Source organism: Glutamicibacter sp. (assembly GCF_035257265.1).
Lineage (GTDB): Bacteria > Actinomycetota > Actinomycetes > Actinomycetales > Micrococcaceae > Glutamicibacter.
Window position 1 is genome coordinate 1 of the sequence record NZ_DATEXC010000019.1, and the last position, 56,178, is coordinate 56,178.

A 56,178-nucleotide genomic window follows, 5' to 3' on the forward strand; every position below is an offset into this window, starting at 1 on the left:
TTACGGCGGTCATAGCGTGGGGGAAACGCCCGGTCCCATACCGAACCCGGAAGCTAAGGCCCACTGCGCCGATGGTACTGCACTCGTGAGGGTGTGGGAGAGTAGGTCACCGCCGGACTTAACTTGGAGTAAGCGACGTCATCTGATGATGATGTTGTTGTGGTTGGTTTGAGGCCCTGGACACTGTGGTGTTCGGGGCCTCACCTGTTTAAGCCGTCGGCGCATATATGGCTCAGCTCGTTCAGGGCAAAGAACTAATAGCTACAGTGAATAGTAGATACTACTAGATCTGCTATATAGGGAGCCCCTCGTTGACATCTGATGCGCTGAAATATCTCGATGATTCCATCCGCCCTCAGGATGACCTGTATCGTCACTCGAACGGCAAGTGGTTCGACTCGGCATCGATTCCAAGCGATCAGGGGCTCTACGGATCATTCATGGAACTGCGTGATGACGCAGAAGACGCGGTTCACGCGATCATCACCGAAGCGGTCCAGTCCTACGAGTCGGGCACCCAGACTGAGGGCCCCACCAAGCGTATTGCAGAGCTCTACGGCAGCTTTATGAATGAAGAAGTGATTGAAGCGCGTGGCGCAGAGCCTGTCGCGCAGTACCTACGCGAAATTGCGCAACTTTCGACGATAGATCAGCTAATTGAGCTCTCTGGATCTTTCTACCGCAAGGGCATCAGCGGATTCCTCGCCTCCGGTGCGATGAATGACGCAGGAAATCCAGAGCGCAACCTCCTAACCTTCTTGCAAGCCGGCCTTGGGCTACCAGATGAGTCTTACTACCGTGAAGAGCAGTTCTCTCAGACGGTCGAGGATTATCAGGAGCACCTGAGTCGATTGCTGGAACTTGGTGGCATCGAATCTCCGAAGAACGCCGCGAGCTCAGTGGTGGACTTGGAGACTAAGATTGCGAGTCACCATTGGGACCGAGTTAAGGTCCGCGACGCACAAGCACGCTACAACTTGATGAACCAAGACGAAGTTCTTGCACTCTTCCCTGAGCTGCAGTCCTGGTTACAGGGTGCCGGTATCGATTCGAAGTACAGCGCTGAGGTAGTCCTCTGGCAGCCAAGCTACTTCAAGGCACTATCTGAACTACTAAACACCGAGCCACTAGAGAGCTGGAAGAACTGGCTCACTGTGCAGGTCCTGCGTTCGTTCGCACCGTATCTGTCTAGTGCTTTTGTTAACGAAAACTTCTCCTTCTACTCAGCGAAGCTGGGCGGAGTGGAAACCCTCAAGGAGCGCTGGAAGCGCGGCGTTTCGTTCACCGAGGGTGGCGTAGGTGAAGACATCGGTCAACTTTACGTAGCCAAGCATTTCCCGCAAGAAGCTAAGACCGCGATGGATGCTTTAGTTGAACGACTCACTGAGGCCTATCGTATTTCCATCTCCAATCTGCCGTGGATGGGCGCTGCAACCATCGAAAAGGCGCTGGAAAAGCTGTCGATGTTCCGGCCAAAGATCGGGTACCCCGATGAATGGATCGACTACTCTTCGATCACGACGGACCCGTTGGACGTTATCGCTAATCTTGCAGCGGCCAACGAATTCGAATTTAAGCGTGAGCTAAAGAAGATTGACGATGGGGTGGATCGCGAACTGTGGTTCATGTACCCGCAGACGGTCAACGCTTACTACCACCCACTGCTCAACGAGATCGCCTTCCCGGCTGCCATTCTGCGCCTGCCATTCTTCGACAAAGATCGCGACATCGCCTCCAACTTCGGAGCTATCGGCGCGGTCATTGGACACGAAATCGGTCACGGCTTTGACGATCAGGGATCGCAGTATGACGGTACCGGGCAACTAACAAACTGGTGGACCGAGGAAGACCGAGCTGCCTTTGAAAAGCTCACCGGAAAGCTCATCGACCAGTACAACGCGCTGAGCCCTACGGAAGCACCAGATCACCAGGTCAACGGCCAGCTGACTCTCGGCGAAAACATTGGTGACCTTGGCGGGCTAGGTATCGCCTACCAGGCATACAAGTTAGAGCTGACGGCACGGGGTATCGCAGAAGATGAAGTGATCGAAGGTGTTACCGGTGATCAGCGTTTCTTCTACGCCTGGGCAGAATGCTGGCGTACGCTGATCCGCCCGGAAACCGCAGTTGTCCGGGTGACCACCGACCCACACGCTCCGGGCGAATTCCGCTGTAATCAGGTGCCGAAGAACCTGGCAGCCTTCCACGAGGCTTTTGACACGAAGCCAGGCGACGGGATGTGGCTAGACCCGGCCGACCGCGTAACCATCTGGTAGTACCGAAACAAGGTGCAGGGAGTGATCCCGGCACCTTGTTTTCGTTAAGGCATAAAGATCACCATGTAAGTCGCATCATGATCAGGCCACAGAGCAATCAATGACACGTAGAATGGACTATTGTGACTTCCCAAAATAATTCCGTAGATAGCACCGATCCGAACGACCAGCGTCAGGTCCGCATCGATAAGCGCAACGCCCTGCTGGCAAACGGCGAGGAAGCCTTCCCGGTTGGGGTGGCACGCACTCATACTTTGCAGCAGGTCCGTGAACTGTTCCCAGATCTGGAGCCGGACCAAGCAACCGGTCAGCGCGTCGGCGTTGCAGGACGCATCGTCTTCATGCGCAATACCGGCAAGCTTTGCTTCGCCACCTTGCAGGAGGGCGGCCCAAAGGGCGCCGGAACACGTCTGCAGGTAATGCTCTCGCTGGCCAATGTCGGCGAGGAGCGCTTAGCCCAGTGGAAGTCCCTGGTAGACCTCGGGGACCACGTGTTTATCACCGGCGAGGTAATTTCTTCGCGCCGTGGTGAGCTTTCGGTCATGGCCGAGGGGTTTGAAATGGCTTCCAAGGCCTTACGCCCGCTTCCAGTACTGCACGCAGATTTGAACGAAGAAACGCGTGTGCGTCAGCGTTACGCAGATCTGATCGTGCGCAACGAGGCACGCGAGATGGTTTACAAGCGTGCAGCGATCATCCGCGCCGTGCGTAACACCCTAGAAAACCAGGAGTACGTCGAGGTGGAAACCCCGATGCTGCAGCTGGTGCACGGTGGCGCCTCGGCCCGCCCATTCAAAACCCACCTGAACGCCTTTGATCAGGAAATGACCATGCGCATCGCGCTTGAGCTATACCTGAAGCGCGCTGTGGTTGGCGGCGTGGATCGAGTTTTCGAAATCGGCCGAATCTTCCGTAACGAGGGCGTGGACTCCACGCACTCGCCAGAGTTCACCATGCTCGAATGCTATGAAGCCTATGCAGACCAGTATGTGATGGCCGAGCGTATGCAGGAGATCATCCTCAACGCGGCGGACGCCATCGGCGCTGGCCGAACCTTGGAGACCGCCAAGGGAACCATCAATCTTGATGGTGAGTGGCGCTGGCTGAGCGTCTACCCGGGACTCTCTGAAGCCGTGGGTGTGGAAATCACCCCGGATACGGATGCCTCGGTACTACGCGAAGTCGCCGCAAAGCACGAAGTTAAGATTGATCCGTCGTGGAGCGCGCAGAAACTGGTTATCGAGCTCTTCGGCGAGATCGTCGAGCCGAACTTGATCGACCCAACTTTCGTGTGTGATTACCCGCCGCTGGCACAGCCACTGGCTCGTCCGCACCGCTCGAAGCCTGGTGTGATCGAAGCCTGGGACCTGATTATTGGTGGCATGGAGCGTGGTACCGCATTCTCCGAGCTCATTGACCCGGTCATCCAACGCGAACGCCTCACCGAACAGTCGCTGATGGCTGCCGGCGGAGACCCCGAAGCGATGCAGCTTGATGAAGACTTCCTGCGTGCACTGGAATATGGTGCCCCGCCAATGGGTGGCATCGGCTTGGGCATTGACCGACTAGTGATGCTCTTTACCGATCTGGGTATTCGCGAAACAATTTTGTTCCCATTACTCAAGCCGGAGGCCTAAAGCCCATGCCATATGTAGAGGCTATTGTTCCGACTATCGCTTTGGCGCTCATTTTCTGGTACGCGATGAAAGCGATTACAAACGCCGACAGAAATGAACGTAAGGCTCAGGCTGAAGCCGAGGCAAAATTCATCGATCGTGGCAATTCAGAATCTGGTACGCCTGGGAAATAGGATAAACCTAGTAATTCCCCCTTAATTCTTTGTTGCGTTCGGATTTATTGCGAATTTTGACTATACTTGATTTCTGCAATGAACTTTGAGTTCTTTGGAGCTTAGTTCAGCAAATCCACGCATGGAGGAAATAGAATAATGGCACGTCAGGTTCAGATTGCCCTGATTGACGACATTGATGGTAGCGAAGCTGTTGAGTCCATTTCGTTTAGTGTTGCTGGTCAGCACTTCGAAATGGATTTGAATACGGAGCACGCCGACGAATTCCGTGCGGCCTTAGAGCCATATATCGATGCTGCACGTTCAGCCAAGCAGAGCAGCACGAGTGAAGCCCCTGCAATTCGCGCATGGGCTAAAGAAAACAACATCAAGGTCAACGCTCGCGGGCGTTTGAACGCTGATGTTGTGGATGCCTACAACGCAGCAATGCGTAAGGGTGGCCGAGGTCGCGCCAAGTAATTTACTGGGTATTCAATAAGTCTCTACAAGGGGCCGAAGTATCGAAAGATACTTCGGCCCCTTGCTTGTATAACGGGTACATCACGGCTCATTTATTTGGTGTACCAATGAATGTTCATGCTTGATGGAATAAGTCTGAAATTTAATGAACTAATTAGCGCACCAAATATTGGTATGCCATTCAATTATGGAGGAATCTACGCCTTCCGGTTATCCCTATGGCGAACAAGGGCGCATTGTGGCCGTCTGGTGCGTAGCATCGAACTATTGGTAAGCAAGGAGTGTGCCGAAGATGTTTGAGAGATTTACTGACCGTGCCCGTCGAGTTGTCGTGCTCGCCCAAGAAGAGGCGCGCATGCTCAACCACAACTACATCGGCACCGAGCACCTGCTGCTCGGTCTTATCCACGAAGGTGATGGGGTAGCCGCCAAGGCGCTCGAATCACTGAATATTTCGTTGGGTGCCGTGCGTGAGCAGGTGCAGGAGATTATCGGTAAGGGCCAGCAGGCCCCTTCCGGTCATATCCCCTTCACTCCTCGCGCCAAAAAGGTTTTGGAGCTTTCGCTACGCGAAGCGTTGCAGCTGGGTCATAACTACATTGGAACCGAGCACATTCTGCTCGGCCTGATCCGCGAGGGCGAGGGCGTCGCAGCCCAGGTGCTGGTGAAGCTGGGTGCCGACCTCGGTCGCGTGCGCCAGCAGGTCATCCAGCTGCTCTCGGGCTACCAGGGAAGCAAGGACACCGCTTCGGCTGGTGTTAGCTCTGGTGGACAGTCCGAGGGAACCCCTGCGGGATCTGCAGTACTGGACCAGTTCGGCCGCAACCTCACCGCAGCAGCCCGCGAAGGCAAGCTGGACCCGGTTATCGGTCGCGAACACGAGATGGAACGCGTTATGCAGGTCCTCTCGCGTCGTACCAAGAACAACCCGGTACTCATTGGTGAGCCAGGCGTCGGTAAGACCGCGGTAGTCGAGGGGCTAGCCCAGGCGATCGTGCGTGGAGACGTCCCGGAAACCATCAAGGACAAGCAGCTGTACACCCTGGACCTCGGTTCACTGGTGGCCGGCTCACGTTACCGCGGTGACTTCGAAGAACGCCTGAAGAAGGTGCTCAAGGAAATCCGTACCCGCGGAGACATCATCTTGTTCATCGACGAGATCCACACCCTCGTGGGTGCAGGTGCCGCCGAGGGCGCTATCGACGCTGCTTCGATCCTCAAGCCAATGCTGGCTCGTGGCGAACTGCAGACCGTCGGCGCAACCACCTTGGATGAGTACCGCAAGAACATCGAGAAGGACGCGGCGCTTGAGCGTCGTTTCCAGCCGATTCAGGTCAAGGAGCCTTCGGTCGAGCTGACCACGCAGATTCTGCGTGGCCTGCGTGACCGCTACGAAGCGCACCACCGCGTGACCATCACCGACGGTGCACTGCAGGCAGCTGCTACGCTGGCGCACCGTTACATCTCGGATCGTTTCCTGCCCGATAAAGCCGTTGACTTGATCGACGAAGCCGGTGCTCGACTGCGCATCCAGCGCATGACCGCACCTCCGGCGTTGAAGGAAATGGACGAGGAAATCGCGACCGTGCGACTGGAGAAGGAAGCTGCGATTGATGCGCAGGACTTCGAAGGTGCCGCATCGCTGCGCGATAAGGAATCCAAGCTCATCGAGGCCCGTAACGAGAAGGAAAAGTCCTGGCGCAATGGCGACCTCGACGAAATCTCCGAGGTCACCGAGGAACTCATCGCCGAGGTTTTGGCTAACTCCACAGGTATCCCAGTGGTGAAGCTGACCGAGGAAGAGTCCTCGCGTCTGATGAACATGGAAGACGAGCTGCACAAGCGTGTGGTCGGCCAGGACTCGGCAATCAAGGTGATTAGCCAGGCGATCCGTCGTACCCGTGCAGGTCTGAAGGATCCAAATCGCCCAGGCGGCTCGTTCATCTTCGCCGGTCCAACCGGTGTAGGTAAAACCGAGCTGGCAAAGGCTTTGGCCGAGTTCCTCTTCGGCGAAGAAGATGCGCTGATTACTCTGGACATGTCCGAGTACTCCGAGAAGCACACCGTTTCGCGGCTCTTCGGTGCCCCTCCGGGCTACGTCGGGTACGAAGAAGGCGGACAGCTGACCGAGAAGGTCCGCCGTCGTCCATTCGCCGTCGTGCTCTTTGACGAGGTGGAGAAGGCCCACTCGGACCTGTTCAACTCGTTGCTGCAGATCTTGGAAGACGGTCGTTTGACCGACTCGCAGGGTCGCGTGGTCGACTTCAAGAACACGATCATCATCATGACCACCAACCTTGGTACCCGAGATATCTCCAAGGGTGTCATGACAGGTTTCCAGGCATCGGCCGATACCCGTACCGGCTACGAGCGGATGCAGGCAAAGGTTCAGGAAGAACTGCGCCAGCATTTCCGTCCGGAATTCTTGAACCGCGTTGATGACATCGTGGTCTTCCCACAGCTGGACCAGGACGAGATCGAAGAGATCGTGGATCTGTTCGTCGCACGTTTGGCCAAGCGACTAGATGACCGCGGTATGACCATCGAGCTGACTCCGGCCGCGCGCAAGCTTTTGGCCGAGCGTGGCTACGATCCAGCCATGGGCGCTCGTCCATTGCGTCGCACGATCCAGCGCGATATTGAAGATCAGCTCTCGGAGAAGATCCTCTTCGGGCAGATTGTCTCAGGGCAGAAGATCACCGTTGACGTCGAAGGCGAAGCGGAGACACGTAAGTTTGTCTTCCATGCAGAAGGTGGAACCGGTGAGCTGGAAGGCGAACCGGCACCAGCTGCGCTGGAAAGCTAAGGCTTAGGCAATAAAAACCGCGGGTGAGGTATTCGGATAACTTCCGACTACCTCACCCGCGGTGCTTTTAACCTAGTTTTTCACTGCCTTGGCCACCAAGTCGGTGAGCATTTTGAGATGCTTTTCTTCCAGAGCGGTGATCGCAAAAGAAGTTGGCCACAAGGTCCCCTCATCTAGTCGCGCCACATCGTTGAAGCCAAACGTTAGATAGCGTGCCTCAAACTTCTTGGCATCTTGAATGAAGCACAAAACCTTGCCATCAAGAGCATAAGCAGGCATCCCGTACCAGAGCTTTGGCTCCAATTGTGGGGCCGTGGTGGTGATCAGCTGGTGCAGGCGCTGAGCCAGTTCCTTATCGCTTCCTTCGAAGGAGGCGATTTTTGCTTCCAGGTCCGCTCGCGCGGCCTGCTGCTTCTCAGCCTTGCTCATGCGCTTCTTCGGGGCTTTTAGTTCGGCCGCGCGTTCTTTCATTGCGGCTTTTTCTGCCGCGCTGAATCCCTGAGTTTCCGACATGTTCAATTACTCCTAAGCGCTTTGATTGATGCGGACCATATTTCCCGACGGATCGCGGAAGGCGCAATCACGAGGCCCCCACGGTTGTTCGATAGGTTCCTGCAAGACTTCTGCCCCGCTGGCGCTGACGGTTTGGAACACCGAGTCCAAATCATTGACGGATAGCACCAGGCCACCTAGCGCCCCCTTGGCAACGAGTTCCGCGAGAGCGGCCGCGTCTTGATCTGAGCGTCCAGCGCCTGGCGCAGAGAGTACCAAGTTCAGACCAGGTTGCCCAGATACTGCTAGAGATACCCAGCGGAACCCGCCGTGAGCTACATCCGAGACGACCTCAAGACCCAGCGCGTCACGGTAAAAAACTAAGGCTTCATCGACATCAAGTACGGTAACCGGAATATATTGCACACTAATATTTGTCATGAATTCAGCCTAGCGTCGGGGAAAACTCTGAGCTTCTCCAAAACTGCTCAAAATCGGGGAGGGCGCATCAAGATCTTGGCAACACACGCTGGGATCTCCTCGGTCGCAGAATGCTCACGTGCTGCATAAGCCGAAGGTGATTCACCAACTATCTCGGTGAATCGGCTGCTAAAGGAACCAAGCGAACTCCACCCAACAGCCATGGCAGCTTCAGTTACCGAAACTCCGGCGCGTAAGAGCACCATGGCTCGTTCGATTCGGCGGGTCAACAGGTATGAGTATGGTGTCTCTTCGTAAGCGCGCTTAAACTCCCGAGAAAAATGTGCGGGGGACATCAGTGCACGCCCGGCCATGGCAGGAACATCTAACGGTTCCGCAAAATGCCGATCCATGAGGTCTCGTGCCCGGCGCAGGTGAGCCAAGGTGGCCAGATCCATTAGCTGCGTTTCCGCAAGACTAAGTACAGGCCGAGGCCCGCACAGCACAGGTACACTCCGGTTACCGCCAGCCAGCCGGTAGTGAACCCGCCAGGCGAGGAGATCAACGCACCCATAGCCAGTGGTCCAAAAGTAAACCCGGCAAACTGCCCGGCCGAGACAATGCCGGTGGAACTACCTAGTGAAGCGGCTGGAACCGCACGCAGCAACGCGGCCATCAGCACCACCGAAACGCCCAGGGCTGCCGCACCATGTAAGAGCACCGCAACCCATAACAGAGGAGCAGAATGCTGTACCTGGGCTTGCCAGAAGGTCAACGCGCCACTGGTGGCTAACAGGGCTAAGGTGAGCAACAGTTTAGGTGCAGAGACTCCCTTAGACATCAGTGCTCCCCAGCCGATACGTGCGGCCACGCCGAAGGCTCCTGCCACGGCCGCGGTCAAGCCGCCTAAAAGCAATGAAAAGTGCAACTCGCGCACCGCAAACAGGGGAAGGTACACGTTGGTTGCCTGCACCCCCATACCGTTAATGAAGCCAAAGGCGGTCAACGTGATAACGATAAAACGAGTGGAAGGGCCGGTCGCGGTTGCCGTATTTTTCCGTGGCTTGCTCGTCGGGACGGGAAGTAGGGCCGTGGCGTTGATCAGCCTGACCGTCAGCACCCCGAGTACCGCGGCAAGTATCGCTCCAACCAATGAGGCCCCGCGCCAGCCAATCCAGGCGGCCAGCAACGGGAATCCGAGGCTGCCCACCAGCTGGCTTACCTGCACACCAGACTGCTTGATGCCCGTCCACGTGATGCGTTGTGCCCCTGGCACGCGTTGGACCAGCACTCGGTTGGTCACCCCGTTGGGGAAGGACTGCGCGAAGCCAGCGAACATCGCGGCCACGAGAAGCAACGCGTAACCGCTGGGAATAGCAGCCAAGGCAAGCGCGGCAGCAGATAGCCCAAAGACGATGATGAATAAGCTGGCGTCACCGCGCCGATCCGCAAACTTACTGAAGGCGGCGTTACCTATAGCCGCGCAACCGAAGCATACGGTGGCAAGTAAACCGAACTGCGTCTCGCTGATTTGCAGGTCCGAAATAACCAGGTCGCTGGTGGCACTGAGCCCGTAGGTAAACAACGGGGCGATACCTACTGAGGCCAGGAGCACTAGCAGCAAGCCGGCTCCGGGTTTGGCCATATGCTGTTGCATCGTGCTCCCTGATTTGTGGTTGTCCGTCCTTAGTGTTGCATATTGCGTGGCTGATGTGTCACAAAAAAGACTTCAGCGCTTGGGTGGGCTTGGTTACGGGAATAGTATGTGGCAGGTGAATACTTTTACCGTCCGTTCAGCCCGTACCAGCGATGTCGCGAAAATTAGGGACCTTGTGCGCCCGCTCGCGGTAGACCGAATCTTGCTGGATAAGGAAGCGGTAACCTATTACGAGTCCATACAAGAGTTCGTCATCGCCGAGGATGCCAGCGTCGGCGAAGTAGTCGGCTGTGGTGGACTGCACGTGATTTGGGAAGATATCGCAGAGATCCGCACGCTGGCCACCAGCACCAAATACCGCGGTCAGGGCGTTGGACATGTGCTGATTGAAGAATTACTGCGCAGGGCCAAAGAAGTCGGAGTGTCCCGGGTTTTCTGCCTGACCTTCGAAGTGGAATTTTTTGAACGTCATGGGTTCACCGTGATGGCCGATCAATCGGCCGTTGACCAAGAGGTGTATCAGGAACTGCTGCACTCGCGTGATGAGGGTGTGGCCGAGTTCTTGGACCTGGCGCGCGTCAAGCCGAATACCTTAGGCAACACCCGGATGATTTTGACCTTCTAGTCCATCGAATCATAGCGTGCACGGAAAAGCAGGTACACCGCGTAGGCCAGCAATCCGGCACCGATGGCCGCTAGCGCGATTGAACCGAAACTCTGGTCTCGAATGGCTTTGAGCGCCCCGTCAATTCCCGTTGCTTCCTCGGGGTCATGCTGAATTGTGGCGACAATAAAGAGTAAGCCAAGAGCGCCAAGTACCAGGCCCTTGGCGATATAACCGATTGTTCCGGTAATTTTGACTGCGGGGGAGATCGCCGTGCCACCAGTGGCTTTCAGGTCGTTTAGGAACCTGCGGGTCACGCCGCGGAAGACGAAAAACCCGCCTATGCCGATCACCGTGGCGCCAAAAATAAGCAATGCGAGCTGCCCGGCAGGATGCCCCATCAGCTCACCGCTGAGGCTTGTAGCCGTCTTCTTTGAATCGCTGCCACTGCCGATGGCATAACGGCTGAAAGCTCCGCCGGTGAGCAGAAAAACTAACCCGGTGGACACAAATTTTATGCGCGTACGAAGCTTGTCGCTGTGGAGGAACGCCTGAGAAATATTCCACAAACCCAAAAGCAGGGATCCAGCGGCACAGACCCATAACAACACTTCACCAAATGGTTGCGACGCGAGAGCCTGAATGGCACCGCTTTGATCTGCCTGAGCGGAGCCGCCGGTGGCGAGCACCAAAGCCAACGCGCCTAAGACGCCGTGCAATATCCCATTGGCCACGTACCCGAACCTGGCCAATCGCTCAAACCAGGGGTGATCGGCTGCCCTGCGGGCGGCATTAGCCGCGTCTGCGCTTGCGTTCATAGCCATAGCATAGGACGGTGGCGCCAAAATACGATAACTGGCGCGCGTAGCTTAGCTTGGTAGTCGGATGCCTGATTCTTCGGCAAGCGCTAATCCGTCGCTCAGCAGCCCGGCCAGTGCGCGTTCGCGTTGCTCAAGCGGAGCATCAAGCTTGTGCAGGGCTACAAAGTCGCCATGGTTTTGAAGCGCTAAATCCGCCAGGAAAGTCTCGCGCTGTACGGGTTCTTCATGGGCCCGCAAGATCGCCATCATCGCACCACGCACTTGGCGGTCGGTGCCCTTCCACGCTTGCCCCTTAGGCGCGTAATGCGGTGCGGGCTGCCCGGCTTTAATCCACGCGCAGTGTTCATAGACCGGGCAGGCATCACATTTTGGTGAGCGCGCCGTGCAGATCAGCGCGCCAAGCTCCATTACCGAGATATTCCACAGGTTAGCGCTTGCGTGCTCTTCGGGTTGCACCTGCTTGGCGCGGACGAACTCGCTGGCCCGCGGATTTGGTTCGGGTAGGGCCATCCCACCAAATAACCGGGCGTGCACCCGGCGGATATTGGTATCAACTACCACTGTGCGTTGTCCGTAGGCGAAACAGGCAATGGCCGCGGCGGTGTACTCGCCGACCCCCGGAAGTGCGCGCAGCTGCTGCTCGGTTTCGGGAACCTCACCGTTGTACTGGGTGGTGATTTCAATGGCGGCCGCATGCAAACGCATGGCGCGGCGCGGGTAGCCTAAACGGCCCCAGGCTTTTAACGCTTCGGATAACGGCTCGGCGGCCAGATCTTGAGGCCGTGGCCAGCGGTGCATCCACTGCTCCCAGACCGGCAGTACGCGCACCACCGGAGTTTGCTGCAGCATGAATTCGCTGACCATAACGGCCCAGCCGCTGACGCCAGGACGGCGCCACGGGAGGTCGCGGGCATTGCGCTGGTACCAGTGATTAATTTGTTGGTGGATTTCTTGCACATATCCACTCTAAGCGAGCCGATTCACGGTGTGGAATCGGCTCGCATTACCGGGCTGAGGCTCAGCAATGAACTAGCCTTAAGCCATGAGTAATGCATCGGGGGGAAAATCAGCGGCCAGCGTCTACCGCCGCCGGCGCATTGCCGTGTCCGTGATTGCTTTAACAATCGTCGGCTTGCTGGTTTGGGGCGGCGTAGCATTGGCCGGAATTCTTGGAGCCAGCACGCCAGCCGAAAATAAGCCGCAGGCGGTGCCGAGCAGTTCGCCAAGCCCCAATGAGTCCGCGACACCGGACACGGGGGACAAGTGCTCTTCGGATGAGGTAAAAATTACCGCCAGCACCGACGCAGGCTCGTACCCTACCGATAAGCAGCCGGTGTTGATCCTTGGCATTGAGAACAGTTCAGAGCGTGAGTGCGAATTAAACGTGGGCACCACACAACAAGAATTCTTGATCACCAGTGGCAACGACCGCATCTTCTCCACTCTCGACTGTCTGACCGACGGTGAAGATGTGGCAATGAAAATGAAGCCAGGACAAAAAGAATCCGCTCGCTTCACCTGGTCCCGGCAACGCTCGGCCCCGGGGTGCAAGTCAGTGAACGTGAAACCACGTCCGGGAACCTACAAATTCACCGCAGCCTTAGGCGAAAATAATTCGGAGCCGGTGACCTTCCAGCTGGACTAGATGTACCGGTCCAGAAGTGAGGACTCGGCCATCCGGGCGAGACCTTCCCTGATCGAACGCGCGCGCTGTTCGCCGACGCCTTCGATTTCCATCAGTGAGGTGGTGGACGCCGCCATCAGGTGCTGCAGATTGTCGAATGCCGCCACCAGCCGCTCACCGATAGCCTTGGGCACCGTGCGGATCTGGGAGAGCAGCCGGTAACCCTTCGGGGTGAGCTGGTCATCCTGGCTCACCGTCGAATTCGGGAACAGAATCTTGGTGAGCGCTTCCAGCTCGACCAATTGTGCGTCGGTGATCTCGGCGAGCTTCTTCAGCGCCTCGTCAATATCCAGCTCCACGCCCTCTGCATTTGAATAATCGCGCAGGATCAGCTGGTTATCGGCTTGCACCCCGGCGAGCAGTTCCGCATGCTGGGCCGCGAGCAGGCGGCCGTCAACGCCCAGTTCCAGGACATGCCGGGAGATCTCCTCGCTGGTTCGGCGCAGCATTTCGGTGCGTTGCAGCACCGCAAGAACCTCGCGAACCGTGGCGACGTCTTCAATTTCCGCGGCAGACAGGGCGCTGGTGACCTGGTCCAACCGGTGCCGGTACCGCTCTAGGGTGGCTACCGCCTGATTACCGCGCGCCAGCAGTCGCTCGCTGGTTTCCAGCACGTGGCGCTCGCCGGCCGCATATAGCGTGATGGTATGCATCGATTGGGAGACCGAGATAACCGGGAAACCGGTCTGTACTGCCACGCGCTCGGCTGTGCGGTGCCGGGTACCGGATTCTTGGGTTTCGATCGCAGCATCAGGCATGAGCTGTACGCCTGCTTGCAGTACCTGTTTTCCCGTTGCGTCAAGAATAATCGCCCCGTCCATCTTCGCTAGTTCGCGGATCCGGGTGGGTGTGTATTCGGTGTTTATTCGAAAACCGCCGGAGCAGATGGATTCAACTACCCGGTCATGACCTAGAACTATTAGCGCTCCGGTACGTCCACGCTGGATGCGTTCAAGCCCTTGAGCAAGCTCGGTTCCCGGTGCGATCCGGGCCAGAGTGGTTAACAGTGCGGGGGTAGGGTGCAGTTTCACCGTGCGTCCTTTCAGCGGGCAGCAACCACCATTTTATCCTGTTGGATTCTTTCGCTGGGTAAAGGCGACGTCTAGGGCCTCGGTGATCGACTCGACCTGGAAGACGCGAATACCGTCTGGGATATTTTTTAGCGGTTCCGGGGTAGAAGGTGCCATGGCGAAAGAGAACCCCAGCCGGGCAGCCTCGGTAATTCGTCGGGAAATTTCTGGTACCTGGCGCACCTCACCGGCCAACCCCACCTCGCCGAATGCGACAAAGTCTTGGGGAAGCGGGAAATCGTTCATTGACGAGGCGATTGCCAGGGCGCAGGCGAGATCCGCAGCAGGTTCGGTAATTTTTACCCCGCCAACGGTGGCGATATAAGAGTCCATCGCGGACAGGTCCATGCGGGCTCGCGCCTGCAGTACCGCCAGCACCATTTGCGCGCGCGCCGGATCCAGGCCGCTGGTAGCGCGGCGCGGAGCCGGAGCGCTGGAGCGTGAAAGCAGGGTTTGCACCTCGGCGACCAAGGGGCGGCGGCCCTCCAGAGTCACGGTAATGCAAGTACCTGGTACCGGGTTGCGGGTGCGGGTGACAAAAAGCTTTGACGGGTCCGTCAGTGAATGAATGCCATCTTCATTCAAATCAAAGCAGCCCACCTCATCGGTGGCACCGTAGCGGTTTTTCAGCGCACGTAAGATGCGTAGCCGGGAGTGTTTCTCGCCGTCGAACTGGCAGACCACATCCACCAGGTGTTCGAGCAGCCGCGGGCCGGCAACCGAGCCTTCCTTGGTTACGTGGCCGACCATAATGGTGGTCATTGCCCGGGTCTTCGCGGCATTAATGATGGAGGCCGCGACCTCACGCACCTGTGACACGCCTCCGGCTGACCCGTCGATTTCTGCCGAAGAGAAGGTCTGAACGGAGTCCAGCACCAGCAGCTGGGGGTCAATTTCGCGAATCTGGCCCAGCGCGAGAGACAGGTCGGTTTCCGCGGCCAGATACAGATTATCTGCTACCGCGTTAATCCGTTCGGCACGTGATTTAACCTGAGCCGCGGACTCCTCGCCGGTCAGATAAAGTACGCGCAGGCCGGTTGCCGCCGCCTTGGCAGCTACATCAAGTAGCAAGGTGGATTTTCCTACCCCGGGCTCTCCGGCGAGCAAGATTGCCGCGGCCGGGACGAGCCCGCCACCGAGTACGCGGTCCAGCTCGGAGACCCCGCTGGTACGGAATGCCGCTGCCGAACCATCAATTTGCGCAATAGGTTGGGCAATATGTGCCACCTTGGCGGCCGGTGCGGTGCGCGCGGTGACTGCGCCAACCTCGTCGACCGAACCCCAAGCTTGGCATTCGCCGCAACGGCCAACCCATTTAACCGTTGTCCAGCCGCATTCGGCGCATTTGTAGCTTGCGGAAGGCTTGCTGCGTGTGGAGGTCTTGGCCATAGCTCAATGTTATCTAGCTCAACGGACAATTCAGCTCAGGCGAGGCAGTGGCCCCACAGCTTCTTCGTGATCCCGGCCGGCCGCCTGCAATAGGTCCACAACCATCGGGCGAAGCAGCAAGATCAGCCCTTCACCTTGCAACCCTTCGACGCCAAGTTCCCGCGGGTCGAGTTGAGCCGCTACCTCTTCGAGCTGGAGCCGGGCGGCTTTCTCAAATTTTCTTTGTCCGGCCACGGTCGGTTCGCGCACCGAATGGGCCATCGTACTTACCGCTTCGGATGTGTCACGCAGCAGTGGCGCCAGGCTTTGCGCGCCCTGCGCGGTCAGTGCGCTATTACTCAGCACCGAGGCCAGCCGGCGGGCGAAAACGCGGCAGTTACGGGTGGCACGATCAAAGTGTTCAAAACGTGAGGATAGCCGGCTCAGCTCATGGCGATGTCGACGTCCGGTGGGGGAGAGCGTGGCGACTTCACGGGCCGTACGGAAAGCGCCGGGAAGAGAATCGAGATGGCGTTGGGTGGCGCGAGCCTTGATCAGTGCGTGGAATGCTGCGCGGTGGTCATCGTCGCGGACCGCCCAGGAGCATTCGATCATCACCTCGGATAGCTCTTTGAGCAGGTCAGAGAGGCCACTGACGGGGGTGCGTCGCGGGTCGCTGGGCCACAAGATCACGATGAGCAGCGCAAGCACCGAGCCGGTCATTGCGTCAATGGAGCGTGCGAAGGGTCCGTCGGCACTAATCGGCAGCAAAACCACCAGAGCCGATTGCATACCCAGTTGAGTTGAGAAAATTGCGCCAGAATCGAGATAGCGGGCTACCACCAGAGATAACGACATCACCGCGGCTGCCTGCCAAATACCCTGCCCCCACCAGTGCATCAGCATGTCTCCCAGGGCCACACCCAGGGTGCAGCCTAGGGCGACCTCTGCGGTGCGCCGGGTGGTGGTGGCCGATCCGAAGCCCAGAGATACCAGCGCGCTGGTGGCGGCGAAGATTGGATCGGTATGTCCCCAGATTGCCGAAGCAATCCAGAATGCGCCGATTGCGCCCAGCGTCATACGCGAGATACGCGGTAGGGAGTTTCGGGTGCGCACCAGTCCGGAGCGGTTGCGTTGGCTCAGAAACTTCCACGTGCGGTGCGCTATTCCTGCTTGGGACATGCCACTAGTGTTCCATGACACTGCGCAAGAGGGTGCCTCGCGTCGGCGATGTTGCGCCAGTTGGTGAGGAAAACACCAAAAATAAACCAGGTGATCGAGCTCACGTGAGATTGTGCGGGTTGTTAACCTTCCGTTCACCTTGGCTGGGTGATCTGGTTACCTAGGGCGTTTAACGTCGTATACGAAGCGTGGCAGATGTCCGCTGTTGGTCCCACTCAGATCATCCATAAATGGGGAGTAATACTCGTGAAGCTCAATCGTTTTGGCAGCGCTGCTGCAGTTCTTTCCGTCGCCGCGCTCGCACTGACCGCCTGCGGATCAGATAACCCAACCGCAGCCGCTGGCTCGGAGTCGGCCAGCAGCTCGGCTGCATCCGGCGTCACCGGCACGCTAACCGGTGTCGGCGCTTCCAGCCAGAACTCGGCAATGGAAGCCTGGATCACCGGTTTCAAGGCCGAGAACGCGGACGCCAATGTGCAGTACTCCCCAGATGGTTCCGGCGCTGGCCGCGAAGCATTCTTGGCAGGCGGCGCACAGTTCGCCGGTTCAGATGCTTACCTGAAGCCTGAAGAAGCCGCCAAGGCTAAGGAAGTCTGCGGCCCAGAGGGCGCATTCAACATTCCTGCCTACGTCTCCCCGATCGCGATCGCTTTCAACCTTGAAGGCGTCGAAGAGATCAACATGGACGCAGCAACCATCGCCAAGGTGTTCAAGAAGGAAATCACCAAGTGGAACGATGAGGCTATCGCCAGCCAGAACCCAGATGTTGAACTGCCGGACACCGCGATCACCGTGGTGCACCGCAACGATGAGTCCGGCACCACCGAGAACTTTGTTGAATACCTGAAGGCAGCAGCTGGCGACGTCTGGGACTACGATGTTTCCGGTGACTGGCCAAGCGACATCCAGTCGGAAAACGCTAAGGGCACCTCCGGCGTGGTCTCCACCACCACCTCCACCGACGGCGCTATCACCTACGCCGACTTCTCCGCAGTGGGCAAGCTGTCCACCGTGAACGTCAAGGTCGGCGAGGAATACACCAAGATCTCGGCCGAGGCAGCAGCCAAGGCGCTGGAGACCGCAACCCCGGTCAAGGACGCAGCCGAGAACGATCTGGCGCTGGACCTTGAGCGTGACACCACCGAGGCTGGCACCTACCCAATCGTGCTAGTTTCGTACCACATCTACTGCAGCTCCTACAAGGATCAGGCAACCGTTGACCTGGTCAAGGCCTTCGGCAACTACGTCATCTCCGACGCAGGCCAGAAGACCGCGCAGGAATCTGCCGGTAACGCCCCGATCTCGGCCGCCATCTCCGAGAAGGCTGCCAAGTCGATCGACGGCATCACCGTAGCAAAGTAGTATCCAAGCATGACCGCGTGGGCGGATTAAAGTGATCCGCCCACGCAAAACCCCTCCACCCCCACGACCTCGCAGTCGTAACCCCCTCCTTGTAAAGGCTCCTGCCATGACGACTAATGCTTTGAAGAGCAAGTCATCGACCTCGGGTCAAGCGGGCGACAAGATCTTCTCCGGCACCGCTTTGGCTGCCGGTGTGCTGATCCTAGTCACGCTGTTCGCCGTTGCGATCTTCTTGCTCATCCAGGCCCTGCCGACGTTTGTCGCCGACCCGGCCGACATTTCCGGCGGGGAAGGTTTCTTCGCCTACATCTGGCCGATTGTTATCGGTACCGTGATCGCCGCGGCGATCGCGCTGCTGATTGCCACCCCTATCGGCATCGGTGTGGCCCTGTTTATTTCGCACTTTGCTCCACGTAAGGTCGCCGGCCCGCTGGGCTACGTCATCGACCTGCTCGCCGCGATCCCTTCGGTGATCTACGGTGCGTGGGGTTATATGGTGCTCGCCCCGGCGCTGGTTCCAATCTTTGAATGGCTGGCAGCAAACCTGGGCTTCATTCCGATCTTCGCCGGTCCTGCCTCGCAGACCGGTAAAACCATGTTTACCGCAGGCATTGTGCTCGCGGTGATGGTCTTGCCGATCATCACCTCGCTGAGCCGTGAAATATTCTTGCAGACTCCCAAGCTCCATGAGGAAGCCGCACTGGCATTGGGTGCTACGCGCTGGGAAATGATCACGACGGCGGTGATCCCCTTCGCGCGTCCGGGCATTATCTCGGCGGTCATGCTGGGCCTGGGCCGTGCGCTGGGCGAAACCATGGCCGTGGCCTTGGTCTTGTCCACCGGCAACCTGATCCCTTCGCTGATCAAATCCGGTAACCAGACGATCGCCGCGGAAATCGCGTTGAACTTCCCCGAGGCTTTCGGGTTGCGTCTGGCAGAACTGATTGCCGCCGGCCTGGTGCTGTTCTTGATCACGCTGATCGTGAATATGATCGCCCGTGGCATCATCGCCCGCCACAAGGAATTCTCGGGAGCTAACTGATGAGTGTCATGACCAGCAATAAGCACTCGGCCACGCCGACCCCGCCAAGCCGCAAACGCAACTCCCTGTCCAAGGGCAAGCTTCCACGTTGGGCCGTGCCGGCTACCGCTGCCGGCGCGATTATCATCGGAGCGGCGCTATCCACGCTGACCGGGTTCAGCGTGGCAACCTTCGCAATTTACTCTGCGGTACTTTTTGTCCTCGCCGCTACCGTGCTTACCGCGGTCGTTGAGGGAAAGCGCCAAGGGCGCAACGCGATGTGGACCTACCTGATCTACGGCTCCTTCTTATTGGCCCTGATCCCGCTGGCCTCGGTACTGTACACGGTGCTGGAAAAGGGCCTTCCGGGAATGAGCAGCCATTTCCTGTTCACTTCAATGAATGGTGTGACCGGTGCGGTTGATAACCAGACCGTAGCCGATGGAACTCCCGTTCTTGGCGGTGCTTACCACGCACTGATGGGCACGCTGCTGATCACCCTCTGGGCAACGGTTATCTCGGTTCCGGTGGGCATGCTCACCGCGATCTACCTGGTGGAATACGGTAAGAACGGTCCGCTGTCCAAGGCGATCACCTTCTTCGTCGACGTGATGACAGGTATCCCATCGATCGTTGCCGGTTTGTTTGCCGCAGCCTTCTTCGGGTTGATCCTTGGTCCTAACGCCCGCATGGGTATCGTCGCCGCGGTCGCATTGAGCGTGCTGATGATTCCTACGGTGGTGCGTTCCACCGAGGAAATGCTCAAGATTGTCCCTAACGAATTGCGTGAGGCCGCCTACGCCTTGGGTGTGCGCCGCTGGCGCACCATCTTGAAGGTGGTTATCCCGACCGCGATCTCCGGTATTGCTTCCGGCGTCACCTTGGCCATCGCCCGTGTGATCGGTGAAACCGCGCCAATTCTGGTGACCGCCGGTATCGCAAGCCAGATCAACACGAACGTGTTCGCAAACTGGATGTCCACGCTGCCGACCTTTATCTACTACCAGATTCTCACTCCGACCAGCCCGACAAATATTGACCCGTCGGTACAGCGCGCATGGGCTGCGGCCCTGCTGCTGATCCTGATGGTGATGGCACTGAACCTCGGTGCCCGCTTGATCGCTTCGCTGTTCGCCCCGAAGAAGGGCCGTTGAGCCTAAGGCTCCGGCACTTATCCACACTAGATTTCCAAGGAATACACCATGGCAAAACGCATTGACGTCAACGCGCTGAACGTCTACTACTCCAAGTTCCTCGCCGTTGAAGATATCTCGATCAACATCGAACCAAAGTCGGTCACCGCATTCATCGGCCCCTCGGGCTGCGGCAAGTCCACCTTCCTGCGCACGCTGAACCGGATGCACGAAGTGATCCCCGGCGGCCGCGTCGAGGGTGAAGTATTGCTGGACGGGGATGACCTGTATGGTCCGGGCGTTGACCCGGTGACCGTGCGTAGCCAGATTGGCATGGTTTTCCAGCGTCCGAATCCGTTCCCCACCATGTCCATCAAGGACAACGTGCTGGCCGGTGTGAAGCTCAATGGTAAAAAGATCTCCCGTTCGGACGCCGACTCCCTGGTGGAGAAATCGCTGCGCGGTGCGAACCTGTGGAATGAGGTCAAGGACCGCCTGGATAAGCCCGGTTCAGGTCTTTCCGGCGGCCAGCAGCAGCGCCTGTGCATCGCCCGCACCATTGCGGTGAAGCCGGACGTCATCTTGATGGATGAGCCGTGCTCGGCCCTGGATCCAATCTCCACACTTGCCATCGAAGATCTGATCAACGAGCTGAAGAGCGACTACACCGTGGTGATCGTGACTCACAATATGCAGCAAGCCGCACGCGTGTCCGATAAGACCGCGTTCTTCAACATTGCCGGCACCGGCAAGCCAGGCAAGCTCATCGAGTACAACGAAACCGCAGCCATCTTCTCCAATCCGGAGCAGAAGGCCACCGAAGATTACGTCTCAGGACGCTTCGGATAAAGATTTCGGATGCCGCCCCTATTGCGATGGGGCGGTAGACGGACCGGAAGGGGGGTCTTCCGGGGATCCTGGAGGGGATCACCGCCAGCGGCGCCATGCGAAAGCACGGCGCCGCTGGTTTTTAAACTTCTTTGTAAAGGCCGCTTGACTGTAAAGCTCCCTTGTCTGTAAAGTTTGGTTTACATTACAAGGAGGATGTTATGAACACGGAACAAGAAACCAAAGCCCGCTGGGGACGGTCACGCTTTGGCGGTAGCCAGGCAATGCTGATCATCGTTTCGCTGCTCGCCGGCGCGGTGCTATCGCTCGGCGCGGGCCTGCTCTTCGCGACGCTAAACTTTCCAGGGGACTTTGTCCTGGCGGCGCTCATCATGGCTGCCGGACTGCTGCCGGTACTCTCGGTGGGTTGCTGGGCCTTACTGCTGGATCGCTCCACCTTACGTGGGGCTACCAAAAATCCCGAGATCTCAGTGGAATCCCAGTGGTATGACAAGGCTGCGGTGGGTGTCTTTCAAGATATCTTGCTCGTCTGCGGTCTGGGGGCAGCGGTCCTTTCGTTTATCGAAGTCCAGGCCTCCACCGGTTTAATCTTGGCTGGCGTGGTTGGGTTGGCGATGGCCGACTTCGGCGTGCGCTACCTGCTGATCAAACGGGCTGAAGGCTAATGGAAAATTCCCTTCCTGATCACCGTAAAAAGCGGGGACTGTCCCAGCAGGCGCTCGCCGACGCGCTGGGGGTCTCGCGACAGACGATCATTTCCTTGGAAAAAGGACGCTACGATCCCTCATTGCCGCTGGCGTTTAAACTCAGTGCGCTCTTTGGGTGCCGGATAGAGGATCTGTTCCAGCCAGACGACGAATAATAAAAAAGGTCACAAGTGCCCATGCCGCTAGGATTCTGGGATACGTTTGTAAGTGACTCGGAGCACTTGCAAGAATAGGAAAACCGCAATGGGACGCAAAATATTGCGACGGCGCATTATCCGCGCCACGTTGGGCGGTAGTAGCTTCGTGCGCGAAGAAAAACTGGCAGGTGAAGAACCACTGGAGATCCGTTTTGGCTCCACTGCCTTTACTACCTCGATGCGCACCCCGGGAGATGACTTTGATCTCGTGGCAGGCTTTTTGCATGCCGAGGGAATCATTGCCCGCGCCGAACAGCTGACCTCGATGCGCTACTGCTCAGGAACTGACGAGGACGGCAATCAGACCTATAACGTGATTGAAGCTCAGCTGGGCTTCGGCGCACAGGTTCCGGATCTGTCGGCCGCCCGCAACGTGGTGACAAGTTCGGCCTGTGGGATCTGCGGGACCAACTCGATCGATGAGGTGCACAAGAAGTCCAACTACGTGCTGAACCCCGACGACGGGCAGGTTCAGCTCGAGGCACTGCTAAAAATGCCGGACACACTGCGTGACGCGCAGCGGCTCTTTGATTCCACCGGTGGAGTCCACGCGGCGGGTCTGTTTAACACCGACGGGGAGCTGTTGATCCTGCGCGAAGACGTGGGACGGCATAACGCCGTGGACAAGGTCATCGGGGCTGCCCTGCGGGCAAACGACTTGCCTCTTCGGCAGAGCATTTTGCAGGTCTCCGGCAGAGCATCATTCGAATTGGTACAGAAAGCCGCCATGGCGGGAATACCGGTACTTAGCGCGGTCAGTGCGCCTTCGTCCTTAGCCGTGGAGCTAGCGGATGAATGTGGGCTTACCCTGGCCGGATTCTCCCGCGGGCAAAGCATCAACTTATACACTCATGCACAACGCATATTAGGCACCAAGTAGCTCAGGCGGAGGACCACCATGCATCGTCCAGCACCCAAAGATGACATCAACGAAGATGACCTCAAGGTCGGTGAACCGAAACATAGCGCCGCCGGCCTAAAAGCCGTGATGGTCTCCATGGAACGCGGATTTTCGGAAGCCGGACCGAGCCGAACCTTGCGTTCTATGCTGCGGATCAACCAGCGCGGTGGGTTCGACTGCCCGGGCTGCGCCTGGCCCGAATCGATTACCGGTGCCCGCAAGCCTGCAGAATTCTGCGAAAACGGCGCTAAAGCCGTGGCCGAAGAAGCCAGCGCCCGCACCGTCACCCCGCAATGGTGGGAACAACACCCAATCAGTATGCTGCGCGATAAAACCGAATACTGGCTAGGTTCTCAGGGCCGCATCACCGCGCCAATGATCATTCGACCGGGGGACACCCACTACAAACCAATCAGCTGGGCGGAGGCGTTCGCCACCATTGGGGAACACGTTAACGCCAGCACCCCGGATAAGTGTGTCTTCTACACCTCTGGACGCACCGCCAACGAGACGGCGTTCATGTACCAGCTCCTCGCCCGCTCGCTGGGTACCAACAACCTGCCAGACTGCTCAAATATGTGTCACGAGTCCTCGGGTTCGGCGTTGAACCCCACCATTGGAATCGGCAAGGGCACAGTGTCGCTCGAAGACTTTGACCACGCCGAATTGATCTTTGTCGTGGGGCAAAACCCGGGAACCAACCACCCGAGGATGCTGTCCGCACTGGCTGACGCGCGCAAGCGCGGAGCCAAGATTGTGGCGGTCAACCCTCTGCCCGAGGCCGGATTCTTCGGTTTCAAAGACCCGCAGACCGTCGGCGGTATGCTCGGCAAGTCCAGCGAGATCAGCAGCCACTTCCTGCAGATCAAGGTCGGCGGCGACCTAGCACTGTTCCAGGCATTTGGGCATCTCTTGCTAGCTGAGGAAGAGAAGAACCCCGGAACCGTAGTGGACCAGGCGTTCATCAACGAAGTCACCGACGGTTTTGCGGCCTACAAGAGCGCTCGCGCCGAAATTGACTGGGATGCCACCGAGGAAGCCACCGGACTGACGCGCACGCAGATCACCGAAGTTGCTAGATTGCTCATTGAATCCAAGGCCTCCATCTTTTGCTGGGCGCTGGGGCTAACCCAGCAACCGCACTCGGTGCCCACGCTCAAGGAGATCATCAATCTGCTGCTGTTGCAGGGCAACTTCGGCAAGCCGGGCGCCGGTGCGTGCCCCGTCCGTGGACACTCCAATGTGCAAGGTGACCGCACCATGGGGATCTGGGAGAAACCAACCGAGCAGCTGCTTGAGGCCCTGGACGCAGAGTTTGGCATCGATTCACCTCGTGTTCATGGCTATGATTCCACCGAAGCCTTAGATGCGTTTGAAAACAATGACGTGGACGTGTTCGTCTCCATGGGTGGCAACTTTGCCCTCGCCAACTCGGAAACCGAGTTACTGGAAGCAGGTATGCAGCGGGCCAAGCTGACCGTGCATATCTCCACCAAACCAAACCGCTCTCACGTGGTACACGGACAGACCTCATTGATTCTGCCCACCCTTGGCCGCACCGACAAAGATGATAAGCACCCTAAGGGTGCTCAGTTCTTGTCCGTGGAGGACTCGATGTCGGTGATCCACTCGACCCAGGGCCGGCTCACCCCGGTCTCCGAGCACCTCCTGGCCGAACCTGTCATCGTGGCACGCATGGCCCAGGCCATCTTGGGTGATGACCATGTCGTCGACTGGCGTGCCATGGCCGATGACTATGACGTGGTCCGTGACCACATTGCACGAGTCCTGCCTGGTTTTGAAGACTTTAACCGACGGGTTCGCGAACGTAACGGCTTTGTCTTGCCGAACGCACCACGTGACTCACGTTCCTTTGCCACGGATATCGGCAAGGGCCGGTTCACGGTTTCACCATTTGAAGCGCTTAAGCCCCCAGCCGGTCACCTGATCTTGCAGACTATGCGCAGTCATGACCAGTACAACACCACGTTCTACGGGCTCGATGACCGCTACCGCGGCATTAAAGACGGGAGGCGAGTGATCCTCATACACCCTGAGGATCTGCAGGAGATGGGCTTTGCAGACCGCGATCTGGTGGATGTGATTTCAACCTTCGGTGGTACCGAGCGCCGGGCTAACCGTTTCAGGCTGGTGTCCTACCCTACGGCGAAGGGCTGCGCTGCTGCCTACTTCCCAGAAGCTAACGCTTTAGTACACCGAGGTTTGGTGGCTCGCGAGTCCAATACTCCGGGATTTAAGGCAATGAGCGTGCGTTTTGTTCCGCACTCCCAGCAACCCGGGGCGACGCTAGATAGTTAACCCACCGGGTCCATGGCAAGGGCTAAGACCGCTGCGGCCAAAATGCAAACGACCGGTGTGATCAGCCAATGTCCGAACACTTTGACCACGCGGTACCAGACAACAGATTCGAAGGGCTGGTTAGCGCCGGCGCCCACAATCGAACTGGTCACCGCCTGAGTGGTGGATAGCGGCAGGTGCAACACCAGCGACCCAACGTAAAGCATGGTGGCCGCGACCCCCTGCGCGACCATGCCGCGCAGGGGGTCAAAGTTCACCAAGCGACGCGAGAGCGTGTACGTGATTCGCCAGCCGCCAAGGAGCACACCGAAGGACAACGCGCTGGCAGCCACCAGCTGAATGGCCACTGCTACCGGCCCAGGATCCATCAGCCCACCGGTAATGAGCACCAGGGTGATCGTTGCTCCGGTGCGTTGGCCGTCCTGCAAACCCAGTCCCAGGGCTACAGCACAGGCGGCGATGGCCTGTCCGGCGCGCGAACGGGCGTTTACGTCTCTTGAGGTATCGTGGCGCATCAACCAAGTAGCCGGAACTACCAGCAAAAATGAGGCGAAGTAGGCGATGAGCGGAGTGATAAGCAAGGGCAGCAGTACCGAGCCAGTGAACAACTGAACTGCACCGCCAAGTGAATCATTGCCGAGCCAAGAGTTGGCCGCCCCAGCACCAACTAATGCAGACATCAAAGCATGAGTGGACGAAACCGGGATGCCACGCCACCAGCACAGTATCAACCATGCTCCGGCGGCTAACAACGCGGCAATGAGCAGCTTCATCCCCACGGTACCCTCGGGCAATTGCAGGTTGAGTCGGCTGATCAGCACGGTACTCAGGGTGGTGGTTGCCATGGTGCCCACAAAAGCGAAAAATGCGGCGACAACCACTGCGACCGCTGGGCGTAATGCCCTGGTGCGTACGGCAGCTGCGACCGCGGTGGAAGAGTCCCTGAAACCATTGAGTACCGCGTAACCCAGGGTCAAGGCGATAGCAATGATGGTGAATAAGGGCAGTAAGTCCATCGGATTCTAGGATTCCTTGACCAGCACGCGGCCGAGGTGGTCGGAGAACTGCCGCAGGGTATTGGCGGTCAGCAGCAAATGGTCCGCTACACGCTGATGCTTATGGATCGTGGATGCCTTGGAGAAATTTGAAATCTCATCGATCCAGACTAAATGAGTGCGCGCAGCACGTTTGGAGTACTGCATCATCTGCAGCCAATTATCTTCCAAATCATCAAGCTTGTTCAAGGTTCGAACCGAGTGTGCGGCGAGTTCGGCGAGCTGTGAAATTAGTTCTAGCTGCTCTGCAGCGCGCTCGGAAAGCGGAGTGGAACCTAAGGTGTTGATTAGTTCGCCAATGCCGCGCAGGTGCTCCATGGTTTCGTGAAGCAGGCGGGAAAACGTGTACATATCTTCACGCGGCAGTGGGCTGATGTAGCTGGTGCGCAGATGCGTGAGCAAGGCGTGGAGCAAGTCCGAGGCTTGAGCTTCCGCATTGGCAAGCTCCTTGAGCTGTACTGCCCGACCGTCCGGATTGCCGATCATCTCGGAGACACTTGCCACCGAGTTACGGATTGTGCTCGCAAGATCACTGAGCAATTCAATGCCACGTGTGGCTGAAGGAAAGATTTGGAACTTCACGTTGTTCGGCGCACCATTCGTCTTAGGCCATCGTTTTGGTACTGACGCTGAACAGTTTACGTCGCGAAGGTTAACGACGAAACGTTAGTGATGCCGGACCGGGAACGCCTCTCGGCGGAAGGCCGCTCGAAGCGGCAGAATATTGGAGCCCGGGGTTACCAGCGGCCCGGCACCGTCTACTAGTTTTCTCGTACTAAGCGCTTGCTGTCAACCACATCTGGTGACTGGTGCTAATTCTCACGTTCTTTACGCAAGGACTTCTCGACACCACTGACACACAACAGTCCGCAACAGAACCAAATGGCGCCCGCCGGTCCCGTGCCCACAGCCACCGTACTGGCCGCAATAGGCAGGAGCACCTGCCCTAGCCTGTTTCCCATCAAACGGACCGCTAAGGCCGCTCCACGGTCCTGCGCGGGCACTGAGGTGGACACCATGGTCATCGTCACCGGTTGTCCCATGCCTAGGAAGAAACCGCCCACGATTAGAGCTAAAGCCGCTAACCAAAGTACGTCGATGAACAGTGGGGCAAGCGCAATGGAGAGTCCGGCGGCAAACAGGCTGGTGAGCAACATTGACTCACGGGAGAAGTGAGTCGAAATCCATGGCAGGAAGAGTCTGGAAATAACCGAAGCGCCGCCGCGCAGGGCCAGTAAAACACCCACCACGGCTGGGGCGACGCCATGTTTTTCGGCGACCAAGGGCAAGAAAGCGGTGAGAATATCGATGATTGAAAGCAATGCCAGCGAAGCGAGCATGTGCGAAGGAATCGATTTGATGCGCAGGATCGAAATGATTGATGCTTCGGATTTGGGGGCCGGTGCAGCCGCTGCGCTCTTAGACAGCCGAGGCTGAAGATTTGGCAAGAGCAAGGGGATGGCTAGCAAGGCGCAGCCGGCACCGATCCATAAGGAAAGAGAGATGTCGGCAACACGTTCGGGAGAATCAGCAGAGGAAGTGGTCCCAAGGATGGCTCCGGCAATCAGCGGACCGAGGAATTGTCCCGCGGCGTACGCCGCGGTGAACCAACCGAAACCCTTATCGAGCTGGTCATCGGGGAAATATCGTGCGATAGATGACTGACCACCAATGGTGAACAGTAAATGGCCCATACCTAGTACGGCGCTGGCAATGGCAACCATGGCAAAGCCATTGGCTGCCGCGACACCTAAGGAACCTAACCCCATGAGTCCTGCTCCGGCGAGCATCAAAAAACGAATCTTTGGAATACGTGAACTTATGCGCCCAAGCCATACAGCAGTGACCATCGGTAACAGTGCGAAAGCAGCGGTAGTGACACCAACGGTTACCGGGCCAGCATCTAGGGAAATCAGTTTGTATGTGGTGACCGGTCGAACCAAGTTGAGTGTGGTTTGCGACAACAGTGCGGTAGCGATCAAAATAAGTAACCACCGAAGTGTTCCAGAAGCCGGATTGTTTGCTTCCGCGCCCACTGTGCCTGCTTTCTTTTGGTGCTGCTCTCCAAGCTCAAGTTTAGGGGCTTTTGGGCGAGCAGATGTCACCGGCACTCTCTGGCGCACGTGTACGACTAACTGATTAGCGAACTCGCACGTTAGGGAGTTTCTGGAAAGGTTCCATCACCCAAGTCGGGATTGGCCAAGGACTGAAGCGGGTCATGGAGAAAAATCCTGCGGCCTTCATTACGCAGCCGGCGCAGGGCTTCAAGCACCATGCGCCGGGCAACATTGGTGAAGGAATGCACACGAGAAATATCTAAATGAACTGCACCGTCAAAGTCTGATTCCGAGAGCAGATCCAGTAATTCTGCGGCCGCGGTGAATCGTACGTTGCCTTGGAGGTAGAAAATCTCTCGGTTCCCTTCGAGATTGACCCCAACGACATCAAGGCGACCGTGGCTCGGTGCGAAGAGGTGCATATCCATATCTGAGGAGAGCCGCTCGAAGGCCCGGCGTGATCGCTGGCTATTACCGTGAGAATCTAAACGGGGGGAGAATGCCGCGATGCCCACCTGGTCAGGCAAGACTCCAACGAGTCCGCCGGAAACTCCGCTTTTGGCAGGAATTCCCACCCGCGTGAGCCAATCTCCTGCCCCGTCGTACATGCCGGCTACCGCCATGACCGACATAACCTGACGTGCAGTATTCTCATCGATGATCTTCTCGTGCGTGACCGGTTGCACTCCGCCATTGGCCAGGGTGGCGGCCATCATGGACAAGTCATTGACCGTCACCAAGATGGAGCATTGCTTGGTGTAGCCGGAGACCACTTCGTGCGCGTCATCGGCGAGTATTCCGTAATTCCGAAGCATATGCGCCATGGAGAAATTGTGGTCAGCCGTAATCAGTTCCGAACGATAGACGTCTTCATCAATCTGTAATTCGCGCCCGGCAAGAGAAGAAAACATGTCCAGGACACGTTGGACCCTGGCCTCGCCCGTAGCGTCTTGACCGACAAGCAGCGAATGCGCGGCTATGGCGCCGGCATTGATCATCGGATTCTTGGGACGGTTGGTGCCGTCTTCCAGAGATAGCTCGTTAAATGCTTCACCTGAGGGCTCAACGCCGATTGATTCCAGAACGCGGTCTAGCCCGCGGTCAATGATGGCTGCCGCGTACGCAAAGGGCTTGGAAATGGACTGAATGCTAAACGGTGTATCGGTATCGCCGGCGCAGTAAGTGCTGCCGGTAGCCGTCGTGACCGACAGCGCAAATGGCGCCGGGTCAGCGTTGGCCAGTTCCGGAATGTACTGGGCAGTTTCGCCGGAAGTATCTTCACGCAGAGTGTCGAGGACTTCATGTAGGTAATCGGGAACTGGAGTCTGCATACTTACCGATCTCTAGTGCTAAGACATGGTTTGTTTCCAACCTAACCGCTGGAGCCCAAGATGTCTTGTGTAGCGCAAGTCGTGATCAGTCCAATAGATCCTGGCGCCACAACCTTGCGCAGGCTTCGAGGTCTTCGGCGGTGTTCACCATTGACTTAGCCCGCGCGGTCAGCTTTGTGCCCCGAGTTTCATTGGCCAAGTCCGCGGCATCTGCATGCTCGGTCATGCCAAGGGCTAGCACCCTGCAGTAGGCGGCCGTGCGCTCCAGGGCATGGGCGAAGTCGCCATCAAATGCCCCGGAAAGAATAGACGTGGCCATTTTTTTCATTTCTTCGGCCGTTGGAGGCTCGGCAACGCCCGCTACCAGACGTTCAACTTCTGCGCGGTGTGCTCCTGCACGAAAACGTGCAGACATCGTCTCGGCATTATTCAGGGTCGCTGTGCGCACGGCATAGAGACGCCACAGCGCTCCGGGAAGTGAACGCGCAGGTGCCTCGGACCAGAGTTCGGCAAGAACTTCGAGACCTTCGGTCTCTGCGACCTGGACCAACCTGTTTGATACTTCGGGATCCTCGTTGGCGATACCTTTGCGCACGAAAGCCGCAGCCGAAAGGTGAGCGGCTTCCGAAATGCGAGCAGGGTCGGCACCGCCCTCATAAGGATTAAAATCCTGCGGAGCGAATGGACGTGGTTTGTGATGACGAAATCCGGAGACCTGACCTACCGTGGAACCTGCGCGTGCACCTTTCATGGCTTCGAGACTACTCGCATTTAGCTCAGTCTGCTCCACAGCGGCGCGTGAATCTGGGCACTAGGACAAAGTGGATGACGTCGCAAATTACTCATATTTCACAGGGCTTAGGCACTCATTATTTCGGTGCTAACGCGGTACTGGGTGTGGGCGCGACACTGCCAAATTTCTCTCGATTAAACATGAAACGATACTTCGGGTATTATGGACTTTGGCTTAGGCCGTGCGCCTTTAGCTCAGTTGGTAGAGCACTGGACTTTTAATCCATTGGTCGCGGGTTCGAACCCCGCAGGGCGCACCATATAAAGATCCCGTTTCTCCTAGATGACTAGGGGAGGCGGGATTCTTCTTTTATTTGCCGGGCAGAATGCGAGGGATTGCTTCTCACCAGCTCTCGATCGTGGGTACTTCTCGAATTAGCCGGAACGGGTTGTCGTAGTAAACGGTTCGGCTTGAGCGTATGCCGCCTCGTATCGCGGGAATCAGTGTGTAATAGTCACCGTCCCAAGCGAGCTCAGTGGGTTGGTCTACCGAGTGCTCATCCCAATCTTTTGGGATAGATGGAGTGTAGATCCAAAGTTCTGCGTCGTTATCGTCAAAGTCATTGGTGAGGGACTTCCATCCTCGGCGGCCGGCAAGAATGTCTGCAGGCGTGGCGTAGAGAAAAGTCGAAAGCAGCTCCCTTTTGTCCGGAACAATTTTCTGCACGCAGCGTATAGCCGCTTCCAGTTCAAGGGTCCCATCGGCTTCGCAGAGCTTATCGATGGCCTGACTGAATCGCTGCTGACGATAAGCGGCTCGATCCTTGATTTCGAGTCGTTCCCGTTCGCGGTGACGTTGCTGTGCGCTACGGGGATGTCGTTTTTTGCTGACAGACATGATCTGCTCCTCAGAGCTGAGTGAGGTGGTGTTAGTCAGCTCAGCCTAGGAGCACATCAAGGAATCTGGGGTCGCTCAGGGAAATATGTGGATAACCAGTTCAGCATGTGCCTGTTTTAGGCGAAAGGTTCCAAAAATTTGATCACGCGGTCCATGACCACAGCGCGCGCTTCAGGGTCGTGGGAACGCAGCGAGGTGTCGGTGAACAGGTGTTTGTTGCCCGGATAGGTAAATAGCTGTGCGAGTTCGTGGCCTTCGCCTTCGACGAAGCGTTGCGCAGCCTCTAAATCGCCTTCTTCCGCGAAAAATGGGTCTTCATCCATGCCATGAATTTGTACCGGAACGTTTTCCGGCCATGGGCCGAAGCTCCAGTCTGCTTCTACGTCCACGAAGGATTCCAACAGGACTGCTGCGAGAGCCCCTGTCCGTTGCTGGGCGCACTGTTGAGCCAGAGCGGCACCCCACGAGCTGCCGATATAAACCAATTCCTCGGGAAGCTTCGAGAAAAACTTGTCGACCCGCTCCTGGATTTTATCTTCACCTAGCTTATTAGCCATGCGAATTCCGGCGTCGATATCTTTGGGAAGCTTTCCTGCAAACAGGTCCAAAGTATGTACGCTGTGGCCAGCTGCGCGTAATTCGGCGGCCATAGCTTGAACTCCGGGGGTGAGCCCCTGGACGTGGTGGAAAAGAACTATCGTGGCCATGGAATACTCCTCGTAGTTGCTAGCGTTCGTCGACTAAATTCTCGATGCGCTGGGGCAGGTGCTCGATTGCCAGATCCCATCCGGGCATTTGGCTATTGATTTCTACGCTGTAGCCCTCGGTGAGCATGAACTCGGCGCAGGTTAGTGCTTCGTGGCCGGAGCCTGTTTCATAAATGAAGGCACGTCGAATGTCGGTCCAGAGCAGGGTTGCAGACTGATCGATAACCAGGCCGGTAGTGACTACTTCGACGGTGCGCTGGGGGTAGGACATATTCAACTTGCTTTCGGGGTCCTCGGCGGTGTGCTTTGATCTAGTGTAAACCGGCAACACACCGCCATCGGGTTAGCAAACCGGTGTGGGGTAGGACTTCGTCATGGAACCATCAATCGACAGCTCTAATAAGTAATCCAGTCCCAGCTGGTTCAAGAACTTCTGGTCGTGGCTGACTACCAGCAACGCGCCGCGGTAGGCCCCTAGCGCCTCACAGAGTTGACGCACACTATCGATATCCAGATTATTTGTTGGTTCATCAAGGATCAGCAACTGAACCGTGGGCTCAGCCAAGAGTAGCGAACCTAAATAGACGCGGAAACGCTCTCCGCCGGACAGTGCAGATAGTGGGCGGTCTGCACTAGCGCCACGTAATAACAACCTCGCGAGCATATTTCGAATCTGCCCTGATGTGGCCGAGGGAGCTACCTGACTAATATTCTCGACTGCACTGCGGTTTTCGTCGAGGCCCACTAAACGTTGCGGCAAGTACCCAACGCGTTCGAGGAAAAGCTTGCCCGAGAGTTCAGCCTCGGATGGTTCCGCGCTCAGCAGTTGGTTCAGCAAGGTGGTTTTACCCGAACCGTTGGGTCCGGTAAGAGCCACCCGTTCGGGACCTTGGATAATGTGGCTCCCGCTAGGGTAGTTAAACTGAGCCACTTGTCTGCTGGCAGGAAGTTTTGGATCTGGCAACTCCACATTGATATGCTCCTCCGATCTGACACGAACTTCAGCCTGCTCAAGTTTGCTCTGCGCCTGTTCAACCTTTCCGTCCAGATTCGAACGCATTTTTCCGGCATTCGCCTCGGACTTTTGGCGCAAGTGATTGGCCAGGATTTTCGGTAGTCCACCACCTAGCTGTTCAGCTCGCCCCTTGCGTTTGGCGCGGGCAAGTTTTGTTTCGGCATCTACCCGTTGACGTTTTTCTACCTTCAATGAAGCGTTCGCCGTTTTCGCGGCTTGTTCGGCTGCTTGCTGCTCGGTCGCCAGCTGTTCGCGGTACACGCTGTAGGGCCCTCCGAAAAGACGGAGCTTTCCCGCATACAGCTCTACTGTGTGGTCCATCAGTTCCAGAAGCTCGATGTCATGACTGACTACGATTAGCGTTCCCTTCCATGAACGCACCAGTCCGTAGAGCAATTCTTTAGTCGGTACGTCGAGATTGTTCGTTGGCTCATCGAGCAGCGTGATTGGTAATGCCGCTAGACGCAGACCGATTACTGCCAGTAGCATTGCCTCCCCGCCGGAAAGCGTGCTGACCTGACGTTTGAAGCTTAGTGATTCCAGCCCCAGAGGACTAAGTTCGGCTTCCAGCCGGGCTTCGAGATCCCAATTGGCGCCGACGGCATCAAAATCTGCCGGGTCTATACTCCCGGATTCTATAGCTTTCAGCGCACGGTAAGTGTTATCAATTCCTAGCAGCTCGGCCACGGTGGTGTCATGGTGCAAGGTGAGAGTTTGTGGCAGATAGGCGAGATCGCTGGAGGCTTCCACGGATCCGGCAGTTGGCGTTAACTGGCCTGCAATGAGCTGCAGGAGAGTCGACTTACCACTGCCGTTGATGCCGGTCAGGCCAGTGCGTCCTGATGGAAAGACGGCTTCCAGGTCGGTCAAGGCGCGCTCGCCGGTAGGCCAGTTGAAACTGAGGTTGTGTAGTTTTATTGGTGGAGTCAAAGACATATTTGGTCCTCTCCCGGGTATGAAGAGGCTGCCGAACACGGGGACCGCGAAGCTGGCTCAACCCATGGGGAACCAACAAAAAAAGGGATACCGAAGCCGGTAGCCAAAATGAACGTTGTGCACCGAACTGTGGTGCGAGGTCATTGGCGTGCTTAGCGGATATCCATGTATTTGAGTGTAACAGGGGTGGCTTGTGAATTTGTTGAATATGCGACGCTAGGGATCTCGATGTTCGTAACGTGCGTCCGCAAGGTGATGGCGAACCTTCTGCAAGACTTGAACTCTTCGGGTGAGAGTCCTTGTCAGTTGCAGCGTGCGAACCAATGCAATGGTTTTTGGCCATTAGAGTATCCCTCGCCCGTGTACATCAGATGGTTGCTGTGAATGGAACGGGTCACAGGTTAGAAATAGTCCTATTTGTGGCGGAGAATCGCGCTACCGTCGGATATTTTACTTTTTCACAAGCCACCCCTAACAGCGCAGTCTGAGCCGTTGAACAGTCAGTATAAGAAAATCGGCAGCCAGTCCGGGTTGTGCGCATGAACCAGCGCCAAAAAGAGCACGAAGTCGAAGATCAGGTGTACCGAGATGACATAGGTCAGTGACTTGGTCAATTTGAAGGTGTAGCCCTGCAGCAATGCGAAAGGGAACGTCAACAAGGGGCCCCAGGATTGGTAGCCGATCTCCCATAAGAATGAGGAGAAGATCACCGCCTGCAAGAGGTTCGCTAGCCAGTCAGGGAAGTGCTGTCGCAACAATGTGAAGGTGGTGCAGATGAAAAATAGCTCGTCCCATATGCCTACGGAATTCACTCCGAGGAAGAGTCGCCAGAAGATGGTTGGATCCGAGGCGTCCGGCCAGTTTTGATAGGCGCCGGTACTGATCAGATACACCGGCAAGATGAAGTAGCCCAGAGCCACGACCCCGAGCAGATACAGTTTGGCGGTCAGCGGCCATTTACGCCCGGTATTCACCGGGAACTTGATGATTTTCTCGCGGTATACGAACCGCGAAACCAGCCAAGGAACCACTACGGCCAGTGCCAGCGCACTGCCCATCAGCGCCATATGTCCCAAGCTCAAGTCGGCGTTGAGCGGGACAAGGCTGATGATGGCCAGCCCTGCGGCTATGAGCGCCAGATGACGGGCGAGCCTGCGGTCGATTAGTGCAGCCGTGAGCAGGCTCAAGGCAAGCAGGCCATAGCCGGGCAGATCGTTTTCAACTCCGAAAAGTAGTACGCCGGAGACCGAGAGTAAGGCCGCTGGCAGTAGCTTCCAGCTCAGGGCGGTGCGGGGTGCTTCACGAGGGAGCAGGCTCATGCACCCAAGCATGCCAGCAACACGAAAGAAAAACAGCGTTAAAAGCTTTCGGTTCGCATCCAGCGTTGGATGCGAACCGAAAGGTTAATTCTGCGGAAGGGTTACTTCCATGCGCGGTGTACGGCGACAATGCCGCCGGTCAGGTTGCGGAACTCGACGTTCTTCCAACCGACGTTGATGAACTTCTGACCTAGGTCCTGTTGGTTTGGCCAGGCAGCGATCGACTCGGCTAGGTAGGCGTAGGCCGTCGGGTTTGGCGAAACGACGTATCCCAAGGCTGGGATCACGCGAGGCAGGAACTGCTTGTAAGCCTGCTTGATGGGGGTCACCGTGGGGGTGGAGAACTCTGCCACCACAATGCGACCGCCCGGCTTAGTCACGCGGTGCATCTCGGATAAGGCTTTCTCGGTGTCAGAGATGTTGCGTAGTCCGTAGGAGATGGTGACCGCATCAAAGGAATTGTCTTCGAATGGCAGATCGGTGCCGTCGCCGTAGACGAATTCAAGCTGAGGGTAGCGCTTGCGGCCCTCAGCGAGCATGCCATGGGACATGTCGCAGGCGGTCACCTTGGCGCCGGCCTTGGCCAGCGGTACCGAAGAGGTGCCGGTGCCCGCGGCGAGATCGAGAATGCGCTCGCCGGGCTTCGGAGCAATCGCCTCGGTGGTGATCTTGCGCCAGTAGTTCACGATGCCGCCGGTCATCAGAGTGTTAAGCAAGTCGTAACGAGGTGCCAACTTGTCGAACATGTCTTGGACCTGGGTGGCCTGCTTATCCAGACCTGCGCGTGAATTATGGGAAGTCATAGTTCCAAGTGTTTCATATTTGCGCATGAATGCACGCCGGATGTGGGGTGAATCGCGCTCAGAGTAACGATTCGAGACGTGCGTAGCTGGCCTCCATCCCGTCGATCATTCCGGTGGCCAGCACCATGTCCCGAGTCTGAATATCCGGGTAGGTGACGACCACGGACAGTAAGGTGCCCGTGATGGTCTCGGTGAAGGTTGACTCGTTGACGGTCGCCGGATAATCGGTATCGATCATTTGCTCAGTGGTCCGTTCGTAGGACTGTGGCAAGGACTCAAGCACGGCTCCGGTGAAACCGAACCCTTGACCGGTTTCCTCGGACTGTGGCTCCCACCAATATCGGTAGGTGTCTCCGACATCTTGCGCAGTGACGCATTCGGTCATGCTCCACCCATCCGGCCCCAGCATCCAACGCTTCATAAGCTGCACCTCATGATGTGCGCGCCAGATCTGGTCGCGGGTTCCGCGAATCAGACGGCTGATGCGTACCTGAGTGTCGGACAGAATCTGAGCATCAGTGCTGAATGTTTGCCCATAGTTGCGCAGATCGATGAGGACCTGTTCGATCTGACTCATCGCCGAGCGGGTTCCGTCGATCATGCCCATCTCAACGATCTGTTCCAGTTCCTCAACAGAATCGAAGTTGGCGGTAATCGTCAGTTTTGTTCCTTCGGGAGTTGGATCGAAGGAGAAGACCGTACGTGTAGTGGGCAAATCGGCATTCGGGGTACCATCGGTATTTGCGAAACCGTCGGTGACTTCGAAGAACTTCTGGTCGACAACTTCATTCCATACCCAGTAGCCATGGAATTCTTCGCCCTCGGGGGAAGTCATGTGGTAGTTCGAACGGCCGCCTGGGGTGGCATCGTGGCGGGTGAAAGTTGCTGGGTACTCGACCGGTCCCCAAAACTTCTCGATTTGCCGCGCATCTAGATAGGCATCCCAGAGTCGGGATACCTTGACCGGAAACTCCGCATGGACGGTCAGTGAGAGGGTTTCTGGATCTTTGACAACTGATGTGACGGGCATGGGAATACTCCTTAGGTAGCCTCGTCGGAGAGGAAATCATCGAGCCTGCTGATGCGCTGGCGCCAGATATCTTCTAGGGATGTGAGTAGTTCTTGTGCATGCCGGATGGTGTCTGGCTGCCCGCGAACTATGCGTTCGCGGCCACGCGCGATTTTATTGACCAGACCGGCGACTTCCAGTGCGGCAACATGCTTTTGCACTGCTGCAAAAGACATGTCGTAACTTGCTGCCAGCTCCGAAATGCTCACCTCGGCATGTAGAGTCCGCCGCACGATGTCTCTTCGTGTGGCATCTGCCAAGGCGCGGAAGACCTTGTTAGTCTGTTCTTCGCTCAATTCATATACAACCATTTGGTTGTACGATACTCCTGATGTGAACGGTTTACAAGAGCGGTGCAGGGGAGAGTGGGTAAAAAGTTTAGATAGTAAACTTGTCGCCCAGATGTTGAGGTATTTGTAGGGGATTTGTCCTATTGTTTTCATGGATCCGAGAGCGTTCAAGTATGCTTCGGAGTTTCGCGGCGCTAAGGCAGGCGTGATCCCTGACGTGGGGGTGGCTCTTCTCAAGCCACCGGCATTCACTTAGGCTTGTGAACAATGCACAAATCCAGGTTGCTGGATAGGGGAGAGTTATGGGCGAGTCCGCCATAGATTGGACCGGCGCATCACGCCGTGCCCAGCACGCCCATGAGCTTCTGGAGACCCAGGAAGCTGGGGTGGCGGAACTGCCACTGCGCAGTGATGTGCGTGAATCTTGGAAGCGCTCATTGGCATATTCCAGCGCAATCCAAGTCCCCTCCGTGCTCAGCGATGAGCGGCTCAGGCTTGCCCGAGAGCGCAGCGAGTTGCAACGTATTTGGCCGGTTTTCGAAAAACTCTTGGTCCCCGCCGCAACTGACGCCAACCTCTTAGTCGCATTAGCTGACACCGGCGGCACCTTGTTGTGGGTCGCAGGCAGTCATGGTGCCCTGAGCCAAGCGGAAGGCGTTGGTTTCATGGCTGGCGCCGACTGGGCAGAAAGAACGGTTGGAACGTCTGCACCGGGGATGGCATTAGCTACCGGCGCTGGTTCCCAGGTCTCGGGTGCAGAGCATCTCTACGAAAGAGCTCACCAATACAGCTGCTCCGCGGTCCCCATTCGGGATCCACGCACCGGGCAGGTAATCGGCGCAATTGATCTGACTGGCGGGCCGGATGCCATTGCAACGCATTCACTACCGCTACTTCAAGCGGCGGTGATGGCGGCAGAAACTCAATTACTCCTGCCTGGTGTTGGAGTAGTGGCAGACCCGGACTATCTAGACCTTGGTCGCTCCGATGGTGCTCATCTAGGTTCCGTTCCGATCACCCTGCGCCACGCTGAAATTCTGACTTTGCTAGCCCAATATCGTGAAGGGCTGAGTACGGCTCAGCTTGTCGAGGAGCTATTTGAAAGGCCTGATGCGGCGGCGGAAGGCACCGCTAGGGCTGAAATAGTCAGGTTACGCAAGGTGCTTGCGATGGTCCCTGGGAGGACATTGACCTCGCGGCCCTATCGGTTGCAATGGGGTTTGCAAACAACAATTGGCCGGCTTTGGAAGGCTTTGGAAGAAGGCGATCTGGACGCCGCGTTGCAGATTTATTCGCCAGGGATGCTCGCGCGGTCGCAAGCTCCAGGAATTATGCTGCTGCGCTACCGTGCTGAAGCTGCGTTGCGAGAGATGGTTCTGGATCAAGGTACTGCCCATCAGCTGTTGAACTTGGGCCGTCAATTGGCTGACTCGGATTTGTTGCGTGCGGCTTTGCGGGAACTTCCAGCAGATTCACCGGCTCGTTCGCTCATCGTTGCTGAGGTTCAAGGGCTGGACGAATAGTGGAACTTGACTGCAACCTACTTGCAACCTTTGCGTGACTAGAGTCACATTCAAGGTTCCGCGGTGAAGACATCGTGGCCAGGATGACTGACTAAGGAGTCGTGCAGCAATGGGCGTTTATGCAAATCCAAACACCGATGGGGCATTGGTCGATTTTAATCCACGCTACGAGAACTATATTGGTGGCGAATGGGTTGCTCCGGTTAAGGGGATGTACTTTGAAAATGTCACTCCGGTAACCGGTAAGGTCTTCTGCGAAGTGGCGCGCTCCACTGCAGAAGACATCGAGGTAGCCTTGGATGCAGCCCACGCAGCGGCTCCAGCCTGGGGCAAGACAAGCCCGGCTGAACGCGCGGTCATCCTAAACAAGATTGCGGACCGCATCGAGGAAAACCTCGAAATGATGGCAGTGGCCGAAACTTGGGACAACGGCAAAGCCATTCGCGAGTGCCTCAACGCCGATCTGCCTTTAGCTGTGGACCACTTCCGTTACTTCGCTGGCGCTATTCGCGCCCAAGAAGGAAGCCTTTCCCAGCTGGATGAAGATACCACCGCGTACCACTATCACGAACCGCTGGGCGTAGTTGGCCAAATTATCCCTTGGAATTTCCCTATCCTCATGGCCGTGTGGAAGCTCGCGCCAGCCTTGGCGGCCGGTAACGCTATTGTGCTCAAGCCTGCGGAACAGACCCCGGTCTCGATTCTGGTTCTCATGGAATTGATTGGTGATCTGCTGCCTGCCGGCGTCCTGAATGTCGTCAACGGCTTTGGCGTGGAGTGCGGCAAGCCACTGGCCAGCAATAAGCGCATCCGCAAGATCGCGTTCACTGGTGAGACCACCACGGGTCGCTTGATCATGCAGTATGCCTCGGAAAATCTGATCCCGGTCACCCTCGAACTTGGTGGCAAGTCCCCGAATCTCTTCTTCGAGGACATCGCGGACAAGGATGATGCCTTCTACGACAAGGCCCAAGAGGGCTTCACCATGTTCGCGCTTAACCAGGGCGAGGTATGCACCTGCCCATCGCGTGCATTGATCCAGGAAAGTATCTACGACCGCTTCATGGGTGACGTCATTGCCCGTACCAAGGCCATCAAGCAGGGCCACCCGCTGGATACCGAAACCATGATGGGTGCCCAGGCATCCAACGACCAGCTCGAGAAGATCCTGTCCTACATGGATATCGGTAAGGCCGAGGGCGCCAAGGTGCTGCTTGGTGGAGGACGCGCGGACCTGGGCGGGGAGCTGTCCGGTGGTTACTACGTGCAGCCGACCATCTTTGAAGGCACCAACGACATGCGCATCTTCCAAGAGGAGATCTTCGGCCCCGTGGTAGCAGTCGCCAAATTCAAGGACTATGACGAGGCGATCACGATCGCCAATGACACCCTGTATGGCTTGGGTTCGGGCGTCTGGAGCCGCAACGGCAACGTGGCCTACCGTGCAGGGCGCGCCATCCAGGCGGGTCGTGTGTGGGTCAACCAGTATCACGCCTACCCAGCTCACTCGGCTTTCGGTGGCTACAAGTCTTCGGGTATCGGACGCGAGAACCACCTGATGATGCTGGACCACTACCAGCAGACCAAGAACTTGCTGGTCTCATACTCAGAAGACAAGCTCGGATTCTTCTAAACATGGACTACCGCCTGTAAGAGTAGGACACTGGCCTTAACGGGCTAGCTGAGGATCGTCGCCCGGATGCATCGAATAGTCGTTGCATCCGGGCGGTGATGCTTAACCAAAAAATGCAAAGGAGCACACCATGAGCACGGCTACAGAGTCTCGGGCAGTCATTGCTGGAGAAGGATTTTCTCGCGTTGCCTTTACCCAAGAAGCACTAGAACTGCTGCGCAAACTATGGGCCATTCATGGCCCGCTGATGTTCCACCAGTCAGGTGGCTGCTGTGATGGTTCTTCCCCTATGTGTTTTCAGGCAGGCGAATTCAAAACCGGCAATGCGGACATTCTCCTCGGAGTCCTAGCACTCAACGATGCGTCGGGTGAAGAACTAGGCCCAATTGATTTTTGGATGTCTAAAGAACAATTTGAATATTGGAAGCACACCAAACTGACAATCGACGTTGTTAGCGGCAGGGGGTCCGGCTTTTCGCTGGAAGCACCCGAGGGCAAACGGTTCCTCATTCGTAGCGAGATCATCGAATTTCCTACCTCGTAACCACCTAAACTAGGATGATGCGCCTTTGGTCTTTACATCCCGAATTGCTAGACACAAAAGGTCTCGTCGCCTGTTGGCGCGAGACCTTACTGGCACAGAAAGTGCTGGCCGGGCAGACCTCCGGTTACACGAACCACCCGCAGCTGGTGCGTTTGCAGTCGACAGCCGAGCCATTAACAACTGTAGGGGCTTACCTGCAGGGGATCTTAGACGAGTCGCTACGGCGTGGTTATCATTTTGACGCATCCAAAATTTTGCTTCCGGACCTCGCGACCCAGCGTGGTCAACTAGCGGTAACCAGTGAACAGCTGAATTTCGAATATCGCCACCTGCTGCGGAAACTCGAAGTGCGCTCACCGCAGGATGCCCTGATGCTCGCCGAACGGCCCTCGGCTGAGATTCCCGTCCACCCACTTTTCCATGTCATTCCTGGCCCAATTGCATCATGGGAAAAAGATGATCAAGCGGTTTGAATAGTGCAGTGCTACTCGGACTGAGGGGTTACTCAGAGTTCAGGAAGGTCCCGAACCCACGAGTTGATCCGCTCAAGCTGAGCAATATCCAAATACAAAACGATCTCTAGCTTTTCCTCCATCTGGCGCAGCAGGACCGCAGAGTCCTTAGGTAGTTCCGGCTGAGCTAGGACGGCAGTAGCTGCGATTGAGTCCCGCGGAATATCGGCCTGGCGGCACAAAAACAGGTCGCTTTGGCTGCCGGCCCACGATTCGGCAACAGAAACTCTTCCGCCAAAAAAAGTTCTCAAATCCTCGGCAAGAAACCAGCCCGCGCCAAGAACAATGTTGAATTCCGCGGCTATAGCCAATGAGCGGAATTTGAATCCGGCCGGGACACTTGTTGCCCGTAGAACAAATCCGGGTCCCTCAAGCTGTGGCACTTGGGCTAGAGCGAGGTTGAAGGATTCTGGATTGATGATTTCTTTGCGTTTGAACCAAGTCAAAAATATTTCCTTTTACGATCAGCGGTGGTACCTAGTGTTATTGAAACTAACCTTATCCGTGTGGGTCTCAGGAGCCATCTCCAAGTCGTCTTGAAACTGCCATTGCAGACGAGTTGTCCTTCTCGCCGCCAGCGTGTTCCGAAGCATTGAGCGTATTCTCGGCTGGTAACTGAAATTGAGTCCCATAGATGAAAAGCGATCTACCGTCTGCGCACCTTTCATGAACAGCGTAAACGCAACTTTTACTTATCGTAATCAATGTTTGACAGGGTGAAACTGATGTTTTGGGACAATGGGTGGTGCAATCTGCCTTGCGCGACACTTGATGCGCTTTCCTGAGGTCAGCGACCTTCGGGCTGGCTCTGCTATCCTTGCCTTAAATGCAGGATGTAAGCCTGATTTAGAGCAAGTCTGACAGCATCAAGCTACCGTCAATTTGTATATATGTTGGAAGGGACCTGATGCATTTAACTCCCCGCGAGCAAGAGAAATTAATGATCGTCGTTGCAGCCGATCTAGCTCGCCGCAGACAAGAACGCGGCTTGAAGCTAAACCACCCCGAAGCCGTGGCAATCATTACCTACGAACTCATCGAGGGGGCGCGCGACGGACGCACCGTTGCAGACCTGATGAGCTATGGCACTACGATCCTAACCCGCGAAGACGTGATGGACGGAATATCCGAGATGATTGACGACGTCCAAGTCGAAGCCACTTTTCCCGACGGAACCAAATTGGTAACCGTCCACAATCCGATTCGTTAGGACGGGAGCAGAGATGAAACCTGGAGAATACATCCTCGCCGACGACCCAATCGTCTGTAATGCAAGTCAAGAGACCCGAATCCTCAACCTGACCAATCGTGGCGACCGCCCCATTCAAGTCGGGTCCCACTACCATTTCGCCGAGGCCAACCCGCAACTAGACTTCGACCGTGTGGCAGCGCGCGGGTTCCGACTGGACATCCCTGCCGGCACAGCGGTGCGTTTCGAGCCAGGGGATGCGCGTACGGTCCACTTGGTGGAGTACGCCGGAGCGCGTGAGGTGCACGGATTCCAAGATCGAGTCAACGGTCCGGTAGGTCGCACCATCCCGGTAGTTGAAACCGAAGCCATCGGCGGTAGTGCGGGTATCGACCCGGTAATCGAGGCCGACGTGGTCGCCGACTACGATATCGATTTGCCGAATCAGAGCGAAACCGCCATCGGCTTCCACACCACATTTGGTGTTGACGAAGTTGATGAGACCCTTCCGCCTCAGCCGCATAAGCTGCGGCAGGCCGAAGAGACGCAGGCGCAGAGTTCAGACGAGGAGCAGGAGAACTAAAAATGAGCTTCGAACTTAGCCGCAAACAGTATTCGGAAATGTACGGGCCCACCACCGGCGACGCAATTCGTTTGGCAGATACCGAACTTTTCCTTGAAATCGAGAAAGACTACACCACCTACGGCGAAGAGGTAGTTTTCGGCGGCGGTAAGGTCATCCGCGACGGCATGGGGCAAAACGGCCGTCTAACCCGTGATCAGGATGTCCCGGATACCGTGATCACCAACGTGGTGGTGCTGGATTACACCGGTATTTACAAGGCAGATGTGGCCCTGCGCGACGGCCACATCTTCAAAATCGGCAAGGCCGGAAACCCGGATATCTCGGACGGCGTGGACATCATCATCGGCGCCGCCACCGACATTATCGCCGGGGAACATAAGATCCTCACCGCAGGGGCCATCGATACTCATATCCACTTTGTATCTCCAGATCAGGTACCCGTGGCTTTGTCGGCCGGAACCACCACGCTGATTGGTGGCGGTGCTGGACCTTCGGACGCGTCGAAGGCCACCACGGTGACTCCTGGCCCATGGCATATCGCCCGCATGCTGCAGGCGGTAGAGAATCTGCCAATCAACATCGGCTTGCTGGGCAAGGGGCACGCAAGCGAACGCGCACCCTTGGCGGAGCAGATCCGTGCAGGAGCTATCGGCCTGAAGATTCACGAGGACTGGGGGGCGACAACGTCCTCCATCGATAACTCGTTGAAGGTGGCTGACGAATTTGATGTGCAGGTTGCTATCCACGCGGACACGCTGAACGAATGCGGTTTCGTAGAAGACACCATCGATGCCATCGCCGGACGAGTCATTCACACTTTCCACACCGAAGGGGCCGGAGGCGGTCACGCTCCGGACATCATCCGCATGGCCGGGCTGCCAAACGTGTTGCCAGCCTCCACCAACCCGACACTTCCGTACACCGTCAATACTGTCGATGAGCACCTAGATATGCTCATGGTGGCGCATCATTTGAATGCCGATATCCCGGAAGACGTAGCCTTCGCCGACTCCCGGATTCGTCCGGAGACCATTGCAGCGGAGGACGTCTTGCACGACATGGGCGTCTTCTCCATTACTTCCTCGGACTCCCAGGCAATGGGTCGTGTCGGTGAAGTAGTGTTGCGTACCTGGCAGGTTGCCGATGCGATGAAGCGCCAGCGCGGCAAGCTGGAAGGTGACGGCAAGGTGGGAGACAATTTCCGGCTCAAACGCTACGTCGCGAAATACACGATTAATCCGGCCATCGCACACGGTATCGCCGATTCAATTGGCAGCATCGAAGAGGGGAAATTTGCCGATCTGGTCCTTTGGGATCCGGCGTTCTTCGGAGTAAAGCCAGAGATGATCATCAAGGGTGGCCAGATCATTCAGTCGGTCATGGGGGACTCCAACGGGTCTATCCCGACCCCGCAGCCGCGAACCATGCGAATGAACTTCGGCGCGCTGGGTACAGCGGTGCAGGCTTCCTCGATTACCTTCCTTTCAAAGGCAGCTATTGAAGAAGGTGTTCCCGAACGATTGCGTTTGCGTAAGGTCATCCGAGCCTGCTCTGGTATCCGCGAGTTGACTAAAGCGGATTTGAAATACAACAGCGAAACCCCGGAGATCCTTGTCGATCCGCAGACTTACCAGGTCACTGTGGACGGAGAACTGGCAACTTGTGAACCTTCCGAGGTGCTCCCCATGGCGCAGCGTTACTTCCTGTTTTAAGGATCCGCGCCGGTGCAACAAATTTTTTGAGGAGAGTAATGATCATTGAACAACTTGTGGGCAACGTCCATGAGCTGCCGGCCGAGCAGTACGCCGGAAGGCACCACGAAAAGGTCGTCTTGCCCAGTTCCGCGCTGGTCAAACGAATTCAACGGGTTACCAGCGACCACGACAGGGAATTAGGGATCCGTCTGGCTCCCGGGCCAGATCTGCGTGATGGGGACATCCTGTATCTTACGGATACCGAAATGATCACCGTGTCGGTGCTGCCCTCCGATGTGCTGGTAATCGCCCCACGCAGCATTTTGGAAATGGGTCAGGTCGCGCATGCGTTGGGCAACCGGCACCTTCAAGCGCAGTTTTTTGGTGAGGATTCCGAATATGCCGCGCAGGTCATGGTAGTTCAGTATGATCACACGGTGGCCGACTTCTTAGAACACCACCTCACCCCCTATAACCGGCAAGAACGTGTGATGCCGGTACCGTTCCGTCATGCCGAACATACCCACTAGCCCCTCGCACCTGCTGACTCTGATGCAGCTGTCCGACTCGGCGTTGCCCACCGGGTCCTTTAGCCATTCCTTTGGAATGGAAAGCTATCTAGATTCTGGGTTGGTGCATAACGAGGCGAGCTTTGCGCTATGGCTGGAATTGTTTCTTACACAGTCGCTGAGCTACACGGACGGGTTAGTAGTTCGGCTCGGACACGAGGCACTGAACGGGCAACGAATCATAGAACTGGATTCAATGATTTATGCCTCCGCATTGCCAAGGCAACTGCGTGAGGCAGCCACAAAAATGGGCAAGCGCATGCTTGAAGTTGCCTCAGTGGTTTCTCCCAGTGAAGAACTGGAAGAATACCGCCAGGCGGTTGGCTCTGGGCAGTGCGCGGGACACCCTGGGATTGCCTTCGCCTTGGGTGCCCGGGCGGCTGGGGCACCGGTCGCTGATGCGGTCAACAGCTACCTGTTCTCCACGGTGACTAGCCTGACGCAGAATGCGATTCGTGCCATCCCTTTGGGCCAGAATGCGGGACAACGAGTGCTGCGAGCTATGCACGAACCGGTCACCCGCAGCGTGGCCAAGATTTTCCGTCTTCAAGATCGTGATCTAGGTGCGGCGGTCCCCGGGCTCGAAATAGCGCAGATGCGCCACGAACACTTACGTGCGCGCATGTTCATGTCTTAGCGCTGAGACTTTGATAGGTTGACCGCCTGCTGGCGGTCATGAATAAGATTTGAGGAGTACTGTAATGGAACCAATTCGTATTGGTGTCGGAGGCCCCGTAGGGGCAGGTAAGACGCAGCTCATTGAGCGCATCACCCGTGCCCTGGATGGTGAGATTTCCATGGCGGCAATTACCAATGATATTTACACCATCGAAGACGCTAAGATTCTGGCTGCTAACGGGGTGCTTCCGTTGGATCGTATTGTGGGCATCGAAACCGGAGGCTGCCCGCATACGGCGATCCGCGAGGACACCTCGATGAACTCTTCTGCTATCGAAGAGTTGAAGCTGCTCCATCCGGACTTGCAGATTATCTTCGTTGAGTCCGGGGGCGATAACCTTTCGGCTACTTTCTCTCCGGAATTGGTGGATTTCTCGATTTACATCATTGACGTGGCCCAGGGGGAGAAAATCCCGCGCAAGGCAGGGCAGGGGATGATCAAGTCAGACTTGTTCATCATCAATAAGACCGACTTAGCTCCGTACGTTGGGGCTGATCTGTCGGTAATGGAATCAGATTCGAAGCAGTTCCGTGGCGATAAACCGTTTTGCTTCACGAATCTGAAGACCGATGATGGATTGGACAAAGTTATTGGCTGGTTGCGTCGCGACGTGCTGATGACGGATCTGGGCTAATGGCGGCGCCGACCAGGTCACGCGCTTCGGCGCTGGGCCCCACACCCTTTACCGGAAAGCTAGTTGGCGAGCTGCGGTTACACATTGGACGGCGTTCAGGTAAGGACATCGCAACAGCGCAGTATCATCAAGGTGCCCTGCGGGTGCTGCGGCCACATTACCTCGATGGAAGTGCTCAGGTTTGCTACACGATTGTGAATCCAGGTGGAGGCTATCTGGGCGCGGATCGCTATGGCATCGAGGTGGAGGTGGAGGCTGGCAGTAGCCTGCTTTTGACCACGCAGTCGGCAACCAAGGTCTATCGGACACCGCAGGGTGAAGCCACCCAGGACATGGTCATCCGTTTAGGCCCAGGCGCAGTTCTGGAATATGTGCCGGATCAGCTGATCGCTTACCGGGAGGCCAGCTACCGCCAAGACACCGTGGTGGATATGGCGGCAGATGCTTCCTTAGTGCTGTTCGAGATCCTCACTCCGGGTTGGAGCCCGGATGGCAGACTCTTCCGCTATGACCAGCTACGTTTGCGCACCGAAGTAAGAGTAGAGGGAAAGCTTGCGGTGTTGGACAACCTTTGGGTGCAGCCCGAGGAACAGTCGATTGATTCGCAACTCTACTTTCAGGATCACACCCACGTGGGGATGCTCTTGGCAGTTGACGCACGTATCGATGAGCAGCTGGTGCAATTGCTACGTGAAGAGGCGTATGCAATCGCCGCGCAGCAGCGCCAACCGGTGCACGTCGGTGTTTCTGCTACCGCCACCGCGGGGGTAGCGGTACGTACGCTGGGAAGCTCAACCGAGTCTGCTACTGCGGTAATGCTGGGGATCGTCAACCTGCTGCGCGAACGCTTTAGAGGTCAAGAACCGCTAAACCTGCGCAAGTATTAGCGCAGGTTTAGCATTTGATTAGAGCATCTCAGCGCGAAGCTCGGCGGCGCTGCGTGGTGATAACAAGCCGGGGGCAACGTCAAACACGGTCTGTGCGCCAGTGATTCCGGAGTTGTTCATCCGGTACACCGCGCGAGCGTAAGCCACCAGCACGCTGGAGGTGAACTCCGGGTTTGAACCCAGCGCCAACGAGTACTCGATGACCTGTTTCTGACTCTCGCTGGTGTTGCCCGAACGGATCACGAAGCCACCGTGTGGCATGTCCGAGTGCTCGGCCGCGAGGGTCTGCGCATCAATGAAGTTCACGGTGGTGTCGTACTGGTCGAAGTAGTGTTCCATATTCACAATTGATTCACGCACGGAGTTTTCATCCGCGCCGTCTTCGAGAACAACGTAGCACTCGCGCTGATGCTTCTCACGGGTGCTCAGCGTCGGGCGTAGTCCCGCGCGTACCTGCTCAATCGCTTCCGGGCTAGGGATGGTGTACTGCACGCCGCCAGCAACACCAGGCACGCGGCGTACCGCATCGGAGTGGCCCTGGCTTAATCCGCGGCCCCAGAAGGTGTAGGTTTCTCCGTCAGGAAGCAGTGCTTCGCCATAGACACGATTAATTGAAAACATGCCAGGGTCCCAACCGGCGGAGATCAGTGCCGTCTTGCCCGCTGCCTTCGCCGGTGCGTTGACCGTTTCATAGTATTCCGGGATGCGCGCGTGAGTGTCGAAGCTATCGACGGTATTGAACAGTGCTGCCATGCGGGGGCCTTGTTCTGGTAGATCCGATTTCGAACCACCACAGAGGATCAGCACGTCGATATCATCTACGTGGTCCGCCAGAACATCCATTGAGAAGCGTGGTGCAGGCTGAGCTAGCTGGAGGGTATCTGGATCGCGGCGGCTGTAGACGCCCACCAGCTCCATATCTGAATTTTTGGCAATTGCGGCTTGCACGCCGCGGCCGAGGTTTCCATATCCGGCAATGCCGATGCGGATTTTTGAAGACATTTGATTCACAGTCCTTCATTGACAGGTATCAGGCCATTGGCCAGGCCGGATAAAAATGTGGCGGTGGCCCAGAAGGCGAAGTGCCAATAATAGGAAGTATTCCAAAGAATCAGGTGGAAGCGTGAATAACTTGCAGCTATGTTAAATTCCGTGGACACGCCAAAATTGTGGAGTGCCGCAGACTATTCAGAGTGTTTGCGCGGTCATTGGACCTGTTTCGGATGAATCGCAACGAGGTAGTGCAGGTGATCTGAATGATTCTGGGAAGTCCAATACCCGTGAAGAAATCGTTTGAAGGCTGGCACTGTCATGTGAAGCGATCAGCACCGCCGCGCCGGCATCCGCATGCGCGGCAAGCAGCGTCAAGATGATGTGGGTGGTATCCGCGTCGAGTTGTGCGGTGGGTTCGTCGCAGATCAGCACGCGGGGATTAAGGCTTAGCGCCCGAGCCAGCAGGATACGTTGAAGTTGCCCGTCGGACACTTCGGATGCACGACGATGCAATAAGGCATGATCCAAGCCAACCATTGAGCACAACTGGCTAAGTTGGGTGCGATAGCGCTCCGGGCGAATCCGAACGGCTCGTTCGGCGAAGGCGAAGGGGGATGCCAGTACGGTTCCTAAAAGCTGACGGGGGTCCGTTGCTGCACGTGGAGATTGCGGCACGATTCCAATATTGATGCGGGTGGCTAGGCGCACTGCCCGAGTAGCATCCACTGGCTGCCCCGATATTAGTACTTGCCCCTCTGCTGGCGCCTTGAGCAAGGCAGCAATGTTCAACAGGGTACTTTTGCCGGAACCTGAGTCTCCACGCAGACCAACAATCTCTGAAGGCTCCAGACGTAGATTTACTGCCTGAAGAACCTGGTGCGAGCTTTCGGGATATTGATAAGAAACATTACGCAGTTCTAAGCTCATAGGGATTGTTCCTTCGGCGTAGCAAGCACTTGGTGCGCGCCTGCTAGAAAATGTCCAGCATGGATCATGCTTACCTCGTCAGCCACCAGGGCTGCTAGATCCCGGTCATGGGTGACCATCACGATGGTGTGCCCGCTGGCTGCCAGCTTCTGCAATACCGCGGCAAGATGCTGCTGACTGCTCGGGTCTAATGCCGAGCTCGGCTCATCTAAGAGGATTATTCGTGCCTCGCCGATCAGGGCTAATCCAAGTAATACTCGTTGTGCCTGGCCACCAGAGAGCTCATGGGGATAACGCGAAAGAAGTTCGGGTGAAAGCCCTACCCGCTGTAGAGCCTCACGCATCGCCTCGGGGGAGGCATCGCTTCGGTGGCGCCGCAATTCGCGGCGTACGGTGGACGCGACAGTACGTACCGGGTTCAGTGCAGTGCCGGCCGAACCTGGGACGAAAACTAGCTCACCTCCGTGCTTAGCAGGCGGGGTCTGCAACGGAGTTTGTTTTCCTTGTCGCAGTAGCTGACCGGTCACCAGCATCTCCGGCGGTAACAGGCCTGCCATGGCGCGGAGCAACATGGTTTTTCCTGCACCGGACGGCCCTAAAATCACGTTAATTTTTCCCGATATAGCCCGGTAATTCACCTCGTGCAGAATCTCGGTTCGTACCCCACTGGGAGTATCGGTCCAAAGCCGTAAGTTCCGCACTTCAATCGCACCAGACGTTAATTCTGTGTCCACAGCTGGCGCCTGACGGCTTAGAGCCACAGGCTGTCTGCTGTTTGCCCGCGTGGAAGGTTCCTTGGCCAGTGCGGATAACGCTGCACTGAGCACGACCAGTAATCCTGCTGGGATCACCAGCAGCCACCAAGCGCCGGAGAGCACCCCGCCGCGGGCGTCTTCCAAGATGAGTCCCAGAGATGCGGTCTGCGGGGGCAACCCTACGCCGAGGAACGATAGCGCGGATTCATGCCAAATGGCGTGGGGCAACTGTAAAACTAAAGCGATTCCCGCCTGCGGCGCCACGGCCGGAATCAGATGGTTGACCCAAATCGCGGTTGGTCTGGCCCCGGCAGCACGGGAAAGCGCCACATACTGTGATTCCCGTTCGCTGATGAGTCGTGCGCGAACAATGCGGGCCACCTGGGTCCAGTGGGTCAATGCAATTGACGCAACGATAGCCCACCATTGACCGGGCCACATAGACAAGACAACAACGCTGAGCAGTAGATGTGGAACGGCGTTGAGGGCATCAACTAAGCGCATGGCGAGCCGGTCAATAATTCCTCCGGCATAGGCGGCTAACACGCCGACCCCCACCCCGATCAACGTTGAGGCAACCGCAGAGGTCAGTGCGAGCAGCAGCGATAGCCGCAATGCCTGCGCCGAACGTACCCATAGGTCACGGCCCAGCTGGTCGGTACCGAAGAGGTGCCTAAGATTTGGCGAGCTGTACACCTCGGTCAAATTTGTTCCCTGAACCGCCTGCGGGTGAAACAGTGGAATGCAGATCGCATAGAGAACTAAAGCACCAAGAATCAGCAGAGCCGAGATTTGTCTTTTAGACATCGTGCACCCGCGGATCTGCTAGTAAGTACCCGGCATCGGCCAAGGCGTTGCCAGCAAAAACCATTAAACAGGAGCACGCGGTCGCCGCGGCGAGCAACGCAAAATCTGCCGCCACTGCCGCATCGATGACGGCTGATGCGATGCCAGGCCAAGCAAAAACACTCTCCACCAGCAACGCTCCGGTCACCAACTCGCCTAGCCTGCTGCCCACCACGGTTAAGAAAGGCAGGACCGCGACGGGTAAAACCTCGTGGCGCAAGATCTGTGCTTCGCTGGCCCCTCGTCCGCGGGCGGCGAGGACGGCGTCAGATTCTAAAACCTCCAACATAGAACTGCGCAGGTTCAGCAGCAGCCAGGGTAAGAGACTAACCGCCAGCACCGTCGCGGGGAGAACTAAATGCAGTGCCACGGTGCCAGTGGTCGGTGTCTGCCCGGCGAAGGAAACTCCTCCCGCGGGCAAGCCTAAACCTAAGGCAAAGATGACGATTGCAAGCAGGGCCAGCACAAAAGGAGGCAGTGCTTGGGCTACTTGTGCAAAGAACACTACTGCTCTGTCGAGAAAACCGCCCCGGTATCGGGCGGCCAGACAGGCCAGTACCAGTGAAAGGATGACCGCAAGCGACAGGCCGGTCAAAGTTAACAACGCAGTGTAGGGCAGTTTTTCGGCTAGGGTTTCGCGCACCGGCTGCACGTAAAGCCGAGACAATCCCCAGTCCCCATGCAGCACGTCGGTTACCCAACGCCACCAAGTGAGATACCAAGGCTCATCTAGCCCCAGTTGTTCTCCTAAGGCCTCACGCTGCGCGGCAGTAGTCCGCTCGTATCGCGAGCCGAGATAGCTGACCAAGGGGTTGAATGGGGCTATCGAAGCCAGCCAGAAAACTGTAGCTGTGATGCCCGCGGTGACGGGCAACGCCAGCAGCATACGGCGTATTAGAATGAGCCCAGCCGCACGGACCCGCAGCCTTTGATCAACAGCCTTAGTTGCTATCTGCATCATTGCTTCTGTGTCCACTCGTGAATTTTTGCCCAAGGTCCCCAGGTGGTTCCGTGATCATGGGGTTCTAGGAGCAACCCGGAGGTATTCCAGTTTTCTTCGACGTCGCTGCGCTGAACGTAGGTGTGGTCAAGGAATGCAAGCAAGAGCATAGATGGCTGTGCCACGTAGAGTTGCTGGACTTTGCGGTAGGCCGCGGATCGTGTCTGCGGATCTAAGCTGGTGCGTCCCAGATGCAGCTGTTCATCCATTTCCGGGTTGGAATACCGACTGGGATTGTCGTAGTAGGCCCCGGCCTCAGGGTAAGAAGAATGAAGCATCTTATACAGCTGGGTATCAACGTCATAAGGGTCATCGCCACCGCCGAGCATAATGGCGTCTTTGGTGCTGCGCGGTTCGGCCTCGTCAAAGGTCGCGGCCTGCACTTCGACGGCGATGCCAAGTTCCGCCAACTGCGCGGCGACTGCCAGCGACAGGTCCCGTCGAAGGGTATCTCCCGGGTTGTACAACACGGTGAATGTCGCCGCGCTGCCGTCTTTGGAGCGCACCTCGTCGCCGTTGCGCACCCAGCCTGCCTCGTCGAGTAATGCTGAAGCGCGTTGCACGTCGTGGGTGAAGATGGCATCTGGTGCGTAGTTTTCGCCGTATTCGGGGGAGACAAAAGTGTAGGCCGGCCGGCCGCTGCCGTCGAGTACCGCGTCGATGAGCTGCTGGCGATCAATCGCCAGATTTAATGCAAGACGTACCTTTGTATCGCTGGTTAATGGGTTCTGCGCCGGCAGGGAGATTCCACGCCAATCGGCCGAGACTGCGCTGAACACCTCAAATCCTTCGCGGCCAGAAAAGCTGTGGGCAAGGCGCGGAGGAAGAATCGTCCCGGTGAATCCGCTGGTGGCTAGGCGTTGGCTTCGGGCATTATCATCCGGTGCCGCCTCATAGATAACGGGTGAGGCTTGAGGCTGGCCGGAACGGTACTGCGGATTTGCGGTGAGAGCTAGCCGGGCGGAAGAGAAATCTTCCACGAGGTAAGGGCCGGTGCCTATGGGGGTCCGGCTAAGCGTAGATTCGGCTACGGGTTGGGTCGGATCCACGAGTTCGGAGGGCGCGATGCCGATCAGCAGTGAGGTTTTGAAGGATACTTGTGCCTCCTTGAGCCGAAAGCGCACGGTGTTCTCAGTGGGCGCGGAGACCGAGGCGAGATTTTCCAGGCTGCCGGCCAGCGGGGAAGCCGTGCGGGGATCTAGCACTGCGCGGTAGCTGGCCACTACATCCTGGGCATCAAGGTTCGTGCCGTCACTGAATTTGATGTCTTCTCGAAGCTGGATCTCCCAGCTGCGTGAATCTTCTGAAATTTTCGGTTCCTTGGCCGCTAACAGCGGGACGAGCTTAGGTAGTTGGCCTTCTTTGCCCTCGAGGGTGAACAAGGATTCGTTGATTTTCCCAAGCCCGTAGCTGTCGAATCCGGCCAACGGGTTCAACGTCTCGGGCAGGGAAGCGGTGAGTAAAGAAATGGGCTGTTCGGATGCATGCTGACCACCCGCGGGTTGGCATCCTGCGGTAAGCAAAAGCAACGGAAGCGCCGCAAAAGCAATAACGCGGCTGCGAGGTGAAGGGGTACGCAGAGGGAATCCTTAGCTACTCTAGATGGGGGTATGTTCACAGGATACATGTGTCTAGCTGAACAGATGTAGTAGCGAAACTCTGAACCATGGAGAGGGGATTCCGGTATGGAAAATAAGCGCAATCAGATCGCCGTGGATGCGGTTAATGAGGCACAGCTGCGCATCGCTCAGTGGGCAGAAGTTTTTTCGCTCTGTGCCGATCCCACTCGAATCAAAATACTCTTCGCCATTCATGCAGCCCCGGATTCTTCGGTGAACGAACTAGCCCAAGCGGCCGAGTTGAGCCCCAATACAGTGACTCAGGCATTGGCAACACTGCAGCGCGCACAGGTCGTTGAGTCTAAGCCAGACGGCCGTTTTCGGCGTTGGCGCTTAGTGCATGCGGGCGTGCACCAGCTACTGCATCAAATGCAGGCACCGCATTCCGAGCTTCATCCCGAACACCCAGTGAGCGAACCCGGACGAACTGCGCTGGACTGAAACCAACGCGCTCGCCGACCGGGCTTATAAGGCTATTTTGGGTTGCTTTGAATGAGATCCAGGTGCGCTTCGAGCTTCTTGCTTGCGCGGTTCAGATGCTCGGCTAAAGTACTGGCCGCGCCTTGCTCGTCACGAGATTCGATCAGGGTCAGAAGCCGTTGATGCTCTGCAGCGATGTCTTCGGTACTAAGTAGAGTTGCGTCTTGTACATGCGTCATGCACAAGCGGATCTCGTCACTGAGCTGTGCGTAGATTGCGCTAGTTCGAGCCGATTTGAGGGCGTTGACTAGCGCCGAGTGGAACCTGACGTCAGGTTCCACAATGTCGATTGGCGAAGCGTTGGTCAGGGCGGTGATTTCCGCGTTGGCTTCAAGCGCGGCCTGCGGGACATGGCCGGTGCTTGCCAATAAACGCACGGCTTCGGCTTCGATGATTGCGCGCGTCTGGTAGATGTCTCGGGCGTCGGTTGAATCCAGAACGGTGACGCGTGCGCTCTGATGCGCGTTTCGGGACAGCAGTCCACTGGCGACCAGATTTTCTAATGCTGCCTTCGTGGTGGGGCGCGCGACGCCATAGTGTGCGGCCACGTCCACCTCGCCCAAAGAGGTCCCGGGCGTCAGCTCACCGTTAAAAATTCTGCTTCGCAAATCATTGATTATCGCCTGTACTACCGAGACGACACCGAGTCTTGCGGACATGATTCCCCTTTAAGCAACTTGCTGACCCATTGAGTATCCCACGAAAGGTACTAACAAAGCATGTGTACTTGTTAGACAATATTAATTTTAGGTAGGCTGGGCCTACCTACCGCACAGGAGCGCATCATGGCATTGAGCACGCCGGCACTCGGAGAAACTAAGGTTTCACGAAGCATCCTTGATCTGGTCGCAGAGCCCGACCGCGTCAAAACCACGTCCATCGACAGGGTGGCCTACGCCTCGGACGCCTCGCATTACCTCTACACCCCTGAAGCTGTAGTGATCGCCAAAGATGCACAGGAAGTCTCGCAGTTGCTCTCAGCCAGCATGCGTGCAGGGCAGCCGGTTACCTTGCGTTCGGGTGGAACCTCCTTGGCCGGTCAAGCCAGCGGTGACGGGCTGATGCTCGATGTGCGGAGAAACTTCCGCGGCATCACCGTGCTGGAGCAGGGAAAGCGTGTGCGTGTGCAGCCTGGTGCCACGGTGCGTCAGGTCAACGCGAGGCTCTCGGTCTACGGTTACAAACTAGGCCCTGACCCTGCCAGTGAAGCGGCGTGCACCATTGGCGGAGTGATCGCAAATAACTCCTCGGGTATGGCATGCGGCACCGAATTTAACACTTACCGCACGTTGGATTCGATGACCTTTGTGCTGCCGAGCGGGACCATGATTGATACCGCGGCCCCTGATGCAGATGCGAAACTCGCCGCCGCCGAACCGCAGCTGGTGCAGACGCTGACCCGCCTGCGCGATCGAGTACGCGGAAATAAGAATTCGGTAGCTCTCATTGAGAAGCATTTCGCGCTGAAGAACACCATGGGCTATGGCATTAATTCATTCCTCGATCACGATTCGCCGACTCAGTTGCTAGCCCATTTGATCATTGGTTCCGAAGGTACCTTGGCCTTTGTCGCCGAAGCGGTCTTTAGAACGGTCCCCATCCGTAAGCTCGCCATTGCAGCCTTGGCGGTATTTGATTCCTTAGATCAGGCCACCCGGGCACTCCCTGACCTGCTGGATTCTGGGGCGGCAACGCTGGAACTCATGGATTCCACCTCACTTCGCGTAGGCCAAAATTTACCCGGAGTTCCTGCGGCAA

The 56,178-nt window shown here is 57.0% G+C and carries 56 protein-coding genes, 1 tRNA gene, 1 rRNA gene and 1 pseudogene (1 of these 59 only partly in view); 30 read left to right on the forward strand and 29 right to left on the reverse strand.

The features are described 5' to 3' along the window. Window position 1: 1 nt before the first annotated feature. From rrf to VJ369_RS03735, 6 genes are all read left to right on the forward strand, one after another. A 5S ribosomal RNA gene (rrf, locus tag VJ369_RS03710) occupies window positions 2-118 on the forward strand. 193 nt (window positions 119-311) lie between these two features. Then, complete coding sequence (locus tag VJ369_RS03715) at window positions 312-2,276, forward strand: M13 family metallopeptidase (RefSeq protein ID WP_324090786.1); 1,965 nt, start codon at window positions 312-314, stop codon at window positions 2,274-2,276. Window positions 2,277-2,398: 122 nt separating this feature from the next. Continuing rightward, the gene (gene lysS, locus VJ369_RS03720) at window positions 2,399-3,913 is read left to right on the forward strand and encodes a lysine--tRNA ligase (RefSeq protein WP_324090787.1); all 1,515 of its coding nucleotides are present in this window, start codon (window positions 2,399-2,401) and stop codon (window positions 3,911-3,913) included. 5 nt (window positions 3,914-3,918) lie between these two features. Then, a complete protein-coding gene (locus VJ369_RS03725; protein ID WP_181148077.1) occupies window positions 3,919-4,086 on the forward strand; it encodes a hypothetical protein in 168 nt (55 codons plus the stop codon). A 138-nt stretch (window positions 4,087-4,224) separates the two neighbouring features. Next, window positions 4,225-4,545 carry a histone-like nucleoid-structuring protein Lsr2 gene (locus VJ369_RS03730; RefSeq protein WP_096256843.1) on the forward strand — a complete coding sequence of 107 codons (321 nt, stop codon included), beginning with the start codon at window positions 4,225-4,227 and terminating at the stop codon, window positions 4,543-4,545. 292 nt (window positions 4,546-4,837) lie between these two features. After that, window positions 4,838-7,351 carry an ATP-dependent Clp protease ATP-binding subunit gene (locus tag VJ369_RS03735; RefSeq protein ID WP_324090788.1) on the forward strand — a complete coding sequence of 838 codons (2,514 nt, stop codon included), beginning with the start codon at window positions 4,838-4,840 and terminating at the stop codon, window positions 7,349-7,351. A 72-nt stretch (window positions 7,352-7,423) separates the two neighbouring features. Here the strand turns inward: VJ369_RS03735 and VJ369_RS03740 are convergent, their stop codons facing one another. Genes VJ369_RS03740 through VJ369_RS03755 form a run of 4 tightly spaced genes read right to left on the reverse strand, consistent with a single transcriptional unit; the run spans window position 7,424 to window position 9,920 of the window. After that, on the reverse strand, window positions 7,424-7,864 hold the full coding sequence (locus VJ369_RS03740) for a DUF1801 domain-containing protein (RefSeq protein WP_324090789.1): 441 nt from the start codon (window positions 7,862-7,864) through the stop codon (window positions 7,424-7,426). A 12-nt stretch (window positions 7,865-7,876) separates the two neighbouring features. After that, window positions 7,877-8,284 carry a VOC family protein gene (locus VJ369_RS03745; RefSeq protein WP_324090790.1) on the reverse strand — a complete coding sequence of 136 codons (408 nt, stop codon included), beginning with the start codon at window positions 8,282-8,284 and terminating at the stop codon, window positions 7,877-7,879. Between the two features lie 47 nt (window positions 8,285-8,331). Next, the gene (locus tag VJ369_RS03750) at window positions 8,332-8,721 is read right to left on the reverse strand and encodes a helix-turn-helix transcriptional regulator (RefSeq protein ID WP_324090791.1); all 390 of its coding nucleotides are present in this window, start codon (window positions 8,719-8,721) and stop codon (window positions 8,332-8,334) included. After that, window positions 8,721-9,920, reverse strand: a complete 1,200-nt coding sequence (locus tag VJ369_RS03755) for an MFS transporter (protein ID WP_324090792.1) — start codon at window positions 9,918-9,920, stop codon at window positions 8,721-8,723. The genes VJ369_RS03750 and VJ369_RS03755 overlap by 1 nt, the downstream gene beginning before the upstream one ends. A gap of 106 nt (window positions 9,921-10,026) precedes the next feature. On the opposite strand from VJ369_RS03755, the gene VJ369_RS03760 reads away from it, so the two are divergent. Continuing rightward, complete coding sequence (locus VJ369_RS03760) at window positions 10,027-10,545, forward strand: amino-acid N-acetyltransferase (RefSeq protein ID WP_324090793.1); 519 nt, start codon at window positions 10,027-10,029, stop codon at window positions 10,543-10,545. Here VJ369_RS03760 and VJ369_RS03765 read toward each other — a convergent pair. Both VJ369_RS03765 and VJ369_RS03770 read right to left on the reverse strand, forming a co-directional pair. Continuing rightward, window positions 10,542-11,342, reverse strand: a complete 801-nt coding sequence (locus VJ369_RS03765; RefSeq protein ID WP_324090794.1) for a DUF1206 domain-containing protein — start codon at window positions 11,340-11,342, stop codon at window positions 10,542-10,544. The genes VJ369_RS03760 and VJ369_RS03765 overlap by 4 nt on opposite strands. Window positions 11,343-11,393: 51 nt before the next feature. Then, the gene (locus VJ369_RS03770; RefSeq protein ID WP_324090795.1) at window positions 11,394-12,302 is read right to left on the reverse strand and encodes an A/G-specific adenine glycosylase; all 909 of its coding nucleotides are present in this window, start codon (window positions 12,300-12,302) and stop codon (window positions 11,394-11,396) included. Between the two features lie 85 nt (window positions 12,303-12,387). Between VJ369_RS03770 and VJ369_RS03775 the strand changes: the two genes are divergently transcribed. After that, the gene (locus VJ369_RS03775) at window positions 12,388-12,990 is read left to right on the forward strand and encodes a hypothetical protein (RefSeq protein WP_324090796.1); all 603 of its coding nucleotides are present in this window, start codon (window positions 12,388-12,390) and stop codon (window positions 12,988-12,990) included. Here VJ369_RS03775 and disA read toward each other — a convergent pair. From disA to VJ369_RS03790, 3 genes are read right to left on the reverse strand one after another with little or no spacing between them, the layout of a single operon-like run. Beyond that, window positions 12,987-14,060 carry a DNA integrity scanning diadenylate cyclase DisA gene (disA, locus tag VJ369_RS03780; protein WP_324090797.1) on the reverse strand — a complete coding sequence of 358 codons (1,074 nt, stop codon included), beginning with the start codon at window positions 14,058-14,060 and terminating at the stop codon, window positions 12,987-12,989. The genes VJ369_RS03775 and disA overlap by 4 nt on opposite strands. Before the next feature lie 33 nt (window positions 14,061-14,093). Continuing rightward, the gene (gene radA, locus VJ369_RS03785) at window positions 14,094-15,488 is read right to left on the reverse strand and encodes a DNA repair protein RadA (RefSeq protein WP_096256833.1); all 1,395 of its coding nucleotides are present in this window, start codon (window positions 15,486-15,488) and stop codon (window positions 14,094-14,096) included. A 30-nt stretch (window positions 15,489-15,518) separates the two neighbouring features. Continuing rightward, window positions 15,519-16,649, reverse strand: coding sequence for an FUSC family protein (locus tag VJ369_RS03790; protein ID WP_324090798.1), 1,131 nt, complete (start codon window positions 16,647-16,649; stop codon window positions 15,519-15,521). Window positions 16,650-16,895: 246 nt separating this feature from the next. On the opposite strand from VJ369_RS03790, the gene VJ369_RS03795 reads away from it, so the two are divergent. From VJ369_RS03795 to VJ369_RS03830, 8 genes are all read left to right on the forward strand, one after another. Next, complete coding sequence (locus tag VJ369_RS03795; protein WP_324090981.1) at window positions 16,896-18,011, forward strand: phosphate ABC transporter substrate-binding protein PstS; 1,116 nt, start codon at window positions 16,896-16,898, stop codon at window positions 18,009-18,011. A 106-nt stretch (window positions 18,012-18,117) separates the two neighbouring features. Continuing rightward, window positions 18,118-19,053 (forward strand): phosphate ABC transporter permease subunit PstC, encoded by a 936-nt coding sequence (pstC, locus tag VJ369_RS03800; RefSeq protein ID WP_324090799.1) that lies wholly within the window; start codon window positions 18,118-18,120, stop codon window positions 19,051-19,053. Continuing rightward, on the forward strand, window positions 19,053-20,186 hold the full coding sequence (pstA, locus tag VJ369_RS03805; protein WP_414652614.1) for a phosphate ABC transporter permease PstA: 1,134 nt from the start codon (window positions 19,053-19,055) through the stop codon (window positions 20,184-20,186). The genes pstC and pstA overlap by 1 nt, the downstream gene beginning before the upstream one ends. A 48-nt stretch (window positions 20,187-20,234) precedes the next feature. Further along, window positions 20,235-21,014 carry a phosphate ABC transporter ATP-binding protein PstB gene (gene pstB, locus VJ369_RS03810; RefSeq protein WP_324090800.1) on the forward strand — a complete coding sequence of 260 codons (780 nt, stop codon included), beginning with the start codon at window positions 20,235-20,237 and terminating at the stop codon, window positions 21,012-21,014. A 200-nt stretch (window positions 21,015-21,214) separates the two neighbouring features. Next, complete coding sequence (locus VJ369_RS03815; RefSeq protein ID WP_324090801.1) at window positions 21,215-21,679, forward strand: hypothetical protein; 465 nt, start codon at window positions 21,215-21,217, stop codon at window positions 21,677-21,679. After that, entirely contained in the window at window positions 21,679-21,876 is a 198-nt protein-coding gene (locus VJ369_RS03820; protein ID WP_324090802.1) for a helix-turn-helix transcriptional regulator, read from the forward strand. The genes VJ369_RS03815 and VJ369_RS03820 overlap by 1 nt, the downstream gene beginning before the upstream one ends. Window positions 21,877-21,964: 88 nt before the next feature. Further along, window positions 21,965-22,798 carry a formate dehydrogenase accessory sulfurtransferase FdhD gene (gene fdhD, locus VJ369_RS03825; RefSeq protein WP_324090803.1) on the forward strand — a complete coding sequence of 278 codons (834 nt, stop codon included), beginning with the start codon at window positions 21,965-21,967 and terminating at the stop codon, window positions 22,796-22,798. A gap of 18 nt (window positions 22,799-22,816) precedes the next feature. Further along, window positions 22,817-25,138 (forward strand): FdhF/YdeP family oxidoreductase, encoded by a 2,322-nt coding sequence (locus VJ369_RS03830; RefSeq protein ID WP_324090804.1) that lies wholly within the window; start codon window positions 22,817-22,819, stop codon window positions 25,136-25,138. Here the strand turns inward: VJ369_RS03830 and VJ369_RS03835 are convergent. From VJ369_RS03835 to VJ369_RS03855, 5 genes are all read right to left on the reverse strand, one after another. Next, window positions 25,135-26,154, reverse strand: a complete 1,020-nt coding sequence (locus tag VJ369_RS03835) for an inorganic phosphate transporter (RefSeq protein ID WP_324090805.1) — start codon at window positions 26,152-26,154, stop codon at window positions 25,135-25,137. The two genes, VJ369_RS03830 and VJ369_RS03835, sit on opposite strands and share 4 nt — an antisense overlap. A gap of 6 nt (window positions 26,155-26,160) precedes the next feature. After that, complete coding sequence (locus VJ369_RS03840) at window positions 26,161-26,775, reverse strand: hypothetical protein (protein ID WP_324090806.1); 615 nt, start codon at window positions 26,773-26,775, stop codon at window positions 26,161-26,163. Between the two features lie 230 nt (window positions 26,776-27,005). Then, window positions 27,006-28,229: an MFS transporter gene (locus VJ369_RS03845; protein ID WP_324090807.1), complete on the reverse strand. Its 1,224-nt coding sequence runs from the start codon at window positions 28,227-28,229 to the stop codon at window positions 27,006-27,008. Between the two features lie 119 nt (window positions 28,230-28,348). Beyond that, the gene (locus tag VJ369_RS03850) at window positions 28,349-29,581 is read right to left on the reverse strand and encodes a glutaminase (RefSeq protein ID WP_324090808.1); all 1,233 of its coding nucleotides are present in this window, start codon (window positions 29,579-29,581) and stop codon (window positions 28,349-28,351) included. An 85-nt stretch (window positions 29,582-29,666) separates the two neighbouring features. Further along, window positions 29,667-30,332, reverse strand: a complete 666-nt coding sequence (locus VJ369_RS03855) for a hypothetical protein (RefSeq protein ID WP_324090809.1) — start codon at window positions 30,330-30,332, stop codon at window positions 29,667-29,669. Window positions 30,333-30,557: 225 nt separating this feature from the next. Here VJ369_RS03855 and VJ369_RS03860 point away from each other — a divergent pair. Next, a tRNA-Lys gene (locus VJ369_RS03860) sits at window positions 30,558-30,633 on the forward strand. Between the two features lie 83 nt (window positions 30,634-30,716). On the opposite strand, the gene VJ369_RS03865 is transcribed toward VJ369_RS03860, so the two are convergent. The 8 genes from VJ369_RS03865 to VJ369_RS03900 all read right to left on the reverse strand — a co-directional run bounded on the left by VJ369_RS03865 (window position 30,717) and on the right by VJ369_RS03900 (window position 37,371). Beyond that, the gene (locus VJ369_RS03865; protein WP_324090810.1) at window positions 30,717-31,211 is read right to left on the reverse strand and encodes a hypothetical protein; all 495 of its coding nucleotides are present in this window, start codon (window positions 31,209-31,211) and stop codon (window positions 30,717-30,719) included. Between the two features lie 116 nt (window positions 31,212-31,327). Continuing rightward, window positions 31,328-31,918, reverse strand: coding sequence for a dienelactone hydrolase family protein (locus VJ369_RS03870; protein WP_324090811.1), 591 nt, complete (start codon window positions 31,916-31,918; stop codon window positions 31,328-31,330). A gap of 19 nt (window positions 31,919-31,937) precedes the next feature. Beyond that, window positions 31,938-32,189, reverse strand: a complete 252-nt coding sequence (locus VJ369_RS03875) for a hypothetical protein (protein ID WP_096256816.1) — start codon at window positions 32,187-32,189, stop codon at window positions 31,938-31,940. Between the two features lie 72 nt (window positions 32,190-32,261). Further along, window positions 32,262-33,869, reverse strand: coding sequence for an ABC-F family ATP-binding cassette domain-containing protein (locus tag VJ369_RS03880; RefSeq protein ID WP_324090812.1), 1,608 nt, complete (start codon window positions 33,867-33,869; stop codon window positions 32,262-32,264). Window positions 33,870-34,369: 500 nt separating this feature from the next. Further along, the gene (locus tag VJ369_RS03885; RefSeq protein ID WP_324090813.1) at window positions 34,370-35,188 is read right to left on the reverse strand and encodes a CPBP family intramembrane glutamic endopeptidase; all 819 of its coding nucleotides are present in this window, start codon (window positions 35,186-35,188) and stop codon (window positions 34,370-34,372) included. Between the two features lie 101 nt (window positions 35,189-35,289). Further along, complete coding sequence (locus tag VJ369_RS03890; protein WP_324090814.1) at window positions 35,290-35,991, reverse strand: demethylmenaquinone methyltransferase; 702 nt, start codon at window positions 35,989-35,991, stop codon at window positions 35,290-35,292. Between the two features lie 58 nt (window positions 35,992-36,049). Continuing rightward, the gene (locus tag VJ369_RS03895; RefSeq protein ID WP_324090815.1) at window positions 36,050-37,021 is read right to left on the reverse strand and encodes an SRPBCC family protein; all 972 of its coding nucleotides are present in this window, start codon (window positions 37,019-37,021) and stop codon (window positions 36,050-36,052) included. 11 nt (window positions 37,022-37,032) lie between these two features. Next, entirely contained in the window at window positions 37,033-37,371 is a 339-nt protein-coding gene (locus tag VJ369_RS03900) for a helix-turn-helix domain-containing protein (RefSeq protein ID WP_324090816.1), read from the reverse strand. A 281-nt stretch (window positions 37,372-37,652) separates the two neighbouring features. On the opposite strand from VJ369_RS03900, the gene VJ369_RS03905 reads away from it, so the two are divergent. From VJ369_RS03905 to VJ369_RS03920, 4 genes are all read left to right on the forward strand, one after another. Then, entirely contained in the window at window positions 37,653-38,873 is a 1,221-nt protein-coding gene (locus VJ369_RS03905) for a helix-turn-helix domain-containing protein (protein WP_324090817.1), read from the forward strand. Between the two features lie 109 nt (window positions 38,874-38,982). Further along, complete coding sequence (gene adh, locus VJ369_RS03910) at window positions 38,983-40,506, forward strand: aldehyde dehydrogenase (RefSeq protein WP_324090818.1); 1,524 nt, start codon at window positions 38,983-38,985, stop codon at window positions 40,504-40,506. A 130-nt stretch (window positions 40,507-40,636) separates the two neighbouring features. After that, window positions 40,637-41,050, forward strand: coding sequence for a DUF779 domain-containing protein (locus VJ369_RS03915; protein WP_324090819.1), 414 nt, complete (start codon window positions 40,637-40,639; stop codon window positions 41,048-41,050). Between the two features lie 17 nt (window positions 41,051-41,067). Beyond that, window positions 41,068-41,523 (forward strand): pyrimidine dimer DNA glycosylase/endonuclease V, encoded by a 456-nt coding sequence (locus VJ369_RS03920; protein WP_324090820.1) that lies wholly within the window; start codon window positions 41,068-41,070, stop codon window positions 41,521-41,523. 32 nt (window positions 41,524-41,555) lie between these two features. Here VJ369_RS03920 and VJ369_RS03925 read toward each other — a convergent pair whose 3' ends face one another. Next, window positions 41,556-42,008, reverse strand: a complete 453-nt coding sequence (locus tag VJ369_RS03925) for a hypothetical protein (protein ID WP_324090821.1) — start codon at window positions 42,006-42,008, stop codon at window positions 41,556-41,558. Between the two features lie 461 nt (window positions 42,009-42,469). On the opposite strand from VJ369_RS03925, the gene VJ369_RS03930 reads away from it, so the two are divergent. The 7 genes and pseudogenes from VJ369_RS03930 to VJ369_RS03960 all read left to right on the forward strand — a co-directional run bounded on the left by VJ369_RS03930 (window position 42,470) and on the right by VJ369_RS03960 (window position 47,800). Beyond that, window positions 42,470-42,772: an urease subunit gamma gene (locus VJ369_RS03930; RefSeq protein ID WP_324090822.1), complete on the forward strand. Its 303-nt coding sequence runs from the start codon at window positions 42,470-42,472 to the stop codon at window positions 42,770-42,772. A gap of 13 nt (window positions 42,773-42,785) precedes the next feature. Beyond that, window positions 42,786-43,082 (forward strand): annotated as a pseudogene (locus VJ369_RS03935) (urease subunit beta); the annotation flags it as partial. Window positions 43,083-43,336: 254 nt separating this feature from the next. Continuing rightward, window positions 43,337-45,049 (forward strand): urease subunit alpha, encoded by a 1,713-nt coding sequence (gene ureC / locus VJ369_RS03940; RefSeq protein WP_324090823.1) that lies wholly within the window; start codon window positions 43,337-43,339, stop codon window positions 45,047-45,049. A gap of 38 nt (window positions 45,050-45,087) precedes the next feature. Further along, window positions 45,088-45,561, forward strand: a complete 474-nt coding sequence (gene ureE, locus VJ369_RS03945) for an urease accessory protein UreE (RefSeq protein WP_324090824.1) — start codon at window positions 45,088-45,090, stop codon at window positions 45,559-45,561. After that, window positions 45,542-46,237, forward strand: a complete 696-nt coding sequence (locus VJ369_RS03950; RefSeq protein WP_324090825.1) for an urease accessory protein UreF — start codon at window positions 45,542-45,544, stop codon at window positions 46,235-46,237. Before ureE ends, VJ369_RS03950 begins: the two co-directional genes overlap by 20 nt. A gap of 64 nt (window positions 46,238-46,301) precedes the next feature. Next, window positions 46,302-46,913 carry an urease accessory protein UreG gene (gene ureG, locus VJ369_RS03955; protein WP_324090826.1) on the forward strand — a complete coding sequence of 204 codons (612 nt, stop codon included), beginning with the start codon at window positions 46,302-46,304 and terminating at the stop codon, window positions 46,911-46,913. Further along, window positions 46,913-47,800 carry an urease accessory protein UreD gene (locus VJ369_RS03960; RefSeq protein ID WP_324090827.1) on the forward strand — a complete coding sequence of 296 codons (888 nt, stop codon included), beginning with the start codon at window positions 46,913-46,915 and terminating at the stop codon, window positions 47,798-47,800. The genes ureG and VJ369_RS03960 overlap by 1 nt, the downstream gene beginning before the upstream one ends. Window positions 47,801-47,818: 18 nt before the next feature. On the opposite strand, the gene VJ369_RS03965 is transcribed toward VJ369_RS03960, so the two are convergent. The 5 genes from VJ369_RS03965 to VJ369_RS03985 all read right to left on the reverse strand — a co-directional run bounded on the left by VJ369_RS03965 (window position 47,819) and on the right by VJ369_RS03985 (window position 53,850). Then, the gene (locus tag VJ369_RS03965; protein ID WP_324090828.1) at window positions 47,819-48,802 is read right to left on the reverse strand and encodes a diaminopimelate dehydrogenase; all 984 of its coding nucleotides are present in this window, start codon (window positions 48,800-48,802) and stop codon (window positions 47,819-47,821) included. 186 nt (window positions 48,803-48,988) lie between these two features. Continuing rightward, complete coding sequence (locus tag VJ369_RS03970; protein WP_324090829.1) at window positions 48,989-49,720, reverse strand: ATP-binding cassette domain-containing protein; 732 nt, start codon at window positions 49,718-49,720, stop codon at window positions 48,989-48,991. Then, entirely contained in the window at window positions 49,717-51,282 is a 1,566-nt protein-coding gene (locus VJ369_RS03975; RefSeq protein WP_324090830.1) for an ABC transporter permease subunit, read from the reverse strand. The genes VJ369_RS03970 and VJ369_RS03975 overlap by 4 nt, the downstream gene beginning before the upstream one ends. Then, window positions 51,275-52,282 (reverse strand): ABC transporter permease, encoded by a 1,008-nt coding sequence (locus tag VJ369_RS03980; protein ID WP_324090831.1) that lies wholly within the window; start codon window positions 52,280-52,282, stop codon window positions 51,275-51,277. Before VJ369_RS03980 ends, VJ369_RS03975 begins: the two co-directional genes overlap by 8 nt. Beyond that, window positions 52,279-53,850 carry an ABC transporter substrate-binding protein gene (locus VJ369_RS03985; protein ID WP_324090832.1) on the reverse strand — a complete coding sequence of 524 codons (1,572 nt, stop codon included), beginning with the start codon at window positions 53,848-53,850 and terminating at the stop codon, window positions 52,279-52,281. Before VJ369_RS03985 ends, VJ369_RS03980 begins: the two co-directional genes overlap by 4 nt. A 156-nt stretch (window positions 53,851-54,006) precedes the next feature. On the opposite strand from VJ369_RS03985, the gene VJ369_RS03990 reads away from it, so the two are divergent. Beyond that, window positions 54,007-54,381: a metalloregulator ArsR/SmtB family transcription factor gene (locus VJ369_RS03990; RefSeq protein ID WP_324090833.1), complete on the forward strand. Its 375-nt coding sequence runs from the start codon at window positions 54,007-54,009 to the stop codon at window positions 54,379-54,381. Window positions 54,382-54,413: 32 nt separating this feature from the next. On the opposite strand, the gene VJ369_RS03995 is transcribed toward VJ369_RS03990, so the two are convergent. Further along, a complete protein-coding gene (locus VJ369_RS03995; protein ID WP_324090834.1) occupies window positions 54,414-55,079 on the reverse strand; it encodes a GntR family transcriptional regulator in 666 nt (221 codons plus the stop codon). Between the two features lie 126 nt (window positions 55,080-55,205). Here VJ369_RS03995 and VJ369_RS04000 point away from each other — a divergent pair, with 126 nt between their 5' ends. Continuing rightward, window positions 55,206-56,178, forward strand: the 5' portion of a protein-coding gene (locus VJ369_RS04000) for an FAD-binding and (Fe-S)-binding domain-containing protein (protein ID WP_324090835.1). 1,862 nt of this gene lie beyond the right edge of the window; the window shows 973 of its 2,835 coding nt (coding positions 1-973); the start codon lies at window positions 55,206-55,208; the stop codon falls past the right edge of the window.

Bases quoted from the DNA above. Each gene is read 5' to 3' on its own strand.
- VJ369_RS03725 (WP_181148077.1), top strand. From the start codon at position 3,919: ATGCCATATGTAGAGGCTATTGTTCCGACTATCGCTTTGGCGCTCATT.
- VJ369_RS03730 (WP_096256843.1), top strand. From the start codon at position 4,225: ATGGCACGTCAGGTTCAGATTGCCCTGATTGACGACATTGATGGTAGC.
- VJ369_RS03735 (WP_324090788.1), top strand. From the start codon at position 4,838: ATGTTTGAGAGATTTACTGACCGTGCCCGTCGAGTTGTCGTGCTCGCC.
- VJ369_RS03740 (WP_324090789.1), bottom strand. From the start codon at position 7,864: ATGTCGGAAACTCAGGGATTCAGCGCGGCAGAAAAAGCCGCAATGAAA.
- VJ369_RS03745 (WP_324090790.1), bottom strand. From the start codon at position 8,284: ATGACAAATATTAGTGTGCAATATATTCCGGTTACCGTACTTGATGTC.
- VJ369_RS03750 (WP_324090791.1), bottom strand. From the start codon at position 8,721: ATGGATCTGGCCACCTTGGCTCACCTGCGCCGGGCACGAGACCTCATG.
- VJ369_RS03755 (WP_324090792.1), bottom strand. From the start codon at position 9,920: ATGCAACAGCATATGGCCAAACCCGGAGCCGGCTTGCTGCTAGTGCTC.
- VJ369_RS03760 (WP_324090793.1), top strand. From the start codon at position 10,027: ATGTGGCAGGTGAATACTTTTACCGTCCGTTCAGCCCGTACCAGCGAT.
- VJ369_RS03765 (WP_324090794.1), bottom strand. From the start codon at position 11,342: ATGAACGCAAGCGCAGACGCGGCTAATGCCGCCCGCAGGGCAGCCGAT.
- VJ369_RS03775 (WP_324090796.1), top strand. From the start codon at position 12,388: ATGAGTAATGCATCGGGGGGAAAATCAGCGGCCAGCGTCTACCGCCGC.
- radA (WP_096256833.1), bottom strand. From the start codon at position 15,488: ATGGCCAAGACCTCCACACGCAGCAAGCCTTCCGCAAGCTACAAATGC.
- VJ369_RS03790 (WP_324090798.1), bottom strand. From the start codon at position 16,649: ATGTCCCAAGCAGGAATAGCGCACCGCACGTGGAAGTTTCTGAGCCAA.
- pstC (WP_324090799.1), top strand. From the start codon at position 18,118: ATGACGACTAATGCTTTGAAGAGCAAGTCATCGACCTCGGGTCAAGCG.
- pstA (WP_414652614.1), top strand. From the start codon at position 19,053: ATGAGTGTCATGACCAGCAATAAGCACTCGGCCACGCCGACCCCGCCA.
- pstB (WP_324090800.1), top strand. From the start codon at position 20,235: ATGGCAAAACGCATTGACGTCAACGCGCTGAACGTCTACTACTCCAAG.
- VJ369_RS03815 (WP_324090801.1), top strand. From the start codon at position 21,215: ATGAACACGGAACAAGAAACCAAAGCCCGCTGGGGACGGTCACGCTTT.
- VJ369_RS03820 (WP_324090802.1), top strand. From the start codon at position 21,679: ATGGAAAATTCCCTTCCTGATCACCGTAAAAAGCGGGGACTGTCCCAG.
- fdhD (WP_324090803.1), top strand. From the start codon at position 21,965: ATGGGACGCAAAATATTGCGACGGCGCATTATCCGCGCCACGTTGGGC.
- VJ369_RS03830 (WP_324090804.1), top strand. From the start codon at position 22,817: ATGCATCGTCCAGCACCCAAAGATGACATCAACGAAGATGACCTCAAG.
- VJ369_RS03835 (WP_324090805.1), bottom strand. From the start codon at position 26,154: ATGGACTTACTGCCCTTATTCACCATCATTGCTATCGCCTTGACCCTG.
- VJ369_RS03850 (WP_324090808.1), bottom strand. From the start codon at position 29,581: ATGCAGACTCCAGTTCCCGATTACCTACATGAAGTCCTCGACACTCTG.
- VJ369_RS03855 (WP_324090809.1), bottom strand. From the start codon at position 30,332: ATGAAAGGTGCACGCGCAGGTTCCACGGTAGGTCAGGTCTCCGGATTT.
- VJ369_RS03865 (WP_324090810.1), bottom strand. From the start codon at position 31,211: ATGTCTGTCAGCAAAAAACGACATCCCCGTAGCGCACAGCAACGTCAC.
- VJ369_RS03870 (WP_324090811.1), bottom strand. From the start codon at position 31,918: ATGGCCACGATAGTTCTTTTCCACCACGTCCAGGGGCTCACCCCCGGA.
- VJ369_RS03875 (WP_096256816.1), bottom strand. From the start codon at position 32,189: ATGTCCTACCCCCAGCGCACCGTCGAAGTAGTCACTACCGGCCTGGTT.
- VJ369_RS03880 (WP_324090812.1), bottom strand. From the start codon at position 33,869: ATGTCTTTGACTCCACCAATAAAACTACACAACCTCAGTTTCAACTGG.
- VJ369_RS03885 (WP_324090813.1), bottom strand. From the start codon at position 35,188: ATGAGCCTGCTCCCTCGTGAAGCACCCCGCACCGCCCTGAGCTGGAAG.
- VJ369_RS03890 (WP_324090814.1), bottom strand. From the start codon at position 35,991: ATGACTTCCCATAATTCACGCGCAGGTCTGGATAAGCAGGCCACCCAG.
- VJ369_RS03895 (WP_324090815.1), bottom strand. From the start codon at position 37,021: ATGCCCGTCACATCAGTTGTCAAAGATCCAGAAACCCTCTCACTGACC.
- VJ369_RS03900 (WP_324090816.1), bottom strand. From the start codon at position 37,371: ATGGTTGTATATGAATTGAGCGAAGAACAGACTAACAAGGTCTTCCGC.
- VJ369_RS03905 (WP_324090817.1), top strand. From the start codon at position 37,653: ATGGGCGAGTCCGCCATAGATTGGACCGGCGCATCACGCCGTGCCCAG.
- adh (WP_324090818.1), top strand. From the start codon at position 38,983: ATGGGCGTTTATGCAAATCCAAACACCGATGGGGCATTGGTCGATTTT.
- VJ369_RS03915 (WP_324090819.1), top strand. From the start codon at position 40,637: ATGAGCACGGCTACAGAGTCTCGGGCAGTCATTGCTGGAGAAGGATTT.
- VJ369_RS03920 (WP_324090820.1), top strand. From the start codon at position 41,068: ATGCGCCTTTGGTCTTTACATCCCGAATTGCTAGACACAAAAGGTCTC.
- VJ369_RS03930 (WP_324090822.1), top strand. From the start codon at position 42,470: ATGCATTTAACTCCCCGCGAGCAAGAGAAATTAATGATCGTCGTTGCA.
- ureC (WP_324090823.1), top strand. From the start codon at position 43,337: ATGAGCTTCGAACTTAGCCGCAAACAGTATTCGGAAATGTACGGGCCC.
- ureE (WP_324090824.1), top strand. From the start codon at position 45,088: ATGATCATTGAACAACTTGTGGGCAACGTCCATGAGCTGCCGGCCGAG.
- VJ369_RS03950 (WP_324090825.1), top strand. From the start codon at position 45,542: ATGCCGAACATACCCACTAGCCCCTCGCACCTGCTGACTCTGATGCAG.
- ureG (WP_324090826.1), top strand. From the start codon at position 46,302: ATGGAACCAATTCGTATTGGTGTCGGAGGCCCCGTAGGGGCAGGTAAG.
- VJ369_RS03960 (WP_324090827.1), top strand. From the start codon at position 46,913: ATGGCGGCGCCGACCAGGTCACGCGCTTCGGCGCTGGGCCCCACACCC.
- VJ369_RS03965 (WP_324090828.1), bottom strand. From the start codon at position 48,802: ATGTCTTCAAAAATCCGCATCGGCATTGCCGGATATGGAAACCTCGGC.
- VJ369_RS03970 (WP_324090829.1), bottom strand. From the start codon at position 49,720: ATGAGCTTAGAACTGCGTAATGTTTCTTATCAATATCCCGAAAGCTCG.
- VJ369_RS03975 (WP_324090830.1), bottom strand. From the start codon at position 51,282: ATGTCTAAAAGACAAATCTCGGCTCTGCTGATTCTTGGTGCTTTAGTT.
- VJ369_RS03980 (WP_324090831.1), bottom strand. From the start codon at position 52,282: ATGATGCAGATAGCAACTAAGGCTGTTGATCAAAGGCTGCGGGTCCGT.
- VJ369_RS03990 (WP_324090833.1), top strand. From the start codon at position 54,007: ATGGAAAATAAGCGCAATCAGATCGCCGTGGATGCGGTTAATGAGGCA.
- VJ369_RS03995 (WP_324090834.1), bottom strand. From the start codon at position 55,079: ATGTCCGCAAGACTCGGTGTCGTCTCGGTAGTACAGGCGATAATCAAT.